Source organism: Rubricoccus marinus, assembly GCF_002257665.1.
Lineage (GTDB): Bacteria > Bacteroidota > Rhodothermia > Rhodothermales > Rubricoccaceae > Rubricoccus > Rubricoccus marinus.
The window spans coordinates 1,772,208-1,829,878 of sequence record NZ_MQWB01000001.1 but is presented as its reverse complement, the minus strand read 5'-3'; the positions used below and the strand labels follow the sequence as shown (position 1 = coordinate 1,829,878).

The 57,671-nt window shown below is 66.3% G+C and carries 45 protein-coding genes and 3 tRNA genes (2 of these 48 cut by a window edge); 18 read left to right on the top strand and 30 right to left on the bottom strand.

Features of this window, described 5'->3' with window-relative positions; translation table 11 throughout:
* Positions 1 to 1,179: the 3' portion of an acetyl-CoA C-acyltransferase gene (locus BSZ36_RS07660; RefSeq protein WP_094547556.1), read on the top strand. 9 nt of this gene lie to the left of the window's left edge; the window shows 1,179 of its 1,188 coding nt (coding positions 10–1,188); its start codon lies beyond the left edge, outside the window; the stop codon is at positions 1,177 to 1,179.
* A 126-nt stretch (positions 1,180 to 1,305) separates the two neighbouring features.
* Here the strand turns inward: BSZ36_RS07660 and BSZ36_RS07655 are convergent, their stop codons facing one another.
* Positions 1,306 to 1,956 (bottom strand): hypothetical protein, encoded by a 651-nt coding sequence (locus tag BSZ36_RS07655; RefSeq protein ID WP_094547554.1) that lies wholly within the window; start codon positions 1,954 to 1,956, stop codon positions 1,306 to 1,308.
* 152 nt (positions 1,957 to 2,108) lie between these two features.
* On the opposite strand from BSZ36_RS07655, the gene BSZ36_RS07650 reads away from it, so the two are divergent.
* Positions 2,109 to 2,181, top strand: a tRNA-Phe gene (locus BSZ36_RS07650).
* Positions 2,182 to 2,295: 114 nt separating this feature from the next.
* Positions 2,296 to 2,369, top strand: a tRNA-Asp gene (locus BSZ36_RS07645).
* An 85-nt stretch (positions 2,370 to 2,454) separates the two neighbouring features.
* On the opposite strand, the gene BSZ36_RS20150 is transcribed toward BSZ36_RS07645, so the two are convergent.
* A complete protein-coding gene (locus BSZ36_RS20150) occupies positions 2,455 to 3,348 on the bottom strand; it encodes an NAD(+)/NADH kinase (RefSeq protein WP_094547551.1) in 894 nt (297 codons plus the stop codon).
* A gap of 123 nt (positions 3,349 to 3,471) precedes the next feature.
* On the opposite strand from BSZ36_RS20150, the gene BSZ36_RS07635 reads away from it, so the two are divergent.
* The 6 genes from BSZ36_RS07635 (at position 3,472) to BSZ36_RS07610 (ending at position 9,498) form a co-directional block, all read left to right on the top strand.
* Positions 3,472 to 4,761, top strand: a complete 1,290-nt coding sequence (locus BSZ36_RS07635; protein ID WP_094547549.1) for an NAD(P)/FAD-dependent oxidoreductase — start codon at positions 3,472 to 3,474, stop codon at positions 4,759 to 4,761.
* The gene (locus BSZ36_RS07630) at positions 4,762 to 6,171 is read left to right on the top strand and encodes a 4Fe-4S binding protein (protein ID WP_094547547.1); all 1,410 of its coding nucleotides are present in this window, start codon (positions 4,762 to 4,764) and stop codon (positions 6,169 to 6,171) included.
* Between the two features lie 70 nt (positions 6,172 to 6,241).
* Entirely contained in the window at positions 6,242 to 6,685 is a 444-nt protein-coding gene (locus tag BSZ36_RS07625; protein WP_094547545.1) for a c-type cytochrome, read from the top strand.
* A 103-nt stretch (positions 6,686 to 6,788) separates the two neighbouring features.
* Positions 6,789 to 7,565 (top strand): class I SAM-dependent methyltransferase, encoded by a 777-nt coding sequence (locus BSZ36_RS07620; protein ID WP_094547543.1) that lies wholly within the window; start codon positions 6,789 to 6,791, stop codon positions 7,563 to 7,565.
* A 64-nt stretch (positions 7,566 to 7,629) separates the two neighbouring features.
* A complete protein-coding gene (locus tag BSZ36_RS07615) occupies positions 7,630 to 7,848 on the top strand; it encodes a hypothetical protein (protein ID WP_094547541.1) in 219 nt (72 codons plus the stop codon).
* A gap of 93 nt (positions 7,849 to 7,941) precedes the next feature.
* Entirely contained in the window at positions 7,942 to 9,498 is a 1,557-nt protein-coding gene (locus BSZ36_RS07610; RefSeq protein WP_094547539.1) for a YifB family Mg chelatase-like AAA ATPase, read from the top strand.
* A gap of 20 nt (positions 9,499 to 9,518) precedes the next feature.
* On the opposite strand, the gene BSZ36_RS07605 is transcribed toward BSZ36_RS07610, so the two are convergent.
* From BSZ36_RS07605 to BSZ36_RS07580, 6 genes are all read right to left on the bottom strand, one after another.
* Positions 9,519 to 9,932 (bottom strand): ExbD/TolR family protein, encoded by a 414-nt coding sequence (locus tag BSZ36_RS07605; RefSeq protein ID WP_094547537.1) that lies wholly within the window; start codon positions 9,930 to 9,932, stop codon positions 9,519 to 9,521.
* 30 nt (positions 9,933 to 9,962) lie between these two features.
* A complete protein-coding gene (locus BSZ36_RS07600; protein WP_094547535.1) occupies positions 9,963 to 10,694 on the bottom strand; it encodes a MotA/TolQ/ExbB proton channel family protein in 732 nt (243 codons plus the stop codon).
* A 12-nt stretch (positions 10,695 to 10,706) separates the two neighbouring features.
* Positions 10,707 to 12,944, bottom strand: coding sequence for an SPOR domain-containing protein (locus BSZ36_RS07595; RefSeq protein ID WP_094547533.1), 2,238 nt, complete (start codon positions 12,942 to 12,944; stop codon positions 10,707 to 10,709).
* A 76-nt stretch (positions 12,945 to 13,020) separates the two neighbouring features.
* Positions 13,021 to 14,679, bottom strand: a complete 1,659-nt coding sequence (locus tag BSZ36_RS07590; protein ID WP_094547531.1) for a hypothetical protein — start codon at positions 14,677 to 14,679, stop codon at positions 13,021 to 13,023.
* Between the two features lie 31 nt (positions 14,680 to 14,710).
* Positions 14,711 to 17,446, bottom strand: a complete 2,736-nt coding sequence (locus BSZ36_RS07585; RefSeq protein ID WP_094547529.1) for a tetratricopeptide repeat protein — start codon at positions 17,444 to 17,446, stop codon at positions 14,711 to 14,713.
* 179 nt (positions 17,447 to 17,625) lie between these two features.
* Positions 17,626 to 19,440: a M3 family oligoendopeptidase gene (locus BSZ36_RS07580; protein ID WP_094547527.1), complete on the bottom strand. Its 1,815-nt coding sequence runs from the start codon at positions 19,438 to 19,440 to the stop codon at positions 17,626 to 17,628.
* Between the two features lie 131 nt (positions 19,441 to 19,571).
* Here BSZ36_RS07580 and ytxJ point away from each other — a divergent pair, with 131 nt between their 5' ends.
* Together ytxJ and BSZ36_RS07570 are read left to right on the top strand one after the other, a co-directional pair.
* A complete protein-coding gene (gene ytxJ, locus BSZ36_RS07575) occupies positions 19,572 to 19,913 on the top strand; it encodes a bacillithiol system redox-active protein YtxJ (protein WP_094547525.1) in 342 nt (113 codons plus the stop codon).
* Between the two features lie 7 nt (positions 19,914 to 19,920).
* Positions 19,921 to 20,790 (top strand): redoxin domain-containing protein, encoded by an 870-nt coding sequence (locus BSZ36_RS07570; RefSeq protein WP_179271079.1) that lies wholly within the window; start codon positions 19,921 to 19,923, stop codon positions 20,788 to 20,790.
* Between the two features lie 13 nt (positions 20,791 to 20,803).
* Here BSZ36_RS07570 and BSZ36_RS07565 read toward each other — a convergent pair whose 3' ends face one another.
* Together BSZ36_RS07565 and BSZ36_RS07560 are read right to left on the bottom strand one after the other, a co-directional pair.
* Positions 20,804 to 21,139: a hypothetical protein gene (locus BSZ36_RS07565; RefSeq protein WP_094547521.1), complete on the bottom strand. Its 336-nt coding sequence runs from the start codon at positions 21,137 to 21,139 to the stop codon at positions 20,804 to 20,806.
* A gap of 41 nt (positions 21,140 to 21,180) precedes the next feature.
* Positions 21,181 to 21,265: transfer RNA gene (locus tag BSZ36_RS07560), tRNA-Leu, on the bottom strand.
* 689 nt (positions 21,266 to 21,954) lie between these two features.
* Here BSZ36_RS07560 and BSZ36_RS18900 point away from each other — a divergent pair.
* The gene (locus tag BSZ36_RS18900) at positions 21,955 to 23,625 is read left to right on the top strand and encodes an AAA family ATPase (protein WP_143536807.1); all 1,671 of its coding nucleotides are present in this window, start codon (positions 21,955 to 21,957) and stop codon (positions 23,623 to 23,625) included.
* A gap of 3 nt (positions 23,626 to 23,628) precedes the next feature.
* Here BSZ36_RS18900 and BSZ36_RS18895 read toward each other — a convergent pair whose 3' ends face one another.
* Positions 23,629 to 25,068, bottom strand: coding sequence for a hypothetical protein (locus tag BSZ36_RS18895; protein ID WP_143536806.1), 1,440 nt, complete (start codon positions 25,066 to 25,068; stop codon positions 23,629 to 23,631).
* 1,025 nt (positions 25,069 to 26,093) lie between these two features.
* Complete coding sequence (locus BSZ36_RS20145) at positions 26,094 to 27,155, bottom strand: tyrosine-type recombinase/integrase (RefSeq protein WP_094547517.1); 1,062 nt, start codon at positions 27,153 to 27,155, stop codon at positions 26,094 to 26,096.
* A gap of 222 nt (positions 27,156 to 27,377) precedes the next feature.
* Here BSZ36_RS20145 and BSZ36_RS07540 point away from each other — a divergent pair, with 222 nt between their 5' ends.
* Together BSZ36_RS07540 and BSZ36_RS07535 are read left to right on the top strand one after the other, a co-directional pair.
* Positions 27,378 to 28,139 (top strand): cytidine deaminase, encoded by a 762-nt coding sequence (locus BSZ36_RS07540; RefSeq protein ID WP_094547515.1) that lies wholly within the window; start codon positions 27,378 to 27,380, stop codon positions 28,137 to 28,139.
* An 83-nt stretch (positions 28,140 to 28,222) separates the two neighbouring features.
* On the top strand, positions 28,223 to 30,343 hold the full coding sequence (locus BSZ36_RS07535) for a hypothetical protein (RefSeq protein ID WP_094547513.1): 2,121 nt from the start codon (positions 28,223 to 28,225) through the stop codon (positions 30,341 to 30,343).
* A gap of 71 nt (positions 30,344 to 30,414) precedes the next feature.
* Here BSZ36_RS07535 and lepB (BSZ36_RS07530) read toward each other — a convergent pair whose 3' ends face one another.
* The 6 genes from lepB (BSZ36_RS07530) to BSZ36_RS07505 form a co-directional block, all read right to left on the bottom strand.
* Positions 30,415 to 31,575 carry a signal peptidase I gene (gene lepB / locus BSZ36_RS07530; RefSeq protein ID WP_094547511.1) on the bottom strand — a complete coding sequence of 387 codons (1,161 nt, stop codon included), beginning with the start codon at positions 31,573 to 31,575 and terminating at the stop codon, positions 30,415 to 30,417.
* A gap of 16 nt (positions 31,576 to 31,591) precedes the next feature.
* On the bottom strand, positions 31,592 to 32,782 hold the full coding sequence (lepB, locus tag BSZ36_RS07525) for a signal peptidase I (RefSeq protein ID WP_094547509.1): 1,191 nt from the start codon (positions 32,780 to 32,782) through the stop codon (positions 31,592 to 31,594).
* Between the two features lie 95 nt (positions 32,783 to 32,877).
* Complete coding sequence (locus BSZ36_RS19320) at positions 32,878 to 33,684, bottom strand: hypothetical protein (RefSeq protein ID WP_179271078.1); 807 nt, start codon at positions 33,682 to 33,684, stop codon at positions 32,878 to 32,880.
* 74 nt (positions 33,685 to 33,758) lie between these two features.
* Positions 33,759 to 35,570: a translation elongation factor 4 gene (lepA, locus tag BSZ36_RS07515; RefSeq protein WP_094547505.1), complete on the bottom strand. Its 1,812-nt coding sequence runs from the start codon at positions 35,568 to 35,570 to the stop codon at positions 33,759 to 33,761.
* 205 nt (positions 35,571 to 35,775) lie between these two features.
* Entirely contained in the window at positions 35,776 to 36,342 is a 567-nt protein-coding gene (locus tag BSZ36_RS07510; RefSeq protein WP_094547503.1) for a hypothetical protein, read from the bottom strand.
* Positions 36,343 to 36,368: 26 nt separating this feature from the next.
* A complete protein-coding gene (locus tag BSZ36_RS07505; protein WP_094547501.1) occupies positions 36,369 to 36,926 on the bottom strand; it encodes a hypothetical protein in 558 nt (185 codons plus the stop codon).
* Between the two features lie 51 nt (positions 36,927 to 36,977).
* On the opposite strand from BSZ36_RS07505, the gene BSZ36_RS07500 reads away from it, so the two are divergent.
* The gene (locus BSZ36_RS07500; RefSeq protein ID WP_094547499.1) at positions 36,978 to 38,036 is read left to right on the top strand and encodes a carboxypeptidase-like regulatory domain-containing protein; all 1,059 of its coding nucleotides are present in this window, start codon (positions 36,978 to 36,980) and stop codon (positions 38,034 to 38,036) included.
* A 21-nt stretch (positions 38,037 to 38,057) separates the two neighbouring features.
* Here the strand turns inward: BSZ36_RS07500 and BSZ36_RS07495 are convergent, their stop codons facing one another.
* The 7 genes from BSZ36_RS07495 to BSZ36_RS07465 form a co-directional block, all read right to left on the bottom strand.
* Positions 38,058 to 38,702, bottom strand: coding sequence for a signal peptidase II (locus BSZ36_RS07495; RefSeq protein ID WP_094547497.1), 645 nt, complete (start codon positions 38,700 to 38,702; stop codon positions 38,058 to 38,060).
* Positions 38,703 to 38,781: 79 nt separating this feature from the next.
* The gene (gene ileS / locus BSZ36_RS07490; RefSeq protein WP_094547495.1) at positions 38,782 to 42,015 is read right to left on the bottom strand and encodes an isoleucine--tRNA ligase; all 3,234 of its coding nucleotides are present in this window, start codon (positions 42,013 to 42,015) and stop codon (positions 38,782 to 38,784) included.
* A gap of 195 nt (positions 42,016 to 42,210) precedes the next feature.
* Complete coding sequence (locus BSZ36_RS19690; protein WP_218827604.1) at positions 42,211 to 43,572, bottom strand: GWxTD domain-containing protein; 1,362 nt, start codon at positions 43,570 to 43,572, stop codon at positions 42,211 to 42,213.
* Entirely contained in the window at positions 43,569 to 44,324 is a 756-nt protein-coding gene (tpiA, locus tag BSZ36_RS07480; RefSeq protein ID WP_094547493.1) for a triose-phosphate isomerase, read from the bottom strand. Before tpiA ends, BSZ36_RS19690 begins: the two co-directional genes overlap by 4 nt.
* Positions 44,325 to 44,438: 114 nt before the next feature.
* A complete protein-coding gene (locus tag BSZ36_RS07475) occupies positions 44,439 to 44,921 on the bottom strand; it encodes a class I SAM-dependent methyltransferase (RefSeq protein WP_094547491.1) in 483 nt (160 codons plus the stop codon).
* Between the two features lie 4 nt (positions 44,922 to 44,925).
* The gene (gene hemH, locus BSZ36_RS07470) at positions 44,926 to 46,191 is read right to left on the bottom strand and encodes a ferrochelatase (protein WP_094547489.1); all 1,266 of its coding nucleotides are present in this window, start codon (positions 46,189 to 46,191) and stop codon (positions 44,926 to 44,928) included.
* Positions 46,192 to 46,396: 205 nt separating this feature from the next.
* Positions 46,397 to 48,628 carry a CYTH domain-containing protein gene (locus BSZ36_RS07465; RefSeq protein WP_094547487.1) on the bottom strand — a complete coding sequence of 744 codons (2,232 nt, stop codon included), beginning with the start codon at positions 48,626 to 48,628 and terminating at the stop codon, positions 46,397 to 46,399.
* Positions 48,629 to 48,873: 245 nt separating this feature from the next.
* On the opposite strand from BSZ36_RS07465, the gene BSZ36_RS07460 reads away from it, so the two are divergent.
* Positions 48,874 to 49,542, top strand: coding sequence for a hypothetical protein (locus BSZ36_RS07460; protein WP_094547485.1), 669 nt, complete (start codon positions 48,874 to 48,876; stop codon positions 49,540 to 49,542).
* Positions 49,543 to 49,670: 128 nt separating this feature from the next.
* Here BSZ36_RS07460 and BSZ36_RS07455 read toward each other — a convergent pair whose 3' ends face one another.
* Entirely contained in the window at positions 49,671 to 49,955 is a 285-nt protein-coding gene (locus BSZ36_RS07455; protein WP_094547483.1) for an FmdB family zinc ribbon protein, read from the bottom strand.
* Positions 49,956 to 50,145: 190 nt separating this feature from the next.
* Between BSZ36_RS07455 and BSZ36_RS07450 the strand changes: the two genes are divergently transcribed.
* Together BSZ36_RS07450 and BSZ36_RS07445 are read left to right on the top strand one after the other, a co-directional pair.
* Positions 50,146 to 52,398, top strand: a complete 2,253-nt coding sequence (locus BSZ36_RS07450) for a TonB-dependent receptor (RefSeq protein ID WP_094547481.1) — start codon at positions 50,146 to 50,148, stop codon at positions 52,396 to 52,398.
* Positions 52,399 to 52,401: 3 nt separating this feature from the next.
* Positions 52,402 to 53,442 (top strand): DUF4249 family protein, encoded by a 1,041-nt coding sequence (locus BSZ36_RS07445; RefSeq protein WP_094547479.1) that lies wholly within the window; start codon positions 52,402 to 52,404, stop codon positions 53,440 to 53,442.
* Between the two features lie 65 nt (positions 53,443 to 53,507).
* Here the strand turns inward: BSZ36_RS07445 and BSZ36_RS07440 are convergent, their stop codons facing one another.
* From BSZ36_RS07440 to BSZ36_RS07425, 4 genes are all read right to left on the bottom strand, one after another.
* A complete protein-coding gene (locus BSZ36_RS07440) occupies positions 53,508 to 54,035 on the bottom strand; it encodes a fasciclin domain-containing protein (RefSeq protein WP_094547477.1) in 528 nt (175 codons plus the stop codon).
* Between the two features lie 194 nt (positions 54,036 to 54,229).
* Positions 54,230 to 56,632, bottom strand: a complete 2,403-nt coding sequence (locus BSZ36_RS07435) for a DNA polymerase domain-containing protein (RefSeq protein WP_218827603.1) — start codon at positions 56,630 to 56,632, stop codon at positions 54,230 to 54,232.
* On the bottom strand, positions 56,629 to 57,417 hold the full coding sequence (locus BSZ36_RS07430) for a hypothetical protein (RefSeq protein ID WP_094547475.1): 789 nt from the start codon (positions 57,415 to 57,417) through the stop codon (positions 56,629 to 56,631). The genes BSZ36_RS07435 and BSZ36_RS07430 overlap by 4 nt, the downstream gene beginning before the upstream one ends.
* Positions 57,418 to 57,425: 8 nt before the next feature.
* A protein-coding gene (locus BSZ36_RS07425) for a DUF5715 family protein (protein WP_094547473.1) crosses the window boundary here: on the bottom strand, positions 57,426 to 57,671 show its 3' portion. It continues 675 nt past the right edge of the window; the window shows 246 of its 921 coding nt (coding positions 676–921); the start codon falls outside the window, past its right edge — the gene reads right to left on this strand; it ends in the stop codon at positions 57,426 to 57,428.

The window sequence follows — 57,671 nt, the reverse complement described above, 5'->3', positions numbered from 1 at the left end:
AACGAAGCTTATATCGTCTCCGCCGTTCGCACGCCTGTCGGCAAAGCGAACCGTGGGGCCCTCCGAAACGTCCGGCCCGAGTACCTCGGCGCCGTGGCCGTCAACGGCGCCCTCGGCGCCTCTGGCGAGATCGATCCTGCCCTTATTGACGACGTCGTGCTCGGCTGCGCCTTCCCCGAAGGACCGCAGGGCATGAACATGGCCCGCGCCATCGTCCAGAAAGCCGGGCTGCCTAACAGCGTCCCCGGCGTGACCGTTAACCGGTTCTGCTCCTCTGGCGTGCAGACCATCGCGCAGGCCTACAACTCCGTCGCGATGGGGCAGGCCGACTGCGTCGTCGCCGGCGGCGTCGAGAGCATGTCGAGCGTGCCCATGGGCGGGTTCTACTTCGCGCCCGATCCCACCCTCGCAACCGACAAGCCCGGCCATTACGCCAGCATGGGCATCACGGCCGAGAACGTGGCCGATCAGTTCAACGTCTCGCGAGAGGATCAGGACGAGTTCGCGTACCACTCCCACCGCAAAGCGCTCGAAGCCATCGAGAGCGGCGTGTTCGAGGACGAGATCGTGCCGGTCGAGGTGACCGAGACGCTCTACGAGGACGGAGAGGCCAAGGAGCACACGTTCACGCATGACACCGACGAAGGCCCTCGCGCGGGCACGAGCGTGGAAGCGCTCAGCAAGCTCCGCCCCGCGTTCAAGATCGGCGGCAGCGTGACGGCCGGAAACTCCTCGCAGATGAACGACGCCGCCGCGGCGACCGTCATCATGAGCAAGAAGATGCTGGATGAGACCGGAGCGACGCCTCTGGCGCGGATGCTGGGCTTCGCTGTCGCCGGCGTTGCGCCCGAGATCATGGGCATCGGCCCGAAAGAGTCCATCCCCAAGGTGCTCAAGCAGGTCGGCCTGAGCGTGGACGACATCGGCCTCTTAGAGCTCAACGAGGCGTTTGCGAGCCAGTCTCTCGCCGTTATCCGCGAGGTGGGTCTTGACCCGGCGCGCGTCAACGTCCACGGCGGTGCCATCGCGCTTGGGCACCCGCTCGGGTGCACCGGCGCTAAGCTCACCGCGACGCTGCTCCACGAGATGCGCCGTCAGAAGGTGCAGTACGGCATCGTGACCATGTGCATCGGTGGCGGCATGGGTGCGAGCGCCGTCTTCGAGAACCTCCAGATGTAGAACGATGGAGGCCTCTGGCGCGGTCGGATTCAGTGAGAGCAACAGCTGCTCGCCATTCTCCGCGCCGCGCCAGAGGCCGGATGCACCGCGCCCCCGCTGACAGCCGTCGGCGGGGGCGCTCTTGTGTTAGCGTCGGCGGCGCTGGCCGGGGCGTTGTTCGTCCCGGCGCAACCTCTCGAGCGCCTCGATTTGTACCGGTGTCAGCTCGGCCTTGATACGCGCGTCGTAGCTCTCGCGGATGGCGCGGATATCGTCGCGGACGTCGGAAACGTCCTGGCCACCACGGCGCAGGTAGACATCCACGAGCGTCTCGATCTCGTCCGCCTGCTCGTTGAGAAGCGCTGCGATGGCGGCCTCTTGCTCGCTTGTGAGCGCCAGAGGCTCCCGGAGCCGGGCAAGCTGGCGCTCCACCAAGGGGTCCGCCGTTTCCGCGCGCTCTGCCCGGATCACATCGTAGGTCTCACGTTGGGAGCGTGTAAGCGTCGCGGCGATGCGGGAGTCCGCTTCCACCTGAGCGCGCTCCATCGCGACGCGGCGCTCCCGGCGCGTGGGCAACGCGCGGGCGGTCCGAAGTGCCGTCGCACGCTCCGATAATGTCTCAGACACCGACTCGCGCTGCTCGTCGTTCAACTCCAGTCTTGCTGCGAGAGAGTCCACGCGCGCTTCGAGCGAGGGGCCCGAGTCCACGTCGCCTCTGGCGCCAGGGGCCGAATCCGGACGGGAGGAACTGCACCCGACGGCGAGAAACAGGCAGGCAAGGGCGAGAAATCGGGGCATCGAGGTGGGATCAAGGGTTCGCCAGGCTACGCACAGAGGCCGCCGCTTCGTGTGGGCGGCTGGCACAGCAGGGGGAGACCGGCTACCGATTCACACAACCTCTGGCGATGAGAGCGCAGCGCGGGTCAGAGAAGCCCTATCTTGGCGCCCCCGGTCGGGTAGCTCAGTTGGTAGAGCACTGCACTGAAAATGCAGGTGTCGGCGGTTCAAGTCCGCCCCCGACCACAAAGCCTCTGGCGCCAGCGTTGTTGCGAAGACACGATGGAGCACGCTCTGAGGCTTTGGCGGAGGGACCACTTAAGCGGTACCTTCGTGCTCCGCCCGAAAGGGAGGATGTTTGGCCCGGTAGTTCAGTTGGTTAGAACGCCTGCCTGTCACGCAGGAGGTCGCGAGTTCAAGTCTCGTCCGGGTCGCAGAACGGCCGCTCTCACACCGAGGGCGGCCGTTTTTGCGTTTGGCCTCTGGCGCCAGAGGCCCACAGTCGCGGGTCGCGATCGTTTAGAAAACGGCGCTCTGGCCCCATGAGAGCTTGGTGCGGACCGTTTTGAAGTAGTCCTCGCCAGGAAGCGTGACCAACCGGACGACGCCAGAGGCTCGCCGGACCCGGATCACGAGGTCCTCCTCCGGCTGCACGATGCCGGAGCGGCCGTCGATGGCGAGGACGTACGGGTGGTCGCGCGTGGTCACGTGGATCTCCAACTCGCACGAGCCCGGAAGCATGATGGGCCGCGCCGTCAGCGTGTGCGGCGCGATGGGCGCGAGCACGATGCCATCGACCTGCGGGGTCACGATGGGACCGCCGACGGAGAGCGCGTACGCCGTTGAGCCCGTAGGCGTGGCGGTGATGAGGCCATCCGCCCAGTAGGTGTTGAGCGCGAGCCCGTCAACAGTCGCCTCAACGGCGATCATGCTGGCCGTGCCGGACTTGTCCACAACGAGATCGTTGAGCGCCCACGGGTACATCCCCTGGAGGCCTCTGGCGTCGCCCTCGATCTCCACGGCGAGCGCGAGACGTTCTTCGACTCCTGTTTCCCCGGCATCCACCTTCTCGATGGCCGCGATGGTCTCGTTGACCTCGACGCGTGCGAGGAACCCGAGGCGGCCCACGTTCACGCCGAGGATCGGCGGCCCGTCCAGGCCTGCCGCGTGCGCGCTACGGAGAAACGTGCCGTCGCCGCCGAACGACAAGAGCACCTCGGCGCCAGAGGCCACGTCGGCCGAGGTGTACTGCGAGCAAAAGGCCTGGTCCACCAGGTCGCGCGACAGTAGCCCGTTTGCAATCTCATCGGTGAGGCAGAAATCGATGTCGCGCTGGTGGAGCCATCGCGTGAGTTCTGCGATGGGCTGCCAGATGCCGTCTTTGTGCGGGTTGCCGGTGATCCCGTACGCCATGCCAAAAGGGGGAGGGGATGGGTACACTCCGCCACCCCCCGCGGAGTTGCGCAGTCAGCGCGGCTCCCGGCGCGTCCCCTCGCCAGAGGCGGAACCCGTAGCTCAGCCTCTGGCGCCCCACCCATGCACATCGCAATCGTCGGAAACGGAATCACAGGCGTGACCGCCTCGCGCGTCGTGCGCCGCCGGCATCCCGACTGGCGCATCACGGTGATCAGCGACGAGGCCCCAACGCACTACGCCCGCACGGCGTGGATGTACGTCTATATGGGCCACCTCACCCGCGAGCACACGCAGCCGTACGCCGAGCACTTCTGGACCGACAACCGCATCGAGCGAGTCCACGACCGCGTGACGCACCTCGACGCCAGAGGCAAAACGCTGAGGCTGCAGAAGGGCGGGCCTCTGGCGTGGGACCGGCTTCTCCTCGCGACGGGCTCGATTCCGGCGTTCTACGGCTGGCCGGGGCAAGACTTAGCGGGCATCCAGGGGCTCTACCACCTCCAAGACCTCGATCGGATGGAGCGCGAGGCGGGGAGCGCCAAGCGCGCCGTTGTCGTCGGCGGGGGGCTGATCGGGGTTGAGATGGCGGAGATGCTCAGGACCCGGGGCACGCACGTCAGCTTTTTGATCCGCGAGGGCCGGTACATGGCTCACGCGATGCCAAAGCGCGAGTCGCGTCTTTTGGAGCACGAGATCGCTCGGCACCACGTCGACCTTCACCTCCGCACCGAGCCCGTCACGTTTCAAGGGAAGGACCGTGTTCAAAGCGTCCGCACGTCGACCGACGTCACCCTTATGGCCGACTGGGTGGGCATCGCGACTGGCGTGCGCCCCAACATCGACTGGCTGAAGGATGCCGGGATCGACACCGCCAGAGGCATTCTGGTGGACCGCCAGATGCGCACGTCTGCGCCCGACGTGTTCGCTGCGGGCGATTGCGCCGAGGCGCGCGAGCCTCTGGCCGGCCGCGCGGCGATCGAGCCGCTGTGGTACACCGGCAGGATCCAAGGCGCTACAGCGGGCATGGGCCTCGCGGGGTCGCCGACCCCATACGCGCCCGGGGTGTTTTTCAACTCGGCGAAGTTCTTCGACATCGAGTGGCAGGTGGTGGGCCGCATCGCGCCGGAGCCCTCGCCGGAGATTGTGGACGCCTACACCGAGGACGAGACGCCACACGGGCCGCGGCTTATCCGTCTCCAAGCTGACACCGCCTCTGGCGCGTTGCTCGGCGTCCACGCGCTCGGCATCCGTCTGCGCCAGTCCGTGATCTCGGACTGGATCGCTAGAGGTGTGTCTTTGGACGACGCCCTCCGCGACCTGCCTCTGGCGAGCTTCGATCCCGAGTTCTCGCGCGCGATCCTCGTTCCCGACCTCTCGCGCCAGTCTCAGCGCATCGCCAACCTCGGCTAAATGTCCGACATCCCGATCTACAACGCCGACGCCGACCGCAGCCTGGGGCTGTTTGACAACCCGGCGTGGCGCGCGAAGTCACTGGAGAAAGCAGGCCTCGCGCTCGTCGCGCTCGCCGTCGTGGCGACCGTCGTGGCGCTCGCGAGCGACCTGGGGCGCCAGAGGCCGGGGCTTTTCGCGTGGCTCGTCTTCGGCGGCTTCGGCGTGGGTGGCGTCGTGTTCGCCCTTGGCGGGCTCCGACGCGCCTCTGGCGTCCGCAACGACGGCAAGATGTTCTCCTCCAACCAGGCACGGGGCGCGGTCGGATGGATCTCAGGTTTGGTCCTGACGGGGCTCTACGTGGTGCTGTACTTCGCGCCAGAGGCCCTCGCGGGGCTGATTCCCCTGGGGGACCCGCTGAGCCGCCTCTTGCGGGATCAACCGGCGACGGTCGCGAACGGGGGGCAGTGGTTCCTTTACTCCACGTTCTACACCCTCGCCGTTGGCGCGATGGGCGTACGCGCCCTCGTGCGCTACAGGCACTCGCGCTACCACGTGGTTCGGACGCTGAGCGTGGTGTTCTTCCAGACGATCCTCGCGTTCGCGCTGCCGTACCTGCTGATGCGACTGCAGCAGCCCGAACTGTTCCTGCACTACACGTGGCCGCTGGACTACGATTTGTTCTTCCCCTGGAAGATGGAGGAGCTTCGCGCCAGCGGCCAACTCGGCGTCGCGATGCTGATTTGGGGCGCGATCCTGATCGCGGTCGTGACGCCCATCCTGACGTTCTACTTCGGCAAGCGGTGGTACTGCTCCTGGGTGTGCGGGTGTGGAGGCCTCGCTGAGACCGCTGGCGACCCATACCGGCACCTTTCGGACACGAGCCTGGGCGCCTGGAAGGTGGAGCGTTGGATGGTCCACGGCGTGCTCGCGGCGATCGTGGTGGGAACGGCCGTGTTGTGGGTGGCGGCGCTTCTCGATGTCGGCTGGCTCGACGCGGTTGCGGGAACGTTCTCGTGGCTGTACGGCCTGATCATCGGGAGCATCTTTGCGGGCGTCGTCGGTGTCGGGTTCTACCCGCTGATGGGGAGCCGCGTGTGGTGCCGCTTCGGCTGCCCGATGGCTGCGGTCCTGGGATTGCAGCAGCGCTTTTTCTCGCGCTTCCGAATCACCACGAATGGCGGTCAGTGCATCTCGTGCGGCAACTGCTCTGCCTACTGCGAGATGGGCATCGACGTGCGGTGGTACGCGCAGCGCGGACAGAACATCGTGCGGGCCTCTTGCGTGGGCTGCGGGATCTGCTCCACCGTCTGCCCACGAGGCGTGCTGAAGCTGGAAAACGGGCCGCGCGGCGACCGGGCTACTGCGGCTCCACTCGGTGCCCCGGCTCTCATCTCCGAACTGTCCATCCTAGACGGAGCGATGGACTAAAAGGGGCCCGGGCCGGGCTTGCATGTGAACAGCCCGAGTCGGAATCTGCGGCGTGCCCTCCTCTCCTCGTATGCGCCTCACTCTCCTCGTCGCCGCTCTGCTGTTTGTCACCCTCTCGGCCTACGCGCCCCACCTGTCGGCGGCCCCCTCGGCGCCAGAGGCGAAGGCGGACTCGACGGAGTGGGAAAACCTTCAGGTCCTCCCTGACTCGCTCTCGCGCGACGAGTTGATCGGCATGATGCGCGGGTACGCGGACGGGCTGGGTGTGAAGTGCGGGTACTGCCACGTTCGCGAGGACGGCGAGTTCGCGTTTGGCTCTGACGCGAAGCCGGAGAAAGAGGTCGCCAGAGGCATGATCCGCATGGTGCGGCAGATCAACACGGAGATCCTCCCCGCGATCGACCGGTCTACCGATGAGGCGGCCGAGCCACAGGTCGACGTGACGTGCTGGACCTGCCACCGTGGAGACGCTAAACCCCGCGCGTTGCCTTCGCCTTCGGAGCCTCAGCGATAGCCCGTAGGGTATAAATCGTTGGCGCCAGAGGCCCCACCGATGGCTCAGCCTCTGGCGTCCGCAGAGATTCCTCCCTACGTTGGCGGTCCATCTCCTGGGCTGTATGTCTACCGACGTTTCCCACCTCGCATCCGGTCAGACCGGCCGCGACTACTACGCCGATCTGTACCAGAACGACTTGGAACGAGAGGCAGAGTGGTTAAGGCGCACGGCGCCACAAAAGGTGGAGGCCGTACGGGAGTTGCTATCGCGGCGATCGCTTAGGCCCGAGACCGTTTTGGAGATAGGGTCGGGGACGGGAGCCGTAATTGGGGCCCTTCGTGAGCGTGGTGTCGGGCGGGATCACTACGCTGTTGACTTCTCGCCAGAGGCCATCGCGGCCTTGCAGCGCGCCGAGCCGGATATCCATGCGGCGGTGGCCGACATCACCGCCTCCCCAGATCCATTTGGGGTTGGCGCGTACGATCTGGGACTTGCGAGCCACGTGATTGAGCACCTGGAAGAGCCAAGGCAGTTCTTGACGGCTCTCCGCTCGGTTCCCATTCAGCATTTCATCGCGGAGGTACCGCTTGAAAACCTGCCGGGTGGAAAGCTCAAAGCCCAGTTCAAGGATCGGTCTACGAATGCCGCCGGGCACGTACAGTTTTTCGACCGCCGCTCATTTGTCGCACTTCTGGAACGCAGCGGGTGGCGGGTCGAAGATGTGGTGACCTATGCGCCGATGCTGGACGCGGACACGTTCGCGTTCGCTCACGGAGCCGCTGGCGCGAAGACTCGCCTTATCAAGCGGCTCACAGAGCAAGCCCTGCCACGTTTCCTCGGAGGTGTGTGGACCTCGCTCTATCACGCGCACTGCGCGGCTCTCTGCACGAAGGCTTGAGCTGCGGCGCGCCCGCCGCTCGCGCCAGAGGCCGGGTACATTCCCGCTCACCTCCACCGCACCCATGCCATCGTCTACTCCTCTGACGCCCGCTCGCGCCGTTGTTCTCTTCGTGGTGTACACCGTCGTGTTCGCCGTCGGCGGCGGTCTCGCGGCGGGCATCATGGCGTTCGTCTTTGAAGCCATCGCGCGGGACGGCTACGATCCCAACGTTTACGCCATCACGTTCGGCGTGACCGGGTTTATCGCGTACCGGCTGGCGCGCCGCGTGGCGGAGGGTTGAGCCTCTGGCGCAAGAGAGCGGGCACGCTCCGCTAGAGGCTGTGTTAGGCGCCGTGAGGTTGGGGGTCTAGGCGGCGTACCGCTGCCCCACCACATGTTCTCCCGCGTTTGGAGTCGCGCCGTGCTCGGCGTCGACGCGCTGCCCATCGAAATCGAGACCCACATCGAGCCCAACCTGCCTCGATGGACCGTGGTGGGGTTGCCCGATGGGGCCGTGCGCGAAAGCCGCGACCGCATTATCGCCGCGCTGACCAACAGCGACCTGCCGCGCCCGCGCGGCGCGATCACGATCAACCTCGCGCCCGCCGACGTGCGCAAAGAAGGCTCGGCCTTCGACCTCCCCATGGCGTTGGGTCTCCTGGCGGCGACGGGACGAAACGGGCCGCTTATCGCGCCAGAGGTGCTGGACGAGATCGTAATCGTAGGCGAGCTGTCGCTAGACGGGTCCGTTCGCCCGGTGCGCGGCGTGCTTCCCATGGCGGCCCACGCGGCGGCCTCTGGCGTCCGCGCGATGGTGGTCCCGAAGGAGAACGCGCCAGAGGCGGCGGTCGTGGAGGGGCTGGAGGTATACGCGGTCGAGTCGCTGCGCGAGGCGTACACGTTCCTCGCGGAGGAGCAGGGGAGAGGCGTCCAGTTTGTCCGGCAAGAGTCTCCGCCCCACGCCAGAGGCGATCGACTGGATGACTTCTCGGACGTGAAAGGTCAGGAAGGCGTCAAGCGCGCCCTTGAGGTGGCGGCAGCTGGCGGGCACAACGCGCTCATGGTGGGGCCTCCGGGATCGGGCAAGACGATGCTGGCGCGGCGGCTTCCCGGCATCCTGCCGCCGCTGACTAACGCCGAGGCGCTGGAGACCACAAAGATTCATTCGGTCGGTGGGATGCTCAATGGACAGGCGCGCTCCGGGTTGGTAACTGAGCGGCCGTTTCGGGCGCCTCACCACACCATCTCGAATGCGGGGCTCTGCGGTGGCGGCTCCAACCCGATGCCGGGCGAGATATCGCTCGCGCATCACGGCGTGCTGTTCTTGGATGAGTTGCCGGAGTTCGAGCGGTCGGTCCTCGAAGTTCTGCGCCAGCCTCTCGAAGAGGGCGCGATCACGATTGCGAGAGCCCGCGCGACGGTCCACTTCCCAGCGCGCTTTATGCTTCTGGCCAGTATGAATCCGTGCCCGTGCGGACACGCTGGCGATCCGCACAAGCCGTGCGTCTGCGCGCCGGGGCAGGTCCAGCGCTACCTCGCAAAGGTGTCGGGTCCGTTATTGGATCGTATCGATCTCCACGTGGAGGTCACGCCGGTCCCGTTCGACGACCTCAACCGCGACCGGCCCGCCGAGCCGAGCACAAACGTCCGCGAGCGCGTCGTCGCGGCGCGCCAGAGGCAGGCGGAGCGCTTTGCGGGCACGTCCGCACACTGCAACGCGCAGATGCCTGCCCGCGACGTACGTCGCTATTGCAAGCCCGACGCGGGCGGCCTGGCGCTTCTCAAAGCCGCCATCGCGCGCCTTGGGCTGTCCGCCCGCGCGCACGACCGTGTCCTCAAGGTCGCCCGCACCATCGCCGATCTCGCCGGGGCCTCTGGCGTGAGCGCCGAGCACGTCGCCGAAGCCGTCCAGTACCGCTCGCTCGATCGGAGCGGGTGGGGAATGGGCTAGCCTCTGGCGCCAGAGGCCAGCTACTCGCCAGAGGTGCCGGAACTGGGGTCCGTGGCGACGGACACGCGCATGTTCAACTCGGCGGCGGCGCCCGCGACGGCGGCCAAGGAGCCGATCTGCGCCTCGGTGTCCGCATAGACCGCGATCGCATCCCGCTCTCCTTTGACGGACGCGAGAAGCGCAGTCAGGCTGTCGGCGGTCGTTGGGATCTCGTCCACAAAGAGGCTTCCGTCCGGCAGGATGGAGACCGCGACGTACTGCGCCTCCAACGGCGTGGCACTCGCCGTATCGGGGAGGTTGACCTCAATCCCGCGCTGCGTCACGAAGGACGACGTGAGCAGGAAAAAGATCAGCAGGAGCAGGACAATGTCGGTCAGCGAGGCGAGGCTGAACGCGGTCAGCGGCTTCCGTCCCGACGAGAAGTTGAGCGGCATAGGTCAGGCCTCTGGCGCCAGAGGCGCAGGTCAGGCGGGAAGGGGCGCGCGGCGGCGTTCGCCCGCAGGCGTCTGCAGGATGTCGAGGAAGTCTGTGGACGCGGTCTCTAGGTCGTTGATGGTCCGGTTGATCCGGCTGACGAGGAAGTTGTAGGCGAACAGGGCAGCCACGCCGACGGCGAGGCCCGCTGCCGTGGTCACGAGCGCTTCCCAGATCCCGCCCGCGAGCAGCGCGGGGTTGACGAGCCCTTCGAAGCGCTGCAGCTGCTGGAACGCGCCGATCATGCCGACCACGGTGCCAAGGAAGCCGAGCATCGGCGCGATAGCAGCCGTGGAGGCGAGGAGGTCCATCCGCTTTTCGAGCTCGTAGGTCTCCCGGCGTCCGGCCTCTTCAACAGCGTCTTTGATCTCGCCGATGGGCCGTCCCACGCGCTCTAGCCCGCGCTGAACGATGCGCGCGGTCGGCGTGTCCTGCGCTCGGCAGAAGCCGATCGCGCCCGAGAGGTCCCCAGCTTCCACGTAGTCGGCGACCGTCCGGGTCAACTTCTCCGGGTTGCCCTTCGCGCGGTTAAGCGCGAGCATCCGCTCGGCGAACAGGAACAGCGCGAGGACGGACAGGATCGCGATGGGGATCATCGTCCACCCGCCCTTCCAGAGGAGGTCCAGGAAGGAAAGCGTCTCGGGTTCAGACGCGACGGCGGCGAGCGTGTCGGCGGGGAGGGAATCCGAGACCGCCGTTTGAAGCGCGAGGTAGAAGGGCATGAGCGCGCCGGGTTAGAGGTCGGCGAGGTTGAGGGTCCAGATGTCGTCGCGGCTCCGGATGTCGGCCGGGAGCCGGTCGCGTACGAGCAGAGCGTTGGCCTGCGTGTCGAATTGCCCGATGGCGACGCGGTACGTCGTCCGGCCGCCCGGCGTGCTTTCGATCACGTTGGAGCGGAAGCCGGCTTGGCGGTACCGTGCGGCCAGACGGTCCGCCTCGGCCAGGTTCGAGATTGACGTGACGACCCACGTGTATCCACGGGCCCCGATCTCGATGCGGCCGCTGCCTGTGAGGCCAGACGCCAGCGCAGGCGGGAGGCCGGCCACACTCGGAGGTTGGATGCTCCCCGTCGACGAGGACGGGGCCGCCTGTGGGCGCGCGGGCGCCGCGTCGCGAGGGGCCGCTGGCGCTACGTCCGCGGTGGCGGCAGGACGGGGCGGGATGAGGTCTTGTTCGATGGCCGGCAAACCCTCGTCCTCTGTCATGGACGCGTTGAGCGCCGCAGCGAGTGAGTCCAATTGCTCGTCGCTCATCATGTCGGCCGAGAGCAAGGAGTCCTCGGTGGCCGAGGCCTCTGGCGCCAGAGGCTCCGGGGCTACAACGGCGGCCGGGGCGGGTGCAACGGGCTCCTCCTCACGAGGCCACAGGAAAAACGCGGCGATCGCGAGGGCAGCGATACCGGCGAGAAGGATCCAGGGCAGCGGGGAGGATGTACGGGCGTCTGCTTCTGCATAGGCGGGCGCCTCTTCGTAGGCGGTCCAACCCTCCTCTCTCTGTGCCGGCGGGAGCTGATCGCTCCGCTTTGCGGTTCCTGACGCGACGCTCGCAGCGGCGTCGGAGCTCCAATCGAGCGACGGCGACGTAGGGGGAAGGAGCGGCTCGGAGACCTTGGGGGGACCCGGAACCGGCACAACCGGCGTGGGAGTGGCTGGAGGGGGCGGAGGAGGTGGGCCTACGTCCGCGTCTGCGTCCGAAATCGGACCGATGTCCGCCGTGAACCAGTTGTCGACAGAATCCGATGAGGCCTCTGGCGTCCCCGCGGGAGCCGCACGGAACAGTGACTCCTCCTCGTCCGAGAGGTCCGGTTCCGGGGCGTCGGGTGCCGGAGAGTCCGCCAGAGGCTGCGCGCCGAGAAGGCCAGAGGCGACGGGAGTGCCGCCGGCCCAGATGCCAGCCAGGAGGTCATCGACGGCAGAATCGGAATCGTCGGGCTCGCCTGCTGCGCTGTCTGGCGGCGCGGCTTCGTCGGATGGTTCGGCCGCGGCCGTGCTGGCGTCTGCTTCTTCTGGAAGCGTGAGCGAGTAGATCTCGTCGTCCACGACGACTTCGTCGCTTTGCGGAGTCGGCTCCGTGTGCTCCGGGTTGGGTTCCGGCTCCAGGTTGGGCTCCGCTCCAGCCTCCGAGCCCGCCTGTACGTCTGCAGCGCCAGAGGCCTCTGGCGTTCCGAACGTGTACGGTTCGTCACCGAGCGGACCCACTTCCACTTCGAAGGGCATCGCCGCTGCAGCGATAGGCGGAGCCGCGCCTGCAGCATCGTGCTCGGGAGCCTCCGAGACCTCGCCTTCCTCTTCGGTTTGTGCAGGTGCGCTCTCCGGAGACGGGACGTCCGTCGATTGGAGGCTCGCGAGAGGAATGGTTTCGGCCTCTGGCGGATCGACCTCGGTAAGATCTGCGGACGGCACGTGTGATGCGTCTGCCTCCTCTGACTCGATCTCTTCGGCCTCTTGCGGAGCGTCGTCGGTCGTGAGGGGCTCTGCTTCGGCGCGTGGCTCGGTTTCTCCGGTGTCGGACTCCGGCTCGTCCGCGTCAGAGGCCTCCGTCCCGGTGCCGACCGTTGTCAAGCCTTCGAAGGAAGCGTTGATCGTCGCCAAGAGCGAGGGGTCCGCGCCGAACAGGATGCCGCGGTCCGTCCGTCGGATAATGCCGACGCCTTCTAGCGGGACGTCCCCACGCGCTGAGAGAAGGGCCTCCACTTGGTCAACGTGCTTCTTGAGCGCCGCACGCCCCTGGGCAACGGGCAGCCCGAGGTTGCGAGCGAGCGCGAGCGCGATGGGATCGGAGTCTTGTACGTCGCCGAGGATCAGCCGGAGAGATTCGCGCGGCGGCTGAAGCGACTTCGAGCCGTCCGGACGCGTCTCTACCCGCGCGGGCAGATGAACGCGCTGGAGGGTCCCGAAACCTGGGAGAGGAGCGGGCTCCTCCGCGAGGAGACGTTCACGGATGGCGGCGGCGAGAGCGGTCAACGAGGCCACGGTACGCGCGGGCGAGTGCGGTGTGAAGGTAGAGGCGTTCCGGCGCTAAGAACCGGCTTTCTGGAACGATACGGACTTAAAGTGTAACTCGAAGTCCTGCACGCACCGTCGTGCCGGGCAGGCGGTAGCCGGGCCACTCTTCCACCGTTCCCGCGAGTCGGTCTGCCTGCGCCACCACGGAAATCATCGACGCGATATCGAACCTCGCATCGGCTGAGAGAACGCCGTAGGCGGGGGCAGATGTCCGGTCCGCCCGGTCTGCGGGGCGCTCTGCGACGCGGTACGCCGTAAGGGCTAGGCGTCCGCGCGAGAACGGAACTTGGACCCCAGCACGTGCCGTGTTGGGCGCGTAAAACGGGATCACGTTCACGCCCCCGCTGTCGCTGATCCGCGACTCGCGAAGCGTGACCCCCGCCTCAAACGAGATGCCGGACCTTGAGACGATCGCGGCCTCTGCCGTGACACCTTGAACCCGCACGCTCTCGTATCCCTCAATGAACAGCCCATCGCCTGAGCGATCGAAGACGAGCCACGTAGGCGCCTCGACGTAGTGCGCGAAGCCTCGGAGGCGGACGGGTCCATTAGTGATCTCAGCACCTGCGCGCGCGTTCACTCGCAACACGTCGGGGGCGAGAACGGGCTGCGCCGTCGCAAAGGGGTTGACTTGGAAGTGATCGGCTAGGCCGCGCGTGACGAGCATCGGATCGTTCGACGCGAACAACCGAATTGTGGGCCCCGCAGGGATCGAGAGGTCAACGATGGGCGCAATCGCCGTGGCGTCGCCGTCTCCCGCGCCAGAGGCCACGGTGTAGGCCAAGCCTCTGGCGCCAAGCGTGAGCTCCGGCCCGCCGGGGCGGCCCAGCCGGATGGCGGCGCCAGCGGCGCCGTACTGGACGTCTTGGCCCAGGCCTCCATCCAGCCCGATCACGCCGCCGCCCGCGTCTACACGGACGCGGTCAAAAAGCGTGATCTCGCCTCTGGCGTCGACCTGCCCCGCGCTCTGATCCTCACCAATCCCCGACATCAAGCTGGCGTTTTCCGGTTCGAGCCGGTCGGCGGAGTAGCGCGCCTGGAGCAGAAACGGCGTCGCGCCGAGGCCTTCCACGCCGACTCCGCCTTCGAATTGCGTGAGGCTCCGGATCGGCGTCGACGTGAGGTTCTGGCGCTCTCGAATGCCCGGGAGACCGTAGCGGTCGAAGAGCCCGCGCCCGAAGAGCTCAAACTGAACGGCTCCGCCCGTGCGGATGCTCGCGCCCCCGCTCAGCCGGTCAAAACCGACCTCGTCGGCGTCGTCCGAGGCGCCCAGGCCGTCGTAGTCAGCATCCGCCAGAAGCTGACCGGAGGCGACCGGAAGGGCGAGGTTGAACCGTCCGGTCCGGGCCGCGCTGTTGCCGTAGGTGCCTTCCGCGCGGAGCCGCTCAGGCACGAGGATGTCTGCGTCCGGCTGCGACGGCGGGGCCAACACGAGAGCCGGGAGGTCGGCCAGGTCTGGATCGTATGCGGCCGTAACGGCGGCGCGGTCGGCGGGGACCACGTAGTTGCGCGGCGGCGGCCCAAACCCCGACAGCGGCTGGCGCTCGATCTGCGGGAGCGCGACGCGGACGTCGCCCCGGATCTCGAACTCGCGAGGGGTGAGGCTCGGGACGCGAGGGTCCGGAGTCGGGTCCTGCGCCGACGCGGCCGAGGCGGCGCCGAGGAGGAAGAGGACGAGAGCGGAACGAATCGGAGCGACCATGGGAGAGAGGCAGAGGGGGGCGCGGTCGGATCTAGTTGTCATCACCCTGTCCGGAACGGACGCGGTCCGGCATGGCCGTCGGGAACAGGCGCGCGGCCTCTTCTGCCGCGGCCGAGTCCGGGTAGGTCGTCGCGAGGACCGCGAGCCTCTGGCGGAGGTCGTCGGTGCGGCCGAGCGTGCTGAGGGCGCGCGCCTCGATCAGGATGGCCTGCGCGACGCGCTCGGCGTCGTCCGGAAAGCGCTGCTGGAACCGCTGGGATTCCAAGAGCGCGAGGTTGGCGTCTCCAGCCGAGAACCGCGTTTCCGCGAGGCGGAGCGAGGCCTCTGGCGCCAGAGGCCCGCTGGGGTAGCGGTCCAGCAAGCGGCGGAGGGCGGTCGCGGCGGCGTTGTACTCGCTCATGCCGGTGTAGGCCGCTGCAAGCGTGAGCAGCGCCTGTGGCTCGATCTCAGCTGGCGGGCTGATCGCCAGAAGCGCCTCGATGCGCTGGGCGGCGAGCGCGTTGTCGCCGGCCTCCAGGGCGACCTCGCCGCGGCGGAGCTGCACGCGTGCGCGCGCCAGAGGGTTCGTCGTCGTGCGCTCGAACCGGGACACGGCATCCTCGAACTCGTCCGCGCGGCCGAGGGCGTCGAGCGCGTAGCCCAGCCCTTCAAGGGCGTCGGCGGCGAAGTCGCTCTCGGGGTAGCGCGTCAGGGCACGCCGGTAGGCCTGCTCAGCGCCTTCGTAGTCCTCGGCGTTGTAGCGCGCGTCGCCCTCGCCAACGAGGGCGCGAGGCGCGATGGCGCTGCCGGGCCGAACAGTCGCGGCGCGGTTGAAGAGGGTGGCTGCTTCTTGGTCTCGGCCGGCCTGGAGGAGCAGGGCGCCCTCGGAGTAGAGCGCCTCATCGAGAAGGTCACTTGCCGAGAAGTTGGTCGCGAGCTGTTCGTAGGCCGCGATGGCGTCGTCCGTACGGCCTTCGGCGGCGTAGGCCTGGGCAACCTGGAACAGGGCGTAGTCGCGCCCTTGCCCGCCAGGGGCGTCTTCGGCAGCGCGCTGGTATACGGCGCGGGCGTCGGCAAAGCGGCCGAGCGCGAAGTAGCTGTCCGCGAGGCGGAACAACGCGTCCGGTCGGTAGGGGACGGCGGCCTGGCTCCCGGTGTATGCCGAGAGGAAGCGCTCGAACGCGTCGGCCGCGGCGCCGTAGTCCCGGCGGCGGAAGTGGGTGTAGGCGAGCGCGTAGCGAGCAGCATCGGCGCGGGGGTGCGCGGCGTTGGTCGCCAGGAACTCGCGGAGGATCTCCTCAGCGCGGGCGTATTGCTGGATCTGGAAGGCGGCTTCGCCGGCCCAGAACAGCGCCTCGCCGGCGCGGGGGCCGTCGGGCGTCGACCGCGCAACGGTCAGCAGCGCCGGGATCGCTTCGGCGTAGTTGCCGGCGCGGAAGCGCCCATACGCGTCTTGAAACGCGATCTCGGCCCGGGTCTCCGACGTTGCGGCGCCCAGGCTCTCGGCGAGCTCGTAGGCGCGCCGTGCGTCTTCTACGCGGCCGAGCGCGGCAAAGCTCTCGCCTTGCATCCGCGCGGCCTCGCCGACGAACGGCTTCCCGCGGAAATCCGCCACGATCCGGCCAAACGCGTTAGCAGCCTCCTCGTAGCGCCGCCGCTCGTACAGCAACAGACCGAGTTCGAGGAGCGCTTCGCTGACGTACGCGCCACCGGTCTGGTTTGCCGCCTCGCGCAAGCGTTGCTCGGCATCACCAAGCTGACCCGTGCGCTTGAGGGAGAGCCCGACGTAGTACGTCGACTCGTGCGCGAGCGCGTCGGCCGAAGCCTCTGGCGCTCCGGCGCGGACAACCTCAAACAGGGACGCGGCGAGGCCGTAGTTGCCGCGGTCGTACGCGATGCGGGCGCGTCCAAACGTGGCGCGGCGGTCATACAGCGTCGAGTCCGGAACGCGCTCGAAACGGGCCTGGGCTTCGTCGGCGCGGCCCAGACGCACAAGCGCCTCACCCGCGAGCAGATCGGCGCGGGCGACGTCTGCGCCCGAGAGCGTGCTGCGCCGGCTCGACGCCTCAGCGGCGACGTCCTCATACTGGCCCAGGCGCGCAAACGCTTCGGCGCGCGCAAGTCCAACCTGCGCGTTCTCGGCCGACGCGGGATACCGGTCGTTGAGAAGCCCGAAGACCTCCGCAACACCGCTCCAGTTTTCGCGGCCGGCCTCCGTCTCGCCCGCAGCGTACAGGGCCGCTGGCGCCAGAGGCGTCTCGCCGTCGGCGGCGGCGAGGAACGACTCGATGGCGGGGCCCGGGCGGCCTTGCTCGCGGAACACGAGGCCCAGGAGGTACTGCGCCTCGGCGCGGTCCTCTGGCGGCAGGTTGCGGCCGAGCGCCTGGTTCAGCGCGCCCTCGGCTTCGTCCAGCCGACCGGCGGCCCAGTAGTAGCGGCCCAGCGCGAGCCGCGCCTGCGACGCGAACGGGTGGAGCGGGTAGCCGGTCTCGAACTGCGAGAACAGCGCCGCCGCGCCCACATCGTCGCCAGAGGCGAGTGTGGCTTCGGCCTGGAAGAACAGCGCCTGCGGTCCGTGGATGTCGCGAGGGTACGTCTCGCGGAACGCCGCAAAGGCGCGAGAGGCGGGTGCGTAGAGCCGGCCGTCATATAGGGACCGGGCGGCGTCGTACGCGGCTTCGGCGCGGGCGGGGTCGGCGGGCGGCGCGGTGGCGCTCGGGAGCGGCTGCGCGGCGAGAGGACCGGCGAGGAGAAGCGCGAGGATCGCGGGCCAGAAACGGAGCGACATGCGGCAGGGAGAGGGGAGGAGGCCGGGGCGCCCGAAACTACGGGGCGCGGCCTGCCAACGCAGAAGAGGGGCGGCTAGGTGCGCGAGGTGGAAAAACGGCCTCTGGCGCGAGAGCGGGGGGTACAGGCGCGCCCGGAGACCAGAGCGGTCTCCGGGCGCGGTCGTCGCCAGAGGCGGGGTCAGGCGGAGGCCTCTGGCGTAAGCCGGGCCGCGAGGGCCTCGGCCTGATCGACGAGAGCCGCGATGGCGTCGAGCCCGCGGTCCCAGAAGCCGGGGTCGCGGAGGTCGATGCCGAGCGCGCCGACGAGCACGTGCGGGTAGTCCGAGCCGCCCGCACGCAAGAGGTCCACGTACTGCTCGGCAAACGCAGGGCCAACCTCGAGGTACTTGTCGTAGAGCGCGAGCACGAGGAGTTCGCCGAACGCGTAGGCGTAGACGTAGCCAGGGGTGTGGACGAAGTGCGGGATGTAGCTCCACCACTTGCCGTAGTCCTCGCCGAGCTCCACGACGTCGCCGTACATCGCGCGCTGCGTCTCCATCCAGTGCTGCGCGAAGTCCTCTGGCGTCAGCTCACCCGTGACCCGCCGGTGCTCGTGGATGGCGGCCTCGAAACGGTTCATGGTCACCTGCCGGAAAACCGTCGCCATCGTGTCGTCGATCTTCTCGACGAGCATCGCGAGTCGGTCCGCGTCGTTGTCCAGCGTTTTGAGCACGCGCTGGAAGGTGAGCATCTCGCCGAAGACGCTGGCCGTCTCGGCGGTCGTAAGCGGCGTATCGGCGTGGAAGACGCCCTGGTCTCGCGAGAGGTACTGGTGCACGCCGTGGCCCAACTCGTGCGCAAGCGTGGACACGTCGCGGAGCTTGCCGTCGTAGTTGAGCAGGATGTACGGGTGCGTGCTGGGCACGGCGCCGTGCGAGAACGCCCCGCCGCGCTTGCCCGGAGCGGGCGGCGCGTCGATCCAGCCATCGAAGAACATCTCCGCGATGCGCCCCATCTCCGGGTGGAAGTCGCCGTACGCGTCGAGAACGGTTGCCTTGGCCTCGTCGAACGGGACAAAGCGGTCCGCCTCGCCGAGCGGCGCGTAGCGGTCGTAGTCCTTCATCTCGTTCAGGCCGAGCAGGCGCCGCTTGAGGTCGTAAAAGCGCTGAGCGAGCTCGTAGCGGCCGGTCACGGCCGTGATGAGCGCGTCCACGCTCGCGGCGTCGGTCTCGTTGGACTCGTGACGCGAGGCGTCCCACGAGGGGTAGCCGCGGAGCGTGTCCGAGCTCGCTTTGTCGGCCAGGATCGTGTTGAACACGTAGGTCAGCGGTCGCGAAAGGTCCTCCAGGCCCTCGGAGATCGCCTCTGCGGCGCGGCGGCGGACGTTGCGGTCGGCGTCGTGCAGGCGCGTCAGCACTTTCTGAAGCGGCAGCTCGTCGCCTTCGAAAGAGAAGCGAGCGGCGCCCAGCGTCTCGTCGAAGAACCGGTTCCAGGCGCTCCAGCCCGTGACGGCTTTCTCGGAGAGGATCTTCTCCTCGGGCTCGGTGAGCACGTGATCGCGCGCGTCCAGCTTGAGCTCCAGGCTGTGACGGTAGGGCGCCAGCGGCTCGGCGTCCAGCAGGCCTCTGGCGCGGGCCTCGTCCATCTTGGCCCACTCCACGTCGAAAAAGAGCAGCGACTGGCTGATGCGCGTGTACGACTCGCGCACGCGTTGCAGCAGCGCGCCGCTGGCAGCGTTCTCCGTGTCTACGCTCCACGCGAGGTACGCGTAGGTGTAGGCGCGGCCCGCGCGGTCGTAGATCTCGCCGAGGGCGTGGAGCGCCATCGCCAGAGGCTCGGCCTCTAACGACGCGATGTGGCCTCGGTACATGTCACCGAACGCTGCGGCGTCGCTCTCGGTCGCGAGCAGGGCCGCGTCGAGGTCCTCGACGGAGGGGTAGAGGTCGGTGAGGTCCCAGCGGACGGCTTCGGCACCGGTGGAGGTGGGGGCGGGTGTGGCCTCGGTGGAGGACATGAACAAATCAGGTGTGAGCAAGAAAAGAGCCGCAAACGGGGCCTCTGGCGCCTACATTGTGTTTCCGGCGCAGCGCTTGTGGAAGCTACGTCTGCCCGGCCCCCGGTCTCCTCTGAATCGACAGCCCCCTCATGGCCAGCGTTACCGAACTCAAGACTCAAGACGACGTCGACGCGATGCTCAAAGCGTCGCACGATGGCCCCGTCGCCCTGCTCAAGCACTCCGTGGCGTGCCCCATCTCCGCCAGAGGCCAGGAGCAGTTTGTTGGCCTAGAAGGCGAGGGCGACCCCAAGCTGTACGCCGTCGTGGTGCAGTACGCCCGCGAGCTTTCGGGCTACATCGCCGAAACGCTGGACGTCCAGCACGAGACCCCGCAGGCGATCATCCTGAAGGATGGGGAGCCTGCAAGCGTGTTCAACCATCACCGCATCAAGACCGCCGATCTCCGCGAGGCCGCGCAGAACGCCGCCTAACCCTTTTGTGACCCGTTCTGGATTCCTGCTCCTCGCCTCACTCTCGCTGCCTCTGGCGGCGTGCACCGATGCGGACACGCCCACGCCAGAGGCCTCGGCCTCCGGCCTCGCGGCCCCCACGTGGGTGATGACCGGTCCCGGCGGGACGTTCTCGCTCGCCGATGCCGCCGGGCGGCCGGTGGTGCTGCAGTTCGGCCCGTCGGATGACGGCACGTGGGACGGCCTGCGCGAGGCGCACCTGGACCTGGAGGCCGCTGGCGCGCTCGTCGTTGGCGCCGTGACGGACGAGCACGTGGGGAGCCTCCGCCTCCCGTTCGCGACCGTTGCAGACCCCGGCGCCGAGATCGCCGAGTTGTACGGATACGCCGGCCGTCCGCTCGTCGTCGTGATCGACGCCGAGGGCCGCTTGCGCTCGCGCTCTGAGGACGTGACGACGACGGACCAGTTCTTTAACCTCGCCGCGAGCGCGCTGCTCGAAGTCGACGAGGTGGACATGCCGATGGCCTCGGCCTCCGAATCCCGCGACCCGAAGCCTCTGGCGCCAGAGGCCGTGGCCGGCAAGGTGCGCGACGGTGCGGCGCTGTTCGACCTCCGCTCCGCGCAGGAGCAGAGCGCCGACGGCGCGATCCCGAACGCCTACATCTGCTCGCTAGAGGACTTCGCGCCGGACGTGCTGCCGGTCAACGCGCTCACGCCGGTTATCCTCGCAGGCCCCGACGCGCCAGAGGCGGCGACGTGGGCGGTGGAGTGGGGCTTCCAGACCGTCTACGTGGTGCAAGACGCCTCGCCGCTGGCGGACCCGGACGCCGAGCCGTTCGCGCCAGAGGTCGACGAACCGGAAAGCCGGCTTCCCAACCGCCGCCGCGCGATCGGATAGCGGCCGGCGCTCGTTAGCCCAACCGTGGGCTGTTGGTCTCGCGGGCGAACCCTTGGAACTCGCTCCCCCAGGCGCCATCGATCTCGGAGTGCGCCCGTGCCTCCGCCTCTTTCGGCGAGTCGGTATTCGGAGTCGTGACCACGATGGAGATGGGGAGCGGGGACGGGCCTTGCGGGCCGGAGCGGAAGTCGTGGTAGATCTCCTGCACGACGTACACGTCCACCCGGTCCGCGACGAACACGCGCACCAAGCTCCCGACCGCCGGCACCTCGTAGAACTGCTGCTGGAACAGCTGGCGGTAAGGCTCGCCTTCGTCGGGGGTCTGGAGGTAGACGGTGATCGGGATCATGTGCGGGTGGGGAAGGGGGCGCCAGAGGCCTCTGGCGGAAGTGCCGGGAACGGGGCTCGAACCCGTAAGGAGCGGAGGCTCCGGCAGATTTTAAGTCTGCTGCGTTTACCATTTCGCCACCCCGACAGGGGCATCTAGCGCGTTTCACCACCTCAAACGAGGGGAGATCGTGCTAGGCTGCTACGATACTGCTACGACCCGTAGCACAGCGGCCCTTGACTTGTGACTTTAGCAAGAGGGCGTGTGCCGTCATGTAGTGTGCGCTCAGGTTGTCAAATCGAGCGGGCTCAGGTGCCTCGCTAGGTCAGGGGGTCCCTCACATCCCGAATGTAACTATGGTCAGCGCCAAAGGCCAGGCATAATCGGGCTTATTGGGCTAGATTCGACGTTTATGAGTATGGGAATGTATCGCTTCGAAGATCTACATGAGCCCGAAGTCTAGCACGTGAACCATAACCAGGGGGCAAGCCCTACCCAGCCTACCCAGTTCACCCATCGGACGGAGTAGGCCCGCCCGTTCGCCTCTGGCGCCAGAGGCCGAGCTTCGCGCAAAACTTTACGGCTTTACAATGTCGCTCAAGTCGTTAAGCCTCTGGCGGGATCGAAATACGCCACAGGAAGCCGCTAGGGGCATTTGCGGGGCGTTGACGCTTTACACTTCCCGTCGAATTAGATGCTCAAGTGTAAATGGCTGCGCCCATGCTAGATGTGAGCTTTTCCTAGTAGTTCAAGGCTAACTTGTGCCAAGCGAGTCTCTGGTGCGGGTGAGTCCCGCAGCTGCGACCGTCAATACATTAACGAGGCAAAAATAAAAAATGACAGAGCGTGCTGTGGAGATCATGCTTCCCGTGTCAACATCTGCCAATCAGTCGAATAACAAGATCGATGTGAGCGGGAAACAGGTGGTGATAACTGGAGCAAACGGATCGGGAAAAACAAGAATGGGCGCATGGATAGAGATAAATGCTCAATCGAATGTTATTGTCAAAAGGATAAGTGCACAAAAATCTATAAAGTTTCCTACACTGACGCATTTAGCTAAAGAGTCTGATTATAGTCTAATGTTAGATTATAGTATAAAACACGGTTCTCTAAGTTCTTATAGATCATATACTAAGAAAAATCTAGATCAAAGTAAAAGAAATGTCAAGTACGGTGGTGATTACTTTGTTGGAGCGCTAGATGATTATCAACAGCTTTTAGATGTTCTTTATTCAGATTACACTGCGAAGGCTAGTGACTTTTTGCAGAGTTATACGAATCTAGAAGAGGATGCGACTTTGGAAGCGCCAGCGGAAACACTTTTAGACAACGTTAAAAGACTGTGGAGTATTATATTCCCTCTTAAGGAGTTTGTGATGTCATCTAACGAGCCTAGAGTGATACACGATGGCAAGCAAGAGGAGTCTTATAGGGCTTCGGATATGAGTGATGGGGAAAGGGTTGGGTTTTACCTGATAGGCCATGTGGTGACCGCCCCGAAGTCATCTGTGATCATAATTGATGAACCAGAACTGCATCTTCATAAGGTAATACAAAACAAAATTTTTGATCTACTGGAATCCGAAAGAGATGATTGCGTGTTCGTGTACGTGACTCATGATCTTGATTTTGCTGTTTCAAGAAGGAATGCAGTGAATGTATGGGTAAAAGGATATAATGGGAAGGCTTGGGACTGGGAAGAGTTCGATAATGTTGATGGACTCCCAGAATTGCTTTCGCTGAGAGTTAAGGGAAGCAGGGAATCTGTTGTATTAGTAGAAGGCGATTATGATAGCTGGGATTACAAAATATACTCAGTCGTTTATAGTGACTTTACAGTTCTGCCAAGTGGGGGTGGTGCTAGGAGTGTGATTAACTATACAAATACTTTAAGAGGTATGGACCATATGCATAGGCTTAAGCCTGTTGGTATAATAGATAGAGATTTTAGAACAGATATGGATATATCTAGTCTTGAGGCGAAGGGCATCTATGCTATTAACACGTATAAGGTAGAAAACTTGCTCGTCTCAAGGGTGGTTATAGAGGCATTCATGGAATGCGCTTCGTATACAAAAGATCAGGCATCTAAAGCTATGGATCATATAATATTGGGTGTCAAGGAGAAGATTAAGGAAAACAGAGATAGAATAGTCGCAAATGCAGTTGCTTCTAGTGTTAGGGAAAAATTCAGAAGCATAGGATTGGGTCATGCCGACGCTGATAGTCTAAGACATAATGTAGCAAGCGTATATAACAGCGTAGATTTGGACAAAATGATTGAAGATGTGAGTGCTACTGTAGACGCTTATATAGCAAGCGGTGATATAGACAATATGTTGAAGCTATACTCTGCAAAAAAGGGTGCGTTATATGCAGTGGCAAGCGGTCTGGGCCTTAGTGTTGTGTCATATGAGGAGCAAATTATGAGATATCTATCGTCGGATCATTGCAGCGGCGTAAGGGACGCATTTATATCCATATGTCCTGTTATTCCTGGTTAGCTCTTAGCCATGTAGGTGTGTAGGGTAGTCGTCCGTTCTGCGCAAGCGGCAGATGAGCTGTATTTGCTCGATAACTTTTTCTGTGCGTCTAGTTGCTCGAATGCTCACGCCGTCGTGTTGCCAGAGCACGATTCGCCAGTTTGGACGCGCTTTCCTAGACTCAGCTTCAGCCAACTCTAGAAGTGGCTCCATGAGCCGTAGCTCACGAGCCTGATTCAATTGCGCGAGGATGGAACGGCTAAAGTCACGCTCGTTGGCATGGCCGAAGCCGTTTTTCCCACGGCTGATTTGCTTGCCGAAGCAGTCTAGCACGTAGCCACGGTCACGAATCGCCTCTCGGATGCTCTCAAGCTCTCGTGTGCGCCCCTCTAGCGTCTCCCGAATGAGAGGGTGGGTAAGGAGTCGGGATGCTTGCTCGGCGGGCATCTGGGAGCCTGTGAGCGCTTCGTGTTCCGCTTGCATATCCGAGATGATCCGTCGCTCCCCAGCGCCGTAGACGACTCCATAGCTACCGCTCTTGACGACCTTCTTGAACCTCAGTTCGGGCGGTAACCCTACATGCTCCAACAGGGGCATCCACAGGGACTGACCTGTAGAGAGGAAGTCGTATAGGTCGGGGAGTCCCCAATCCTTCGCGGCGATAGCGAAATGAGCGGAGCTAAGGTCAAGCTCTACGGCATCGGGCATGAACGCACGTCTCACAGTGTGATGCAAGCCTGTAATAGCCTGTCCAATGCCCCAGACTCGGGGCGAGTGCCTAGAGTAGCCGTAGAACGGCTGTGGCTGGTCTTTGATCGCCCTTAGAAGTCTCAATTGGTCAGCTGCCGCCCTAGGGTTGTCGAGCGCGCGCGCTGCATCCTCAGCAGGGGCAAAATCCAGTCGCTCGAAGTAATGAGCAGGCAAGCTGTTCATGTAGCGACCGACTCGGGCTGCCAAGTCGCAGTGAGCTTCGGGTTCCTCTCTACCAGCTAGGATGGATCGCGCTCGACTTCTCTCTCGGCTCCTACTTGTCGCAGAGAATCCCGCTCCAGTATCAAAGTAGACGCGGTCTGGAGACTCATGGGGGAGTGGGAGGGAGGCCCACCCGTCAAGAACGTCCTTGTCTATGCAGGCCTCAATGGAGTCCACAGGCACGCATCTGGCTAAGCCTTCCGCCCAATTGCTCTCCTCTATTACAAGTGCTCCGCCGAACACGTCTTTATTGAAGCGGTGAAGGACGCTTCCTGTGCTGTCGGCCCCTGCAAGGCTTCCGTTGACGTACTCCCTCTCAGATCCCATACAGCCTGCGAGAACAGTACCAGGGAGAACGATGGCGGCCCGACCGTCCTTTGTCTCGCCTTTGTGGTTCGGGCTCAGCAAGGCGCCGAAGAGACGGGCGTAGTCGGCGTTGTGCTTTATCTCTGGGTGACGCTCAATTGCTAGGGCGCGAAACGCGCTAGGCACCGTACCACGTTGGTGTATACGTGTGTAGGGGCGGGTACTTGGAGGTTTGTACTCCGTGTAGTCATTTGTCGGTTTGGTATTAGTGGTGGCGTGAGTGTGCTGCTTCGGTACACTTATTACAGCGGGTGTGCTCTCGTTGGACGTAGTTAAATCGACCTCTAGGGACGATTTTGGAGCGATTTTGGGCGCCAGAGGCTCGGGTTGAGCACCGATACATAGCGTGGTGCGTCCTGCCTTGTGTTGGGGGGTGGGGTGCCCTGTTCCTCCTTGTGTCCCTGTTGCCTTCCTTCCCCCTTGGCCTCCCCCTTCCTTTTCGGGTTGCGGCCTCTGGCGCGATACGGCGATCTGTCGATTCTTCGGTGTAGCGTGGTGCATAGCGGACTGCTAGTGTTGGGTATGACTGCAATCGGTCTATGCAATGTGCGTTCCACCATTTGGCTCTTCTGAAATACACGTTTTCACCGAGCAGGGGCCTCGCCTAAGTCATGCAAAAAACAATTGTCTAGTATTCTGGACTGTGTCGGCTATTGGCGGCATCGGTTGAGCGCGGTAACTCTTAGGGCAATAGCGCCGAGGGCATGACTTCTTCCTCGCTCGCCTCTCCTGGTACGGTTCTCCTTACCGTCTTATCGAATGTGATAGTGATCGATACGTTCGGCTCCCCCTTACACATCAGTCTCTTCTAAGCGACGGGTAGCCTCCGCGCCGCTTCGCTTGCGGCAGTCGGTAGACTCTCTGCCCACTCAGCTCTTAAGCGCTTGTCTAGCACTAAGGCGACACCACCACGGATGGACCTAAACCCCTGCTCGAACGGCGCATGAGGGGGCTGGAAGGCTCCGCGTTTCAAGATGGAGTTAACGCCCCCTCGTGTTTTAGGGTCTAACGCAAGAGCGGCACCCCCCACCGTCCAATGCCCCCACCCCCTCATAATTTGGGGCATCTCCCAATTCTGTGGAAGATGCCCCGCTGCCCTGGTATCGTTCGTGCAGACACCACTGGGTTAATCAATAGGTGCGTGCTTGTTTTTATGCGAGTGCTTTACGAATACTACTGCTGAACATGCTGTCGCTTAGATGCATGTATCTCTCTGTTACGGTAATGGTTGAATGTCCTGCGAATCTGCGAATTGCTTCAATCGGTACACCTCTCTGTGCTAGCCAAGAGCACGCAGTATGTCGGGTGTGATGGAGATGTACTCCCTTGAGCCCAGCCTTGGTCGCATATTTCTTGAAGGCTTGAGATAAATAGTCGGGGCTGATCTTGCCATTGGAGCACGTAAACACGTATTCGCAGTTAGGAGCCGCTTCTACCCGTCCTAGGACTGCCTTAGCCGTTTCGGAGAGAGGGACCTTTCGGTCAGCGCCGCTCTTCGTCCTAAAAGATTCAGTGTTCGCAACGGTTAGCATTCCGCTATCGAGGTCAACGGCATCCCACCGAAGATTGACTAGCTCGCTCCGCCTCAATCCAGTGTGGCAGGCGAAAACAACCAAGTCAGCTAGCCATTGCACGCTACGCGCCTCTCTTCGAACCGTTATTGCAAAGCGCTCAACCTCAGCGTGGGTCAGGAAGCGCGGATACTTGCGGGGGAGCTTTCTAAGCCGAACGTTCTCAGTCGCTACAACGTCAGTCAGCCCTTCCTTCCGCGCCCAGCGGAAAAAGACCTTAAGGTTGCGGCAGTAGGCGTGCCGAGTTACATCCTTCGCCTCAGTGCTGTCTAGCCATTCTTCCACGTCTTTAGCAGTAACGCGGCCTACGGGCGTGCTAGGCCCTACGTGGAGCACGAATCGGCTAATGACCTTGCGATAGTCTTTGAGCGTGAGGGAAGCTTTATGGCTCTTGGCATCGAAGAACGCTTCTGAAGCCTCCGCAATCCCTTCTGGCTTCAGCGGCTTCCTATCGTAAGCCAGGGGATCATCAGTCCACGGATCAAAGGTCCCGACCGAGTAATCGCGTTCCAGCTTGCGTCGGATCGTTTCAGCGTCTCGCTTGACACGTACGCGGAGCGGGACGCGCTTCCGCTTCGGGGATCGGTCGGCCTTGTAGAACTGTAGTGAGTAGAGGCCGTCTTGCTGGATTAGGCTCGCCATTTGGGAAATGGATGCGAGCGCACAAAAACTGCTACGGCATTGCTACGAATCGTAGTGGGCAAGGCCCGAAATCTGTAACGGATCGGCTAAATCCGAAGGATTTGGGCGATTCTGCCATATGGTGAGGTAGAGCCTGAAGACTATTTTAAGTCTGCTGCGTTTACCATTTCGCCACCCCGGCGGGGCGGCGGAAGGTAGGGACGTCGGGCGGTACCTTGCGCGATGGATCCACACGACGCCCTTCGCCAGATCGCCCGCCGCACCGCAAGCCAAGCGGTGGTCCCGTTCTCGAACACGCCGGTCGGGGTGGCGCTGCTGCTCACCGACGGCTCGGTGATGACTGGGGCGCGCATCGAAAGCGCCTCGTACCCGCTGACGATTCCCGCATTGCAGGCCGCCTGGGCACGAACGCGCGCCGCCGGCCGGTCCGACATCGTCGCCGTTGCCGCGAGCCGGCCTCTGGCGCCGTCCGAACTCACGTTCCTCTCCGAGGACACGCGCCGCCGTTGGAAGGCCTTCGACGGCGAGATCGCGGCCGTTGACGGGGTCGCTCTTCACGAATCCAAGGCCCCGATCTCTGCAGTTGTGGAGGCCTCTGGCGACCCGTTCGACGCCGCGCTGCGTGCCGCGACCCACGCCCACGCGCCGGTTTCCGACTTCCCCGTTGGGTGCGTGCTCGAGACCGCCAGCGGCTGGGTGGCCGGCTCCAACGTGGAGCACGCCGCCGACTGGACGCGCGGGCTGTGCGGCGAGCGCGTCGCGCTTTCGGCCGCCGTCGCCTCTGGCGCGGGCGCGATCTCGCGCATCTGGCTCGCTTGCCCCAAAGCCCCCGGGGCGACGCCGTGCGGCGGCTGCCGACAGCTTCTCGCTGAGCACGCGCCTCAGGCGGAGGTCCACATTTGGAACGGCGACGGCGCGCCCATCGTGACGACGCCCGCCGACCTGCTGCCGGGCGCCTTCGAGGCCGACCGTCTCCTGGGATGACGCACCGGACGATGCCGCACGAACGCGCGCGAGACGTCGTTGAACCCGCCTCTGGCAGCGCCGCCAGAGGCCGCCGCTGACCCGTGGACCTCGCCCTCGCCGCTCCTCCCTGGCTTCTCGCGCTCTGCGCGCTGCTCGCCGCCGCGCTCGCGTGGTGGACCTACGGCCGCACGACGCCTACGGTCACGGGCTGGAGGCGAGGCGTCCTGACGGCCCTTCGGAGCGCCGCGCTGTTCCTCGTTCTCCTGCTGCTTTTCGGGCCGGTCTGGCGCTCGATCTCCGCCTCTGGCGACGCGCCGCTTCTCGCCGTGCTCGTGGACGAGAGCGAAAGCCTGACGCTGGGCGTCGGGCCGCCAGAGGCCGCCGTTCGGGAGGCGTTGGGCGCGCTCCCCGATGATGACGCGCTCCGCTTCTACGGCTTCGGCGCCGATGCCGCGCCGGTCTCGCGGGACAGCCTCGCGTTTGTCGATCCGCGGACGGATATCGCGAGCGCGCTCGGGCGCATCGAAGCCGACTTCGCGGGGCGGAATCTCCGCGGCGTGCTCCTCGTCTCCGACGGCCGCGTGACGCAGGGCCGCAGTCCCGCCACCCTGGCAGAGCGTTTCCCGGTCCCCATTTTTACCGCCGTCGCGGGGGACAGCCTCTCCACGCGCGACATCCAGCTCGCGCGCGTCGTCACCAACGAGATCGCGTACGCCGGGAGCCCGCTGCCCGTCCGCGTCGGCGTGCGGCAGCAGGGCTACGACGGGCAGACCGTGCCCGTCACCATTGCCTCTGGCGGGGCGGTTGTAGCCCGCACGAGCGTGGCGTTGGCCCCGTCTGGCGCCGAGGCGACCGCCGAGCTCGACATCACGCCGAGCGGCGAGGGGCTCCGGCGCTACACCGTGACCGTTGGGCCTCTTGCGGGCGAGGCCACGACGCGCAACAACACCGAGACGTTTTCGGTCCGCGTGCTGAGCGGAGCGCGCCGCGTGCTGCTCGTCGGCGCCGGGCCGGGGCCGGATCTCGTCGCGATGCGCTCGGTCCTCGAAACCGACCGCCAACTACGCGTGACCACGCGCACGCAGCGCAGCCCCGGCCAGTTCTACGAGGGCCCGCTGCCCGCGAACCTGACGGCGTTCGATCTCCTCGTGCTCGTTGGCTACCCGGGCGGGGCGGCCTCTGGCGCTGAAGTGGAGCGCCTCGCGGAAGCCGCCAGAGGCGGCCTGGCGACCCTGTTCGTGCTGGGCACCCAGACCGATCTCGCCACGCTGGGGCGCTCCTTTGGAGACGTGCTCCCCGTTGAGCCCGCGCAGATCCGCTCGGCGTTCGTCGAGGCGGGCGCCGCCGCGACGGCCGCTGGCGAGGCGCACCCGATCCTGAGCGAGACCGGCGTGGACCCGGCGCGGCTGCAGGCGCTCCCGCCGCTGCAGATCAGCACGACGCGGTGGGTGCTCCAGCCTGGCGCCCGCACGCTGCTCGCCGTGCGCCGCGGGGGGCAGACCTTCGACGCGCCGCTTCTGGCGGTTCGGCAGCAGGGCGCCGTCCGCTCCGCCGCGGTCCTGGGCACGGGCCTCTGGCGCTGGCGCACGCTCCCGCCCGACCTAGACGTGCTCGCGCCCGTGCTCTCTGGCCTCACGTCGGGACTCGTGCGGTGGACCACCGCCGTCCGCGATCGCCGCCCGGTCCGCATCCGCGCCGACCGCGCGCTGTTCGACGCCCGCGAGAGGGTCACGCTCTCCGGGGAGGTCTACACCGAGACGTTAGAACCCGTCGAGGATGCCGAGGTCGCGCTCACCATCCGCGGCGCCGGCGCGCCGGTCGAACTCCCCATGCGCCCCGTCGGCAACGGGCGCTACGTCGCCGACGCAGGCTCGCTCGCGCCCGGCTCGTACACCGTCGAAGGTGTCGCCACCGCCAGAGGCGCACGCCTGGGGTCGGACCGCGCCGTGTTCGGCGTTGGGGAGGTGGGCGTCGAGTTCCGCGAACCTGGGGCTGACGTGGGGTTGATGCGGCTCCTGGCGGAGCGCTCCGGCGGGCGAACGGTTCCGTTGGACAGCCTCGCGCCGTGGCTGGCTGGCCTCCGCGAAGCGGGCGGCCTCGCGGACCGTCCTGTGGAGCGCGTCGAGGAGACGCCGCTGCTCGCCTTGCCGTGGCTTCTGGCGATCATTGTCGCCCTGCTCACCACCGAGTGGGTGGTCCGCAAGCGCGCGGGCATGGTGTAGCAGGGAGGCCAATCCCGCTGCGACACGTGTGGCCTCTGGCGCCAGAGGCCTAGCCTGCTCAGCGCTACCGCCTACCGCACGATGTGCAGCGCGCGGTCCCAGCGCGCCTTTCCAGACTCGGGGTCCCACGAGAAATAAATGAGGCGCGCGCGGCCCACGAGGTGCGTGTCCGGCACAAACCCCCACGAGCGGCTGTCCGCCGAGTCGTCGCGGTGATCGCCGAGGACGACGTAGTAGTCCTGGGAGAACGTGAACGAGTCCGCGGGCACGCCCTCCACTCGGAAGCCGCCCGCGACGCGCTCCACCGCCAGAGGCTCGTGCTTGAGGATCGCAGCGCGGTAGAGGCTCCACGTCTCGCTGTCGAGCGGGATCGTCCAGTCCCTGAACGGGACGCGGACGGGTCCCCAGTCGTCCAGGCTGTAAGCGCCAGAGGCGGGGAAATCGGCGCTGCCGTCGCCCGGGCGGCGCACCAGCGCCTCGACGGATTCGACGCCCGGCAGGCGGCGCACGCGGGCGGCGACCTCTTGCGTGGCCTCGATCACCCGCTCGCGGTCGCTCACGCGCTCGATCCGCCCCGTGAGTCCAACAGAAGTGAGGCTGTCGGGTTGGAGAAACGCGCGCTCTGCGAGGAGCACCACCCAGAACTGGCGTCCTGTCGGCGCCCTTTCGACGGGCGCGCCGTCCGCGAACACCTGCTTCTCGCGGATCTCCACGACCTCGCCAGGAAGCCCCACCAGCCGCTTCACGTACGGCGTCCGCCGGTGGATCGGGCCGCCATCGGCGGGGTAGTGGAACACGACCACGTCGCCTCTGGCGGGCGCGCCGATCCCGGGGAGGCGCACGCCGGGCAGAATCGGGTTCGCGCGTTCCCGGCGCGAGAGCGGAAGCCGGAAGGTCTCCGGGATGCGTGTCCCATAGCCCAGCTTGCTCACGAACACGTAGTCGCCCGGCTGAAGCGTCTGCTCCATCGACGACGACGGGATGCGGTAGGCCTCGAACACGCAGGCCCGTAAGAGGAACGCCGCTAGGAACGCGCTCGCGATCACGCGGAACACCGACCACCCGCTCCGGTGCGGCACGGCCGGCGCCGTGGCCTCTGGCGCCAGAGGCGGGACCGCCTCTCGCGCGAGGTGCGCGTCCATCCTCGGCGGATGCACGCGCCAGCGCGGCACGAGCGGCGACGCCAGAGGCGTGACCTCTGGCGCCCGCTGCGGGGTGGGATCGTCGCTCACAGGGCGCCGCTACCCATCAGCGAATGGGGCGGAAAAACCGACTCGGACGGACAAAGGGGAACTCGCCCTTGAACGACAGGAACTTGAAGACGGCCTTGCCTACGAGGTGCGTTTTGGGCACGAAGCCCCAGTAGCGGCTGTCGACCGAGTTGTCGCGGTTGTCGCCCATCGCGAAGTAGTAGTCGGCTTTGAACGTGTACGTGTCCCGCGCGACGCCGTTGAGGAGGTAGCCGCCCCCGCGCGCCTCGGCGACCTCGACGCCTTCGTACTGCTCCAGCACGTCGGCATAAGTCTCCATCGTTTCGGCGGTGACGTCGATGGTCATGCCCACACCGGGCACCACGAGCGGGCCGTACTGGTCCGCGTTCCACGCCAGGGCGGGGTCGTAGATGAGGTCGATCGCGCGCGGGTCGAACAAGCGGGGATCGCTAAAGGAAATCGAGTCCGGAAGCACGAACGGCTCCACGCGCGCGACTTCGGGGTCCGCCGCCAGAAGCTGGGCGCCGCCGGGCGTCGTGGTGATGTCGAATTGACGGACGCCGTCTGCTGCCTGTCCGTCCGTGCCTTCCAGGTACTGCACGTTCATGTCCAGCATCTCGCGAGCGGTCGGCCGGTCGCCATCGGCCGAGAAGGCGCGCCAGCGCTGCTTCAGAGTCGCACCGAGGGGCACGGGCGAGCCGTTGAGGATCAGCATCTTGTCGACCATCGCGAGCGTGTCACCAGGCACGGCCACGATGCGCTTGATGTATGGCGCGCGCCGCTCGATAGGCGTGTCTGCCGGGATCACACCCCGCTCCACGTCGACCGCCGCCGGGTAGTTGAACACGGCCACGTCGCCTCTGGCGGGCTCCGAGAACCCGGGCAGGCGCGTCTGCGGGAAAACGAGGCCGGGGACGTAGATCCGCGTAAACGGGATGCCGATCGTGTTCGGCGTGCGTGCCCCGTAGTGCAGCTTGCTCACGATCAGGAAGTCGCCCACCAGCAGCGTGTCCTCCATCGACTCCGACGGGATCCGGTAGGGCTCGAAGATGAACGCCCGCAGGAACAGGATGACGACGATCGCCTTGATCCAGAACGAGACGTTCTCCTTGAACGTCGGCTTGATCTTTTCCGGCTTGCGGCCAGACCTCTGGCGCGTGGTGCGCCCCGGCCTCTTGCGAGACGGGCGGTCAGGGGTCACCGAGGCGTCGGGAGGGGTACTGGGCACGGGCGGAGAGGGAGGGGGCCGGCTCTACGAGCAAAGCGGCCGAATGGTACGAGCGGTGCAGCGCCAGAGGCCTGGGGCTACTGCCGAGGCGGCGCTCAGCGGTGGATCAGCCACTTCGTGTCGACGAAGTTGCGCGCCCACCGGGGCGTCCGGATGCGTTCGGTGAAGTAGGCCTCGCCGTCGAAGCCGGTCTTGAACCACTGCTTGCGCTCGAAGTCGTGGTAGTAGTCCACATACGGGACGGTGGCAGGCGCCGCCAGAAGCCGGGCCGATAGGTCAGCCTTGATCTTCGGCATGAGCGTGGACTGCGACTCCCGGCCAGCGATGAGCAGCCCGCGCCCGAACGGTCCGGCGGTATCGAGGACGAGCAGCGGGATCGTGTCGTTGACGACGAACCAGTACTCGAACTGCACGAACTCGCTGCCGAGGTACCGCTCCTGCGCTGCGGCGGCCGCGTTGCGCGTCGGGGTCCCGAACAGCTGGGTCAGCCTCGTGCGCAACTCCAGCGTCCCCATCGTGTCGATGGGCGACGGGATCAGGGCGCTAGCGGCCTTCCAGTACGTCTCGCGGAAGTCCTCCAGAAACGGCTCCTGTGCGCCGGGGTCCGTCTTTTCCCAATCGAGTACGGTGAGCCGCCGCGAGGCCCGCAAGAGGCTATCGGCGCGCGCCGCGAGGGAGTCGGCCTCGCGCTGCCTCTGGCGCTCCGCGTCGGCGTCGAGGCGGCGGAGGGCCCAGTCGGACTGCGGGTAGGCGCGGACAGGAAGCGGGTGGACCGTCGTGAGGTCGGCTTCGGCTGCGGCCTGAGCGGAGCGCACGCGGTTGGCGTCGTCCTGCAACATTTGCACGACGTCCTGCGCCGCTGGCGCGGACGCGCCGGCTACGCACGCGAGGGCGACGAGCACCGCCATCAGGAGCCGGCTGCTCCCAACCGGCCGCCAGCGCGCCAGAGGCCGAGGGTGTACGGGCCTCTGGCGACTCACGAATCCATCGAGAGGACGGCGAGAAAGGCCTCCTGCGGCACCTCGACGGCGCCGATCTGCTTCATCCGCTTCTTGCCCTCTTTCTGCTTCTCTAGGAGTTTCCGCTTTCGCGAGATGTCGCCGCCGTAGCAGCGTGCGGTGACGTCCTTGCGGAGCGCCTTCACGGTCTCGCGAGAGATCACCTTGTTGCCGAGCGCGGCCTGGATCGCCACGTCGAACATCTGCCGCGGGATCAACTCGCGGAGCTTCTTGCAAAGCCGGCGGCCCATGTCGTAGGCCTTGTCCTTGTGCACGATCGTCGAGAGCGCGTCCACGGGGTCGCCGTTGAGCATGACGTCCAGCTTCTGGAGGTCGCTCGTGCGCTCGTCGATAAACTCGTAGTCGAAGCTGGCGTAGCCGCGGCTGACGCTTTTGAGCTTGTCGTAGAAGTCGAAGACGATCTCCGCCAGAGGCAACTCGTACTGGAGGTCCACGCGGTCAGTCGTGATGTACTCCTGCGTGATGTAGGTGCCGCGGCGTTCCTGGCACAGCCCCATCAGGGCACCGATGTACTCGGTCGGGGTGATGATCTGCGCCGTCACATACGGCTCGCGGATCTCGCTGATGATGCCCCGGTCGGGCATCTCGCTCGGGTTCTCGACCTCGATGGTCTCGCCAGAGGTCAGCTCGACCGAGTAGCGAACGTTGGGCATCGTGGTGACGATGTCCAAGTTGAACTCCCGGTCCAGACGCTCTTGCACCACCTCCATGTGGAGCATGCCGAGAAAGCCGACGCGGAAGCCGAAGCCGAGCGCGGCGCTGGTCTCGGGCTCGTACGTGAGCGCGGCGTCGTTGAGTTGGAGGCGTTCCAGCGCGGCGCGGAGGTCCTCGAAGTCGGCGGAGTCGGTCGGGTAGATGCCCGAGAACACCATCGGCTTCACGTCGCGGTAGCCGGGGAGCTGCTCGCTCGCGCCGCCGCGCGTGTGCGTGACCGTGTCGCCGACCTTCGTGTCCTGCACGTCCTTGACGCTGCCGATGATGTAGCCGACCTCGCCGGGGGTCAGTTCCGGCATCGGCTCCATGCCCAGCTTGAGGTAGCCGATCTCCTCCGCGTTGTACTTCGCGTTGGTGGCCATAAACGTGATCGGGTCCCCCTTGCGGAGCGTGCCCTCCTTCACGCGGACGTACACGATGCTGCCGCGGTACGTGTCAAACGTAGAGTCGAAGATGAGCGACTGCAGCGGCGCGTCGGGGTCTCCTCCTGGGGGCGGCACGCGGTCCACGATGGCCTGCAGCACCGCGTCGATGCCGACCCCGGTCTTGGCCGAGACCTTGAGCACGTCCGCGGGGTCGCCGCCGATCAGGTCCGTGATGGACTGTGCGACGATGTCGGGCTGAGCACTCGGCAGGTCGACCTTGTTGAGGACGGGGATGATCTCCAGGTCCTGTCCCATCGCGAGGTACAGGTTCGAGATCGTCTGCGCCTCGATCCCCTGCGCGGCGTCTACGACCAGGATTGCGCCCTCGCATGCGTTGAGCGCGCGGCTGACCTCGTAAGTGAAGTCCACGTGCCCCGGCGTGTCGATCAGGTTGAGCGCGTACGTCTCGCCGTCCTCGGCGGTGTGCCGCATCCGGATCGCGTGGCTCTTGATGGTGATGCCGCGCTCGCGCTCCAGGTCCATGGAGTCCAGCACTTGCGCCTGCATCTCGCGGGACGTAAGCGTGCCTGTGGCTTCCAAGAGGCGATCGGCCAGGGTGGATTTCCCGTGGTCGATGTGGGCGATGATGCAGAAGTTGCGGAGCCTATCCTGCGGGATGCGCGAAGCCACGGAGCGGTGTTGGACGTGCGAGGGGAGATCGAACGCGAAAGTACCGCCGAGCGTGCCTGTGGAGGCCCAAGAAGCGGGGAAGCGGTACAGCGGGCTAGAGCCACCGGCACGCGGTGGCGCGCAGGCCCCGTCGCCAGAGGCCTCTGGCACTCAGCGCCTTGGGTGCGTGGGGCCTCTGGCGTGCCGCTCCTCTGGCGCCAGAGGATCAGAGGCGCACGCGCAAGCCCACCTCGAAGGACGACACGTTCGCGGGGCCGTCCATGAGCGCTGCGCGCCCTTCCGCGCCGATGCCTACGCTGCGCTGCGGGTAGTAGTCCAGGCCCAATCCCACAACCGCGTACGGCCGTGCGCCGCTGAAACTGGACGACGGGGAGCACACGTCGCCGAACTCGGGGAAGCACCCGAAGCCGCCCCCGTCGTAGTCCAGGACGGCTACGCCGAGGCCTGCAAGCGCGCGGAGGCCGAGCCCGCTGCCGCGAGTGGCTAGCGATGCGAAGACCTCGCCGGAGCCCCCGGTCATGGAGCCGCCATCGTCGATCCCGACGTCGCTCTCAGCAAAGCGGGCGAGCCGACCGCCAACGGCAACGGGGCCTCGAACGGTTCGCTCCGCGCTCAACGAGACTGCGGCGTTGAGCCACGGGCCCGCGATACCGCCAGAAGCCGCAACCCGCCACGGTTTGGCCTCTGGCGCGACCGTGGACCGCGTCTCTGGCGCTGTTTGCGCAGCCACGTGGGACACCGCGAGAAGAAAGACGAGGGAGAGCCGACGCATGGGATTCTGGAAACAGCGCCAGAGGCTCAGAAGCGGAGGCGTAGGCCCGCATCCAGCGTGGACGCGTTGGGGCCGGAAAACGATGGGTCCACGCGGTACTCCGCGCCGATCGCGACGGCGTGCGTGAGGTGAAGGTCGGTCCCGAGTCCGACGATGGAATATGTGTAGAGGCCCGAAAAGCCTTGGGATCCGGTGCAGGCTCCGAACTCGGGCTCGCACGGGAGGCCGCCCGAGTATCCCTCCAGGATGCCGAGCCCAAGCCCGCCGATGAGCCGAAAGCGGACGCGCCCGTTCGTCTGCAGAGCGAGGTACACGTCGCCGGTCGCGCCGGTCTGGCCTCCGCCATCATCAACGGGGATGCCCCCGCCGCCGAACGCGGTCGTTCGGACGCCCAGCGCGAGAGGACTCAGAACGCTTTTGTCCGCGGAAACGGCGACCGCCGTACCGAGCGCCGCATGGAGACCGCCAGAGGCCGCAACCCGCCATGGCCGAGCCTCTGGCGTGCGCGGGGAGCGCGCGTCGGACTCGGATTGAGCCAGGGCGCCAGGGGCGGCCAGTACGAGCAGCAGAATGAGCAGGCGCATGGATGGTGCGGTGGCAGGCGTAAAGGCTAGGGTCGCGCTCTACATTTCGCCATGCGTATCGCGTTGACCTGCCTCATCCTGCTTTCCCTCGCGCTCCCCCGCGCGCACGCTCAAGCCGCCAGCGGCGTCGTGCTAGACGCCGAGAGCGGCCAGCCGATCCCTGGCGCCAACGTGCTTCTCGCCGGCTCCCAAACCGGCGACGCGACCGACGCCGACGGCCGGTTCGCGCTCGTGACGCCTCTGGCGGGCTCGCGTACGCTCGTGATCTCGGCCGTGGGATACGAGACCGAAACGCGCCCGGTCGTGCTCCCGACCGATGGCCTGACGGTTCGGCTGAGCCCTGCCACGCTGAGTCTCGGCGAGGCCGTCGTCGAGCGCGAGCAGCCGCGCCTCTGGCGCCAGCGGCTGCGGCGGTTCGAGCGCGAGTTTATCGGCACGTCGCGCAACGCCAGAGGCGTGCGCATTCTGAACCCGGAGGTTCTGGACCTGCGTGAGTCCGAAGGCGGGTTGTTCATGGCGGAAGCCGAGGCTACGCTGGAGGTCGAGAACGCATCGCTTGGGTACAGCCTGACGCTCTACGGCCTTCGGTTCACTTCTACCGGGGACCGGTGGCAGTGGCAGGGCGAGGTCACGTTCCGCGAGATGGAGGGGACGGGCCGCCAGAGGCGCCGGTGGGAGCGGGCGCGCGAAAGTGCTTACAACGGCTCGTGGCCGCATTTCGCAGCGCGGCTGGCCTCTGGCGACGCCTACGCCGCAGGCTACCGCGTGCTGCCGACCTCGCGGCCGGGCACGCGGATCTCGATCAACACGCTGACGCTCAGCGAGGACCAACTACAGGACGCCATCACTGTCGTCGATCCCGGCGTGCTCCGGTTGAGCGTTCCCGCCGCGTGGCACGTCCGGTATCTCCGCGAGGAAGACCCACGTTCCACCGCAGCGCGGAGCCGCGGCGGCGGGCAGGTTTCATACCTCGTGCTCAAGGGCGGCGACGTGAGCCTCACGCCATCCGGCCAGGTGCTCGACCCGCTCGACGTGGTCCGCTATGGCTACTGGGACTGGGAGCGCGTGGCCGATCTCCTGCCGACGGACTACGTGCCGAGCGCGCGCTGACGCCAGAGGCCTCTGGCGCCGCTACACGACCGGCGGAGGCGCCGGGTCGGTGTGCGGCTCGGCTACAACGGGCTCGTCCACAACGGTGACGGCCTCTGGCGTCGCGGGGCGGTTCCGGTCGTGGACGTACTCCTGGAACGCCTTCTGCGTCACCAGGACGCCGACCACGCCCGCGATGATCGCGAGGTCCGCGATGTTGCCGATGGGGAACAGGGCGACGTACTTGCCCCCCCAAATGGGGAGCCAGTCCGGCGGATAGCCGCTCCATACGTCGAGGTGCACGAAGTCCACGACCTTGCCGAAGAAGATGTGGCCGTAGCCCCAGATCTCGGCGTAGAACACGCGGTCGATCACGTTGCCGAGCGCGCCCCCGAGGATCAGCGCGAGCGAGACGCGGTACCCCGCCGGGGCGTCCCGCACGTGGCGGAGGTAGAAGAAGATGGCCACGGTCGCGACGACCGAGAAGATGCTCAAGAGCAGCTTGCCAATGGGCTCCCCGTCCCACAGCTCCATCCCGAACGCCATGCCCGGGTTTTCGGTGAACGTCCACTTGAACACGTCGCCCACGACCGAGATCGACTCGCCGAGCCGCATCGTGGACTTGACGATCACCTTCGTGACCTGATCCACGAGGACGATGGCGAGAGTATACCAGAGAGCGCGCATGAGCCAGAGCGGGGGAGTGGTGGCCTCTGGCGTCAGAGGCCGTCGGGCGTAGACGAGCGAACGCGCGAGACGTTGCGCGCTAAGCCGCGGGGCGGCGAACGGCGATGGTAACGGGGCCGTGGCCGAAATCCGTCTCCGTCGCGGCGTCGCCAGAGGCGTCACCGGACGAAAGCGCGAGCGCGAGGGTTTCCGCGCTCACGTACTCGTGGTGCGCCAGAAGGGCCGCGGAGACGGCCTCTGGCGCCGCGTAGACGATCTCGATGCGGTCTGTCACCTCGTAGTCCGCGTCCTTGCGGAGCGCCTGCACGCGGTTGACGAACTCACGCGCAATGCCCTCGGCGCGAAGGTCGTCGGTCAACGCCGTGTCCAGCGAGACGGTGACCGTCCGGTCGCCCGTGGTCTCCTGACGCACGGGGCGGCCCTCCACGCCTTCGCTGACGACCTCGATGTCGCCCGCGACGAACGTCACGTCCTCGCCCGCCAGCGGCAGCGTAAGCGTGCCGTCGCGCTCGTAGGCCACGATGGCCTCTGGCGAGAGCGTGGTGATAAGTGCCTTGGCCGCGCCCATGTTCTTGCCCAGCCGGCGGCCGAGCGTCTTGAAGTTGGGCCGTGCGCTCTTGTTGACGAGCCCGCCGCTGCCGCTCACCGTTTCGAGCCGCTTGACGTTCACCTCGTCCAAGATCACGTCCTCGACGGACCGGAGCGTTGCCTCGTCCACGCCGTCCACGTCGGTCACAACAAGCAACTCCGCCAGAGGCTGACGCACGCCGATGCCAGCATCGTTGCGGAGCGCGAGCGCGGCGGTTACGACGGCCCGCGCGAGTGCCATCCGGTCTTCGAGGTCGGTGTCCAACCGCTCGCCAGAGGCCTCGGGGAAATCGGTAAGGTGGACGCTTTTGCCGGGGCGGAGTTGGCTGTACAACCACTCAGCGGTGAACGGCGCCAGAGGCGCCATGAGCTGCGCGACGGTCCGTAGGCACTCGTAGAGAGTGTCGTAGGCGGCGCGCTTGTCGGCGTCGTCCGTGCTCTTCCAGAACCGGCGTCGGCTGCGGCGGACGTACCAGTTGGACATGTCGTCCACGAACGTCTGGATGGAGCGGGCCGCGCGCGTCGGGTGGTAGCCGTCGAGGGCCTCGTCGGTCTCCGCGATCGTGCTCTGCAGGCGCGAGAGCACCCAGCGGTCCAGCTCGCTCCGGCGCGCCAGAGGCGTCGCGGCGTCCTCGTCGTAGTGGTAGCCGTCCACGTTCGCGTAGGTCGCGAAAAAGCGGTACGTGTTGACGAGCGTGCCGAAAAACTTGCGGCGCGTCTCCAGAACGGCGTCGTCGGAGTAGCGCAGGCTTTCCCACGGCGGGCTCGCGGCCATCATGTTCCAGCGCACCGGGTCTGCGCCGTGCGTCGCGATGGCGGCGAACGGGTCCACAGCGTTGCCCTTGGACTTCGACATCTTCTGGCCGCTGGCGTCCAACACAAGGCCATTCACGACGACGTTCTTGAAGGCGACCGAGTCCGTGATGAGCGTGCCGAGTGCGTGGAGCGTGTAGAACCACCCGCGCGTCTGGTCTACGCCTTCGGCGATAAAGTCCGCCGGGTAGTTGCGCGCAAAGGCGTCATCGTTCTCGAAGGGTTGGTGCCACTGCGCGAACGGCATCGCGCCCGAGTCGAACCACACGTCCAGCAGGTCCGGGATGCGGCGCATGGTCCCGCCGTTGGGCGCCGGCCACGTCAGCGCGTCCACGTAGGGGCGGTGCAGGTCTACCTCGCCAGAGGCCGGGTTGAGCGCCTCTGGCGGGAACGTGCCGCCGCACTTCTCGCGGAGCTGCTCGATGCTGCCGATGACTTCCACGTAGTCCGGGTCCTCGTCACTCACCCAGATGGGAAGCGGCGTGCCCCAGTAGCGCATCCGGCTGAGTGCCCAGTCCACGTTGTTCTCCAGCCATTGGCCAAACCGGCCTGTACCAATGGCTTCCGGCTGCCAGTTGATCGTTTGGTTGAGCTCCACCATCCGATCCTTGACCCGCGTCGTCTCCACGAACCACGAGTCTACCGGGTACGACATCAGCGGCGTGCCCTTGCGCCAATCGTGCGGGTAGTTGTGGACGTAGGAGTCCTCGCGCCAGAGGAGGCCTCGGGCGGCGAGGTCGCGGATGATCGGGCGGTCGGCGTCCTTGAACCAGAGGCCGCCGCAAACCGGGAAGCCCTCGGCAAACGTGCCGTCGGGCTCGACGGGGTTGAGCAGCGGAATGCCCTCACGTTGGCCCGTCAGGTTGTCATCGGCGCCGAAGGCGGGTGCGGTGTGGACGATGCCGGTGCCGTCGTCCGTCGTGACGTAGTTGGCGCCGACAACGCGCCAGAGGCCTTCGCGCGCAAACGCTTCGTCGCCCGTGGCGCGGTCCACGAACCACTCGCCCGCTTCGGGCATCATGGGCTCGTAGCGGCGCCCGATGAGGTCGGCGCCCGTAAGGTGCTCCACGATGACGGCGTTCTCGTCTTTGATCGTCGCGGCCATGCGGCTCTCGGCGACGATGAGGTGCTCCGTCCCGCCGCCTTCTTTCGCGACGCGGACCTTGACGTACCGGATCTTCGGGCCGACGGCCATCGCGGCGTTGCTGGGGACCGTCCAGGGCGTCGTGGTCCACGCCAAGAGCGACGTGCCAGGCTCGTCCGCCAGAGGCGCGCGGACGATGATGCTCGGGTCCTGCACCTCCTCGTAACCCAGGCTCACCTCGTGGCTGGAGAGAACGGTCCCGTTGGCGGGGCTGTACCACTGAATCTTGTGCCCGCGGTAGAGCAGCCCCTTCTGGTGTAGCACTTGGAGCAACGCCCAGACGCTCTCGATGTACTCGTTCTCGTACGTGACGTAGGGCGCCGAGAGGTCCACCCAGTAGCCCATGCGGACCGTCAGAGAGTCCCAAAGGCCCTTGTACTTGAGTACGCTCTCGCGGCAGGCCGCGTTGTACTCCGCGATGCCGTACTCCTCGACGGCGTGACGCCCTTCGAGCCCGAGCGCCTTTTCGACCTCGATCTCGACCGGGAGGCCGTGCGTGTCCCAGCCCGCCTTGCGGTCCACGCGGAAGCCCTTCATCGTCTTGTAGCGGCAGAAGAGGTCCTTCAGCGTCCGCGCGAGAACGTGGTGAATGCCGGGTTTACCGTTCGCCGTCGGCGGGCCTTCGTAGAAGGCGAACGTCGGCGCGCGGTCGCGGAGATCGAGGCTGCGCTGGAACGTGTCCTCGGCGTCCCACCGGTCCAGAATCGCCTTCTCTACCGTGACCTGGTCGAAGGCGTCGGCGTCGGGGTAGCGGGAAGCGGTGGGCATCTGCGGCTCTGGAAGTGGAGCGCGAAAGGTACCGCTACACCTCAGGCCTCTGGCGCCAGAGGCCCGGTTTCGCCTAGAGGTTCATGTCTGCACTTCCCGCGGGCTGTGCAGGCGAAGTAGGAGCGGCTGCAAGAGAGCAACTGGCCAGTCAGGCAGGTGCATCGTCGCCGAGACCACTTCGCGCAACGCACGGACTCACGGGGGCTGGCCGTTGCGCCAGAGGCGGATTGCGCGGCGCCACTGCGCGTCATAGGCACGGTCTCGCACGAGAGTCCACACGTCGAACGGGGCGTCGCCGCTCTCGCGCCGCGCCGTGCGCTCAAAGGCGAAGACGCCGCTGGCGTACGACCACACTTCGCGGTCGAAGCGGTTTTCGACACGCTCGGGCGGTCCGAAGATGACGTAGATCATGCCGCGGTCCGTTTTCCACCCTTCGGTGTAGGTCGAAAAGCGCCGGTTGGCTTCTTCGACGCGCTCGTAGTAGGCGCGGAAGGTGGCAGCAGCCTGGCGGCGGTCGCGGAAAAGTCCGCCCCAGAACGCGTCGAACGCGAAGCGGAGCGAGTCGGGGCCGGCATCGCGCAAGAGGTTCTTCTCGCGAGGCGTGGCGAGGTACGCCAGAGGCTGAACCAAGTCCTCCACGCCGACGAGCAGGGGAAAATCCTCGGGCCGGACGACGAACGTACGCTCCGTGGTGGCTTCTTCGCGCGCGTCGCCCTCGGCCGTCATGACGATCCGGTACACGCCCGGCGCCAGAGGCGGCAGCGCGGTCTCGATGGTCAGGCGCGCATCTGGAGATGGGATCCTCTGGCGCGAGACGAGAACGGTGTCGGGGTCGCTCGCGAGAACGCCTCTGGCGCGAAGCGAAACGCGCGAGGGGGCAAACGCCGAGGGCGGCTCCGCAACCGTCGTGTCCGCGCGGAGCCGCAAGAGGTCGGCGCGGACCGAAACGGCCCCGGCGGCACCGAACACGTCGAGGCGGACCTGGAGGGAGTCCAGGTCTGAGGGCACGCCGAGAGCGAGGAGTGGTTGATAGGCCTGCGTGGTGGCCAGGATGCCGCGGAGGCGGGGGAGGCCGAGCGCCAGCCCCTCGCTCGGCTCCGGGACCCGGATGCTGAGGCGTCGGAGCGCCGTCCGGCCTGTCCGCACGTCCTCCACTTCGGCCTGTACCACGAGCGCGCCGGCAACGGCAGGCAGCCGCTGGCGTACAACGAGCGGCACGAACGAGGCCGTCTCGGCGTAGGTCGCCACGCGCAGCGTGTCTGCGCGGGCGGGCGACGCCAGAGGCGTGTTCTCGAGGTCGGACAGCCGGAACGCCGTTCGGACGATCGTGCGGAAGCCCTCGTCATCACGCGTGAACACGAGCGACGAACGCGGAATCGAGACCAGCGCTTCGATCTCGACCGGGTCGACCGCCGAGATGACGCTCGCGTCCAGATCGAAATCCGGCACGCCGGGGGTGTAACCGTTGGCGCGGCCGTCGGCCGACGGCCGCGCGCCGCCGCAGCCCGCGAGAAGGGCGAGGCCGCAGAAGGCAAACGCGAGCGCGGCTCGGCTCACGCAGCCTCGGCCGCTGCGCGCACGATCGCGGCAAAGCCTGCCGCATCCAGCGACGCGCCACCGACGAGCCCGCCGTCGACGTCCTCTTGCGCGAACAGCGTCGCGGCGTTGCCGGGCTTGACGCTGCCGCCGTAGAGGATTTGCACGCCAGAGGCGAGGTCGCCCAGCCTCTGGCGGAGCGCTGCGCGAATGGTGGCGTGCATGTCTTGCGCCTGCTCGGGAGACGCCGTCTCGCCCGTGCCGATGGCCCAGACGGGCTCGTACGCGATCACGAGGGCGTCGTCAGAGGCCACGTCGAGGCCGTCGAGCGACCCCTCTAGCTGGCGCCGCACGACTGCTTCCGCGTCGCCCGATTTGCGCTCCTCCAGCGTCTCGCCGACGCACACGATGGGCACCAGCCCGTGCGCCATCGCGCCTCTGGCGCGGGCGGCTACATCCGCGTCGGTCTCTCCGAAAAGGGCGCGGCGTTCAGAGTGGCCGACGATGGCGTAGGTGCATCCCAGGTCGCTCAGCATCGGCGCCGAGGTCTCGCCGGTAAACGCGCCAGAGGCCTCGGCGGCGACGTTCTGCGCGCCGAGTGCCACCTGGGTACCCCGCACGCGCTCTGCGACGGCGTCCAGCCACACGAACGGCGGGCACACGCCCACGCCGGCCTTCCCCGCGATGCCCTCAGTTTCCCGAACCACGTCGGCCGCGAGGGCGATCGCCTCTGCGTGCGAGGTGTTCATTTTCCAGTTGCCGACGACGAGCATTGCAGTTCAGGGTGGGGGAGGGGCCCGAAGATACCGAGCGCGGCCGCTGCTTCCCGACCGGTGCTGTGACCCTTGCAAAACGATCCACGTGCGCGCCTCTGGCGCCAGAGGCGTCTACCCCCTCACGTCGTCCCCGACCCGGCGAAAGATGCCTCGGACCACCGGCTCGCCGTTCTTCTCGTCCGCCGCCGCGCGTTCGGAGAGCGCGAGGCCTGCGCCAGAGGCTGCCGCTTCCAGGGCCTCTGGCGAGCCGGCCGGTGCGCTGGCCCAGACCCAAGCTCCAGGGTGCATCACGCGGTGCACGTAGGCGAAATCTTCTGGCGTAGGGAGCGCTTCGAAATGCACCGCCACCCAGTCAAATGTGTCGTCGGCAAAGCCGAGCGAATCCGGGGTTGCTCGGGAGACGCGCGCCTCGGCCACATCAGGGCCGAGGACGGCCGCGAGTGCGTCGCGGGCAGGCTCCGGGTTGGCGTCGCAGGCCCAGACCTCGAATCCGAGTCGGGCGATGTTAGCCGTCAAGGTGCCATCCCCACAGCCGACGTGCAGGATGCGGGCCAGGGGCGGGACCGCTGCCAGTGTTCTGAGCAGGTGGTCCATCCGGCTACAACGTGACGGTTTCCTCGACGGTGGACTCGTCCTGAACCGTGCTCCAATCTGTTGCCTCGCGCATGTGGGCGCACCAGCGGCAGCGCACGGCGCGGCAGGCGGGGTCCAGTCGCGGAAGCGAGGCGATAGAGGGCGGAAGCGTCACGTCCCCGTTGTCGCCAGAGGCCACCTGCATCTGGGCCGTCGCGGTCTCCGCGAGCGCGGTGATAAACAGGGGGTGGCAGTTGAGGCCGCTGGCGACCTCGTAATGCTCGATTCCCGCCGTCACAGCGCGAGCACGCTCCACCACGTCCAGGCCGTACGCGGTCTCGATGTGGTCAGATGTGAACGTGACCGGCACCACGAGGATGCCCTCGAAGCCTTCGTCCGCGATCTGCTCGATGACCTCTCCCGTACTCGGTCCCAGGCCACGGCCGGGCACGCCGACGCGGTGGAAGGAGACGTGGGAAAAGCGCCCGCCGTCGGTATCTGCGCGGTACTTGGTGACCTCTTGCACGGTCGCGTGGACCAGGCAGCAGTACGGGTCGCGGCTTTCCTTCAGCGCGTGCAGCGGCGCGCCGTGCGCCGTGAACACGATGTTGACGCGGTCACGCACGGAAGAGGGAAACCGCTGCAATCCCTCGTCGATCCGCTCAGAAAGCGCGCGGATGTACTTGGGGTGGGCGGCGTACTCGTAGACGTAGCTGGTCGGGCGAGACTCGATCTCGCCGTTGTCCTCCAACGCCTTCCAGAAGGCGAGCGAAGTACCGGTCGTCGTGCTGGAGTAGTGCGGGTGCAACGGGAGAAGGACCAGCCGGTCCACGCCAGCGGCCACCATCTCGCGCGCGGCGTTGTAGCACGTCGGGTGCCCGTACCGCATCGCGACAAACGTCTTGAACTGAACGCCGAGCGAGTCGCCGTAGCGGTCCTGGAGCTCCCGCTGGAGCGCTTTGGCCTGCTCTCTCGCGTGGCGGACCACCGGGCTTTCCCCGCCAATTAGCTCGTACTCGCGCATGAGCTTGCGAGCCCGGCGCTTGGCGTACAGCCGCGAAAACCGGTCGCGGATGAATCCCGGGACGCGCATCCGCATCGCGGCGGGGTCCATGAGCCGGTTGTACAGGAAGGGCTCCACGTCGGCACGCTCTAGCGGGCCCCCGTGGTTCATGAGCACCACACCGACAGTCTCGCCACGCCGTACCTCCACCGGGGCCTGATCGTAGAACGCCCCCGAGATCAATCGGGGGTCATCTTGAAAGCCTGCGAGGTACTCGCGTGGGGTCATCTCGTTTCGACGCTGCGGTGAACGGAAACAGCCGGGGATTTCCCCGGGCTCGTATGAGCAAGTAACTCCATCGCGTCCCCCCCGCGCATGGCGAGAGGGTGAAGCGTGGCCGGGACCTCCGGTTTTGACTGTACCTGAATACTGCCGCGCTGCGGCGTGGCGATTGCAGCGCGCCAGAGGCCCTGTCCACGCGCGCTTCGTATTCCTAGAGCGCGACGAGCGTCTCGGCAAAGGCGTGCCGGAGTTCGGGGCCGCGGAGCTCGGCCCACGTTTCGTGCAGTTCCCGTTGGCGCTCGGCCTCTGGCGTGGTCTCGCGCGAGAGGTGCAGCGACATCAGACGCGCTTCCGCCCGGTCCAGGATCGCGTCGGCCTGGCGCACGGGCCCGGGGGCGGTGGTTTCCGCGATGCCGAGCACGAAGCGGATGCCGGAGCAAGCCAAAGCGAGGTGGTACGCGACGTCGGCCTCTGGCGCGGCGCCGTCCTTTTCCCAGGAGATCAAGGCCTCAATGCGTTGCCAGAGCGCGCTGCCGAGCAGGTGGCGGACCCGCGTGCGGCCCGGAATCACGCCGGGGTCCGCGACGTAGTCGTCCCACACGTGGGGCGCGTCGTCTGGCGTCTCGACGCCCGCGCGCTGTTGGGACGCCAGTCGCTCGACGAGCCGCTGCGCGCGCCCGATCCACGACTCGAAAGAGTGGCCCTGGAGAACGGTGCGAAGCGAATCGAGCGACCTCTGGCGGCGCAACTCGATGGCGTCATCCCCGGGGTTGTCTTCGATCAGTCGTTCGAGGTCGAACGTGTGGTTGAGTCCGTACGCGAGGCGCCGGAGCCCGCGGTGCAGCGATTCGACCGTCTCGCGGGGCAAGATGGGCTCGAAGACCTCCAGCGAAAGGCGGACGCGGTGCACCGCCAGCAGCAGCCGGAACGGCCCTCGTGGCCGGTCCAGGTCTGCCGCGCACCACCCGAGTTGGCCGAAGTGGTACGAGAGGATCTGCAGCGCCGCCTCCAAAATGGAATCGTCGGGCTGGATGCGGGGACGTCGGGCCGTGGGCCGGTCGCCAGAGGCCTCTGGCGCGGTCTCCGCTGCGGTCAGCCCGATCGGCGAGACGGCCGAGCGAGCAACGGAGTGGACCGTCGGCGAGGGCCGTACTTCTGGGGGCGATGCTGACTCCGGCGCTTCGACTCGAAGTCCCGGAACGCTCTCCCGGTCGTCTGGCGTCGCGGCGGGCTCCGTGAGTGCGGGCTCCGCCACATCGCCAGAGGCCTCGTGCGGCTCTGCGTCGGGCTCGGGGACGCCGTCTTCGTCCACGGGGTCGTGGAGGATGGGTGTCGTCGTTTCGCCGGGCTGAAACAGGGCGAGAAGATCCTCGATGTCGCTGACCTCTCCGGACGGCAGCGCGATCTCGGGACGCATCGGGGGGGCGCCGTCGCCAGAGGCCTGGGGCTCGGACGGAACCTCGGCGCGCGCAGATTTGGGGCGCGGAGCCGAGTCCATCGGGGGGACGCGGTCGGGCGAGATCGCCACCGGCGCGACGGCCTCCGCGCCACCGGCCATCATCTCCGACACGCGGTACGCGTGGTGGTCGGAGGCGGGCGCTCGGGTTTGCATCTCGAAAATGGCCATCCGCTGTTCCCGGAATTGCTGCTTCCAGTGCCTCACGCGCGCCGTGCTGAGTTCGACCTGGTTCGCGATCGTGGACGAGCGGAAGCCTCTGGCGTCGAGCAGGAGCACACGCGCGCGGCGGCGGTGGAGAGCCTGGTCCGACTCCGCGAGGATCTCAAGCGCCTCGCGCTCGTCGGGCAGCAGCAACAAGGGCTCCGTCAAGGAGCGGGGGAGGCGCATCACGCCACGCTCGAACTTGGTAAGCGCGACCGGTACGAGGCCACCTTCTCGGAGCAACGGGTCGAGGGCGTACAGGTCGGCTTCGTGCCCCGCGTCTGATAGCTCGATGTCCAATTCGTTGGTCGCGTACGGCCCCTCGGGCAACTCGATCACGACCACGTCGAACGAGAGCAGGCCGAGAAGGCGGGTGCCGTCGTACGCCATCCGGGGGGTGCGGTACTGCCGGAATCGGATCAGGGGATGCAACGGCTCCACCAGTCCCGGCGCGCTACCGCCGACGAGCGATTCGAGCGCTTCATGGAGCAGTCCTCTGGGAGTGTCGAACACCTCGGTGTGCGGGCCGTCCAGGGTCGCCTCGATCTCCAGCCTCGGGTCGTCCGGCCGGACGCCACGCAGAAGGGCGCGCCGCTCGCCGCCTTGCTCGCGGACGCGCAGGCACATGCCCTGCCGCAGCAACTCCGCGTCCTCCGTGTCGAAGTAGTAATCGCGGATGTTGACCGACGGGAGGGCCTCCAACTGGTAGCCCGCGAGGTCCCGCGCCTGGACAAGGCCTCCAAAGGCGCCGGGGCGCTGTGCGACGTAGGTACGAGAAGGCATGAGCGGGACCGGTGATTCGGCAATCTACGAGTCAGCCGCTCCATTCGGTCACGTTGCGCGACACCTCGCGCAAGAGCCCCGCGCGGCCTCTGGCGCGTCGAGACAGGCTCTATGCCTTCGGTAGGCCTGCTCTCGCCGAGGCGTACGGCATCACGCACGCTCTTCGAGAAACGATCCGAGAGAGATGGCGTACCACCTTTTACCGCCCTCCCAAGGGCCCCCATCTCCGAACTCTCCCTCTCACCATGGCCACTTCGAACCCCAACACCGATTCCACCGACGAGCCTCTCGCGGACCGCGCCAACGTCGGCTCCGACAAGACGGCTGGCGGCCCCGAGCCCGTTACCGATACCGCTCCCGTTGTGCCCACCGGTTCGGCTGAGCCTGCCAAGCAGGCCGTTTCTGGCTCAGCCTCGCCCGCTCCAGGCCGCGTCGCCATGCCTACGCCGGGGGAATACGAGATGCCCGACGATTACGCGAGCGACAGCCCCGTCGAGAAGGTGAAGCAGTGGGCAGAGGCGCACCCCGGCCTGGCGCTTCTCGCCGCCAGCGGCGTCGGCCTCGTAGTCGGTCGTTTGCTTATCGCGATGTCGCCCGATCCTGAGCCTCCGACCCTGACCGAGCGCGTCGAGAAGCGCGCGAAGGTGCTTCAGAAGCAGGCGAAAGGATCGTACGCCGAAGCCAAGCACACCGCTGGCGACGCCGCAACCGCCTCCGCAGCAGCCCTGGCTGCCGCCGCGGTCGCATTGAAGGAAGCCGCCGAGCACGTCGCTGAGCGCGCAGGCGAAGCCGCCGAGGAAGGCGTCGACAAGGCGAAAGACTTCGCCGACGTGATGAGCGACGCCGTCAAGGTCGCCGTGACCGGCGTCGTCGCTAAGAAGGCTGACGGTTGGATCAAGAAGTTCCGCGACTAGCCTCTGGCGTCCGCCGAACGAAACAGCGCCCACCCGGATCTCCAGGTGGGCGCTTTGCTTGTGCGCCAGAGGCCTCTGGCGGTGCACGGCGAGCAACGCGTCCAGGCTACATCGGACGCGCGCGGTCTCTAGTCGGAGCTGCTCGTGCTGGGTTTCGCTGCGGGCTTCGCGGTGGCCTTTTCTGCCTTGGCCGGCTTCGCGTCGCCAGAGGCCTTCTTGTCCTCGCCGCCGCTTTTCTTGACGTAGTCCGTCAGGTAGAAGCCGGAGCCTTTGAACTGCAGGCCGGCGCCACCGGAGATCACGCGCTCGACGGGCTCTCCGGTCTCCGGGTCCTGCGTCAGGGCGTCGTCAGACATCTTTTGGAAGTGCTCGAAGGTGGTGCCGTCGGCGCGGCGGTAGCGGTAAGTCGGCATGGGGCGTCGGGTGTTTCGGGAAAGCTAGAACGGGCCTCTGGCGCACGCCTTCGCGTGAGCTTGGTCTGACACGCGCACGAAGTGCGGGCGTTTCGCGTCTCGCCAGAGGCGAGTTCTCGCGTTCTCCGCCCAGCGCGCGTACCCATGTCACGTGGGGCTGCGTCCATCCCCCACGGTTTCCAGCTCTCGCATGCGCGCTCTCGTCGTCGGTTGTTTCCTCCTCCTCGCCGCTTCCGCGGGCGCCCAATCTGTCAACGGGTTCGTGCGCGACGCCGCCTCTGGCGAGACGCTGATCGGTGCCAACGTCGTGGTCGTGGACGGCTCCGCGGCCGGGCGTGGGTCGGCCACGAACGTCCAGGGGTTTTATACGCTGGGCAGCCTGCCCGCGGACTCGCTGACGCTCCGCTACTCGTTTATCGGGTACCAGACGCTGACGCGCCGCATCGCGCTGGCCTCTGGCGAGACGCAGCGGATCGACATCGACCTCGCGCCAGAGGCCTCGCTGGGTGAGGTGGTGGTCGAGGCCGACGAGCCCATCGAGCAGGCCGCGGCGGTGGGCACGATCGACGTGCCGATCCGGCTCGTCAAGGACCTCCCGACGGCGTTCGAGGCGGACCTTTTCCGCGCGATCCAACTGCTGCCGGGCGTGAAGTCCTCCAGCGACTTCTCCAGCGGCCTATACATCCGCGGCGGTAGCCCGGACCAGACGCTGATCCTCCTAGACGGCACGACGGTTTACAACCCGACGCACTTCTTCGGCTTTTTCAGCACGTTCAACACGGACGCGATCAAAGACGTGCGCCTCTATAAAGGGGCGTACCCGACGACCTACGGAGGACGCCTGGGCTCGGTGATCGACATCTACAACCGAGACGGCAACCGCAACGAGACCCACGGCAACGTTTCGGTTGGGCTTCTGGCGAGCCGGGTCGGCATCGAAGGACCTGTCCCGGGCGTGGGGCGGAGCTCGTACTCCTTCAACGCGCGGCGCTCCACGCTGGAGCCGCTCCTGGCAACGCTGCGCGAGAACCTGGATCAGGACGGCATCCCGGACAAGTTTTACTTCTACGACCTCAACGCTAAGGTCGGTGTCGACCTCACCGACCGTGACCGCGTATCGGTCTCGGCGTACGCCGGGCGCGATATCGTCGGCGTGCCGTTTGGTGAGAACTCGCAGTTCGACCTCGACTACGGCAACCGGACGCTTTCGGCGTCCTACAACCGCATCCTCGGCGAGACGACGTTCCTGCAGACGCGCGCGACGGCCAGCCGCTATTTCTCGCTCCCGGAGGCGCTCGTCTTCGGGACCGAGTTCACGAACACGAACACGGTCACGGACTACTCTGGCCGCGTGGACCTGGAGTGGCTCCCGAGTGAGAAGCTGGAGGTCTCGACCGGCGCGTGGGGAGGGCATTTCCGGCTGGACTACAAGCAGACCTTCAACGAGCAGGTCCAGATCGACTTTACGAGCCCATCGGGGTACGGGTCTGGCTACGTCCAGGCAAAGGTCCGGCCCACGCCACAGTGGATCTTGACGGGCGGTCTGCGCGCGCAGTACTTCTCTCGCGGGGACTACCTCCGCTTCTCGCCGCAGGCGCAGATCGAGCGCAAGCTCGGCTCCGACACCGTAGTCCAACTCGCGGCCGGGCGGTACCACCAGTTCCTCTCGCTGATCTCCAACGAAGCGTTCTCCGGGTTCGACACGTGGGTGACCGTCGGTCAGGGCGTCGTGCCGCAGGAGTCCGAGCAGATGGTGCTCGGACTCAAGACCCGCGTCGGTAAGGCGTACCGATTGGATGTGGAGCTGTACGGCCGCCTCTTGCGCGATCTGTTCGACCAGCGGCCGGGCGTCCAGGACGTGAGCGGCTTGGACTACGACGAGCTGTTCCGTGTCGGCGAGGGCTACGCGTACGGGGCGGAGATCCTGCTAGAGAAGGGGCTCGGCCGGGCCACAGGCCTGATCGGCTACACGCTGGGTGTCACGCGCCGCCGCTATCCCGGCGAGTTCGGCTTCGAGGACTTCTTCGCGCCCAAGTACGACCGTCTGCATGACCTGAACATCGTGGCCTCCTACGACCTGGGCAAAGGCTGGAGCGCGACCGCTGTCGGCAAGTACGCGACCGGACAGGCCTACACGTCCGCCGACGCGAGCTATACCGTCTCGGACGTTCCCTTCCTAGAGGACGGCGAGCTCGATGGCTTGTACACCACCGCGCTCAACAACGCGCGATTGCCACCCTACCACCGCGTTGACGTGGGTTTCAAGCGCGTCGGGCGCTTTTTCGGCGTGGGCGATTACGAGCTCCAGCTGCAGGCCATCAACGTCTATAGCCGCCGCAACATCTGGTTTCCGACCTACGACTTCGACACCGACCCCATCACCGTCGACTTCGTGCGCCAGCTTCCTTTCCTGCCGAACGTCTCGTTCAGCCTCGACTTCTAGCCGATGACGCCCTTCTTCTCCTTCCGCCAGAGGCTGACCCCGACCGCCGCGCCTCTGGCGCGCGCCGTCGCCGCCGTGCTCCTTCTCCTCGTGGCCAAGGGCTGCGACCTCAGCGGTCCCGACTACGAGGAGCAGATCGTCGTCAGCGCGATCCTCGAGGTGGGCGAGCCGCTCCGCGCCGTGACGCTTTCGCGCACGACCGCGCTGGGCGGGACCTCTGGCGCCACGCCCCCGGTCACGGACGCGAGCATCACGATCTCGCTTCTGGACGCCTCTGGCGCGCCAGAGGCGGAGTACGCCTACGCGCACATTGGGGGAGGGCGTTACGTCACCGATGATTCGACGTCGATCACGCTGCCCGGCCGCACGTACGCATTCAGGGCCGACGTGCCGGGCCGCCCCCTGATCACGGCGCGCACGACGACGCCAGAGGCGGTAACCCTGGCGGAGGACGTGGCGCCAGAGGTGACGTACCTCCAGGGCTTCAACGGACTCGGACCGAGCTTCCGCGTACGCTCGGGCGCCGCCGCCAGCGGCGATCAGAACGTGTTCCTGATTGGCATCTCCGCCGATGCCATTGACGACTACGAGGTGTACCAGCGGGACGACGAGTCCTTCGGACTCCGGCGCCAGTTCGTCGAGGGCCGCTTTGGCCCGACCGCGGACGCCGCTTCGTTTATCGATGGCATCGACTGCGAGCCGCTGGGGAATGGCGCATACGACTGCGATTTCCTGCCCGAGGACATCGCGGGAGGTGAGTCGCCCCTGCTGAACGAGGAGTCGTACGTCCGCAACGGGGACGGGACGCTCACGGTAATTGTCCCGTGGCTGGCGGTGAGCTTTTTCGGACCGCACACGTTTACGCTGAACTCGCTGGACCCAGCGCTCGTGGCGTTTATCTCCACGCAGTCCGTCCAGTTCAACCCGACGACCATCTCGCCCGGGGAGATTCCGAATGTGACGACGAACATCGAGAACGACAGCGGTCTCGGCGTGTTCGGGTCCTTTGCGCGGACATCCGTGACGACGACCATCGTACCGTAGCGGCATAAAAGAAGGGCGCCACACACGCGTGCGACGCCCTTCTGGGTCTGAGGTCCGGAGGCGGACTATGGAAGCAGGACCTTGTCGATAACGTGGGCGACGCCGTTGCTGGCGTACACGTTGGCCTGCGTAACCGTTGCGCCACCGACCATCACCTTGCCGTCCATCTTGCGGACCTGAAGCTGCGCGCCGTTTACGGTCGTCAGCATCTGGCCATCGCGGAGATCAGCGGCGCTGAGGCGGCCGGGGACGACGTGGTAGGTCAGGACAGCGGTGAGCTGGGCCTTGTTTTCGGCCTTCAGCAGGTTGTCAACCGTTCCAGCGGGAAGCGCGGCGAAGGCGCTGTTCGGCGGAGCGAACACGGTGAACGGGCCGGGGCCGGAAAGCGTCGCGCCGAGATCGGCAGCCGTTACGGCCGCGACGAGCGTGGTCAGATTGCTGGCGCCAGAGGCGTTCTGGACGAGGTTCTGAGTGGGCAGCATCATCGAGCCGCCTACCATCACGCCGGCGTTGGCGTCCATCTCCATTTCGCTGGAGGAGGAGCAGCCTGCGAGAAGCGTGAGGCCGAGAAAGAGGGAGAGAAGGGTCTTCATGAGAAGGGAGGGGTTGGAAGTGAAACAGACTACCGAGCCCCAAAGAGGGCGAGTAGCCGATGGACACCCAAGCGGACGTAAGTGTTTGTCCGAGCGCTCGCGCCAGAGGCGGAGCGGGTGCGTGGTTGGTACACGCCGCTACCCTTGACGCGGTTTTCACTTCCGAGTGAAAGTTTGAGAGAGCCCTGTTTACGCTAAAACGGCACGTCATCCGTCACGTCCTCTGGCGCCCGCTCCCGTACGGCCAGGCGAATGCCTCTGGCGTCGAAGCCGAAAAGGTCCTCTTCGGAAAACACCTGCCGGAAGGCGTGGTCGGTCTCGAAGAAGGCCGAGAACTTGGACGCGAACTGGTCCAACCGGCCGATGTAGTGCGCGGTGTCCTCGTCCGGGTCCGCCGGGTCCCACTCGCTCGCGAGCTTGGCGGCCTCGAACACACGGCCACCGCCCCCTGCGATGTAGAACGCGATGCGGTCGCCGATGCGGACGGGCTCGCCTGTGGCCTCGGCGCGCTGTTTCGCGAGCTCGTAGGAGGCCGGTCGGTTGCGTTTGCCGTCGCGCACGTCGCGCTCGTATCGCGCCAGAGGCTGCTTGAGCGTTTCGATCCGCTGGAAGCTGGCCACGCCGTCCCAGTCGTGCGCGATGATCCTCTGGCGGTGGTTGAGGTAGAGCGCGTGGAGCGCGGCCACGTCTTCGGCTAGGAGCAGTTCGATGGCGCGGCGCACGAAGCGGCGGCCAAAGCGCTCGGTGCTGCGCGAGACCAAGCTGGAGCCCTTTACCTTCAGCGTTCCGTCGTAGCCGAGCAGCGCGTAGGTCTTCTTTTTGAATGACAGCATCCGCTCGAATCGGCCGTCGAAGCCGATGCGGATGCCCTCGGGCATCTTCTCGGAGAGAGCCGAGACGAACGCGCGCTCGGCGTCGCCAGAGGCGGATTGGGCCTCTGGCGGGGGGACGAACAGGACGCCGTCGGTGTCCACCTCGACGATGCGGCCGCCGCGATCGCGGATCAGCGCCATGATCTGCCGCAATAGCTTCTGGCCTGTGGCCGCCACGCGGTCGGCTTCGGCGAAGTCGTTAAAGGCCGCGAAGCCGAAGCCCATGTTGCCGTAGAACGAGTTGATGATGTTCTTGTAGGCGGTTTGGCGCGCGTCCAGTTCGCGCGTCTCGTTCTCGCCAGAGGCCTCGCGCATGGCGCGCTTAGTGACGAATCGGAGGTCGGTGAGGCGCTGGAGCAGGCGTGGGAAAATGCCGAGCGCGTCGCGGCGGGGCTGCACGCCGTAGTTGAGCATGATGGACGGGTACAGGCTCTCGACGTCGGCGTAGACGACGGGGCCGACGACGCCGGTCATGAACACGTCGGTGTAGCCGCCCACGATCTGGCTGCCGGCCTCGGCGCGGGGCACGCTGTGGCGCGCGTGCAGGTAGCCGCGGACGAACAGGCTTTCGATCTTCGACGCCGGCCCGCTCCGCGCGCACTGGCCGTACGGCATCGGCACCATCTGGGTGAGGTAGAAGGTGCTCCCGCTCAAGTGCTCCGCGATGGCAGCCGTCTCGATCACATCGTCCAGCGCGTAGTCGATGAGGCGTTGTGGGTCCTCGCGCCACGTCTGCGCGATGTCCTCGCCCTCGATGTACGTGCGGCCCTCTGGCGCGAAGCCGAAGTACTTGGCGACGCCCTTCAGCGTGTAGTTGGGCAGGTCGCGCGAGAACACGTCGAAGCTCATCACCTGGAACAGTGTGTCCACGATGTGGCGGCCGGCGATCTCGACGGCCTCGAACTCAATCTGCCGCTCGGCAAAGCGCATCGAACTCGGAAAGCTCCGCGGCTCGCTTCCGTCGCGGCCGAGCGCCAGAGGCACGCCGTGGCGACGGCAACGCGCGGCGAGGTAGGGGAGGTCGAAGCCAAAGACGTTATGGCCTTCGATCACGTCGGGGTCGCGCTCGCGCATCAGCTCCAGCGTTTCTTCCAGAACGCTTTGCTCGTCCATGAGCGGGCCGCCCACAACGCGGCTCCACCCGCGGTTGTCGCTCAGCGCTACGAGGATGATGCGGTGCTCGGGTACCTCGGCCTGCGGGAAGCCCCGCTCGGAGTACACCTCCAGGTCGAACTGGAGCCGGTGGAGGTCGTGGAGCTCCATGCCCTTGAAAAGCGTCCGGCCAGTCTGCATCAGGTACTGCTGTTCCGGGCCACCCACGAAGTAGATGGCGTCCGGGCGCTCCTTCTGCGTGTCGCTCGCCTGCTGGATGTGCCGCCGCGCGTCCCAGTAGCTCCCGGCGTCCGGAAAGACGACAAGCCACTGGTAGGCGTTGGAGCCCGCCAGAGGCTGAAACTGGAAACGGTCACGCGGGAAGCCTTTGAGCAGGTCGATGTCGTCCAGCAGGAAGAACGGGTGGTAGCGCTCGTCCTCCCACGTCACCGCGTCCTCTGGTGTGCGGCGGTACACGCGCATTGTGCCCGGCCCGACGGGGTGGAGCGCGACGATCCGCTCGGTCAGGTCGTGGCCATAGAGCAGGGCGTCCTCCTCGGGGCTGAGCGCCTCTGGCGGGAGTGCATCAGCGCCAGAGACGTCCGGTACGTTTTCGCGCTCGGGCGCTGTCATTGGCCCCCGCCAGAGGCGTCGAACATCACCTCGAACAGCTGAGCGAGGCGTCCATACAAAGGCTCCATGCCCGCTTCGGTCCCTTCGTGCGAAACGGTCAAGAGGTATTGCCCGGCGGGAGAGGCGTAAAAGTCCGCAAGGCGCGTGACGGCTTCTGGCGGAACGTCGCGGTAGGCGTAGCGCGACGAGGTGATCATGGTGCTCTGAAACCCTTCGAACTGCGCGCCCAGCACGGAGTCGACCTGTTCCTCGACGGACTTTCCACCGAACGCGACATCTTGGGCGCCACTGGGCATAGCAGACATCATGGCGATCGTCATCTTGCGCGAGGACTCGTACGAGGTCTCAGCCATGCCGGTAGAGCTCACGAGCCGCGCGACGGTTAGGCTATCGGCGAGGTCGTAGGCGCTCGGGTTCGCGAGCACGGAGACCATCTCCTCCCCAGCCTCGGCGCTTGCCATGGACTGCTGGATATCGAGCAAAGGCCGGAGGACTGGATCCGTGAGCACCTCGATAGCGGCGACCGTGTTGTCGCGGTCGTAGTTGCGCACAAAGGCCGCGCGCACGCTGTCGACGATGGCCTGAGACGCGAAGGCGGCGAGCAAGCTGTCGGCGAGCGGGGCTGGCAGCGGGGCGCTAGCAAACTGATCGGCAGTCATGTCCGGGGACTGCAGTACGCCCGAGACCTCTAACAGCCGCTCCACGAGCACGCTGTCCTCAGGCGCCAGAGGCTGGGCCGCAAGGGAAGGGGAGACGATGGCGAGAGCGAGGAGGAGAACGCGCATGTGTCAGGTTACTGTGTGAGGGGTGTCAGGCGTGTGTCGCCGTTGGTCTCGGTCACGTGGTACACGGGCTGCCGGCGCTCGCGGAGCGCGACGAGGACGCTGTCGTCTTCGAGCGTGATGAGAACGCGGCCGAGGATGGCGGCGAGAGCCGGCGCGCGCTCCATCGCGATGTCGTCGTAGAACGATTGCTCGGCTGCGTCCAGCCTCTGGCGGAGCGGCGTGGCGAACGCCGAGGTGAGACCTTCGGGGAGCGA

Bases quoted from the DNA above. Each gene is read 5' to 3' on its own strand.
- BSZ36_RS07655 (WP_094547554.1), bottom strand. From the start codon at position 1,956: ATGCCCCGATTTCTCGCCCTTGCCTGCCTGTTTCTCGCCGTCGGGTGC.
- BSZ36_RS20150 (WP_094547551.1), bottom strand. From the start codon at position 3,348: ATGGCGTACGGGATCACCGGCAACCCGCACAAAGACGGCATCTGGCAG.
- BSZ36_RS07635 (WP_094547549.1), top strand. From the start codon at position 3,472: ATGCACATCGCAATCGTCGGAAACGGAATCACAGGCGTGACCGCCTCG.
- BSZ36_RS07630 (WP_094547547.1), top strand. From the start codon at position 4,762: ATGTCCGACATCCCGATCTACAACGCCGACGCCGACCGCAGCCTGGGG.
- BSZ36_RS07625 (WP_094547545.1), top strand. From the start codon at position 6,242: ATGCGCCTCACTCTCCTCGTCGCCGCTCTGCTGTTTGTCACCCTCTCG.
- BSZ36_RS07620 (WP_094547543.1), top strand. From the start codon at position 6,789: ATGTCTACCGACGTTTCCCACCTCGCATCCGGTCAGACCGGCCGCGAC.
- BSZ36_RS07615 (WP_094547541.1), top strand. From the start codon at position 7,630: ATGCCATCGTCTACTCCTCTGACGCCCGCTCGCGCCGTTGTTCTCTTC.
- BSZ36_RS07610 (WP_094547539.1), top strand. From the start codon at position 7,942: ATGTTCTCCCGCGTTTGGAGTCGCGCCGTGCTCGGCGTCGACGCGCTG.
- BSZ36_RS07605 (WP_094547537.1), bottom strand. From the start codon at position 9,932: ATGCCGCTCAACTTCTCGTCGGGACGGAAGCCGCTGACCGCGTTCAGC.
- BSZ36_RS07600 (WP_094547535.1), bottom strand. From the start codon at position 10,694: ATGCCCTTCTACCTCGCGCTTCAAACGGCGGTCTCGGATTCCCTCCCC.
- BSZ36_RS07590 (WP_094547531.1), bottom strand. From the start codon at position 14,679: ATGGTCGCTCCGATTCGTTCCGCTCTCGTCCTCTTCCTCCTCGGCGCC.
- BSZ36_RS07585 (WP_094547529.1), bottom strand. From the start codon at position 17,446: ATGTCGCTCCGTTTCTGGCCCGCGATCCTCGCGCTTCTCCTCGCCGGT.
- BSZ36_RS07580 (WP_094547527.1), bottom strand. From the start codon at position 19,440: ATGTCCTCCACCGAGGCCACACCCGCCCCCACCTCCACCGGTGCCGAA.
- ytxJ (WP_094547525.1), top strand. From the start codon at position 19,572: ATGGCCAGCGTTACCGAACTCAAGACTCAAGACGACGTCGACGCGATG.
- BSZ36_RS07565 (WP_094547521.1), bottom strand. From the start codon at position 21,139: ATGATCCCGATCACCGTCTACCTCCAGACCCCCGACGAAGGCGAGCCT.
- BSZ36_RS18900 (WP_143536807.1), top strand. From the start codon at position 21,955: ATGACAGAGCGTGCTGTGGAGATCATGCTTCCCGTGTCAACATCTGCC.
- BSZ36_RS20145 (WP_094547517.1), bottom strand. From the start codon at position 27,155: ATGGCGAGCCTAATCCAGCAAGACGGCCTCTACTCACTACAGTTCTAC.
- BSZ36_RS07540 (WP_094547515.1), top strand. From the start codon at position 27,378: ATGGATCCACACGACGCCCTTCGCCAGATCGCCCGCCGCACCGCAAGC.
- BSZ36_RS07510 (WP_094547503.1), bottom strand. From the start codon at position 36,342: ATGCGTCGGCTCTCCCTCGTCTTTCTTCTCGCGGTGTCCCACGTGGCT.
- BSZ36_RS07505 (WP_094547501.1), bottom strand. From the start codon at position 36,926: ATGCGCCTGCTCATTCTGCTGCTCGTACTGGCCGCCCCTGGCGCCCTG.
- BSZ36_RS07500 (WP_094547499.1), top strand. From the start codon at position 36,978: ATGCGTATCGCGTTGACCTGCCTCATCCTGCTTTCCCTCGCGCTCCCC.
- BSZ36_RS07495 (WP_094547497.1), bottom strand. From the start codon at position 38,702: ATGCGCGCTCTCTGGTATACTCTCGCCATCGTCCTCGTGGATCAGGTC.
- ileS (WP_094547495.1), bottom strand. From the start codon at position 42,015: ATGCCCACCGCTTCCCGCTACCCCGACGCCGACGCCTTCGACCAGGTC.
- tpiA (WP_094547493.1), bottom strand. From the start codon at position 44,324: ATGCTCGTCGTCGGCAACTGGAAAATGAACACCTCGCACGCAGAGGCG.
- BSZ36_RS07475 (WP_094547491.1), bottom strand. From the start codon at position 44,921: ATGGACCACCTGCTCAGAACACTGGCAGCGGTCCCGCCCCTGGCCCGC.
- hemH (WP_094547489.1), bottom strand. From the start codon at position 46,191: ATGACCCCACGCGAGTACCTCGCAGGCTTTCAAGATGACCCCCGATTG.
- BSZ36_RS07465 (WP_094547487.1), bottom strand. From the start codon at position 48,628: ATGCCTTCTCGTACCTACGTCGCACAGCGCCCCGGCGCCTTTGGAGGC.
- BSZ36_RS07460 (WP_094547485.1), top strand. From the start codon at position 48,874: ATGGCCACTTCGAACCCCAACACCGATTCCACCGACGAGCCTCTCGCG.
- BSZ36_RS07455 (WP_094547483.1), bottom strand. From the start codon at position 49,955: ATGCCGACTTACCGCTACCGCCGCGCCGACGGCACCACCTTCGAGCAC.
- BSZ36_RS07450 (WP_094547481.1), top strand. From the start codon at position 50,146: ATGCGCGCTCTCGTCGTCGGTTGTTTCCTCCTCCTCGCCGCTTCCGCG.
- BSZ36_RS07445 (WP_094547479.1), top strand. From the start codon at position 52,402: ATGACGCCCTTCTTCTCCTTCCGCCAGAGGCTGACCCCGACCGCCGCG.
- BSZ36_RS07440 (WP_094547477.1), bottom strand. From the start codon at position 54,035: ATGAAGACCCTTCTCTCCCTCTTTCTCGGCCTCACGCTTCTCGCAGGC.
- BSZ36_RS07435 (WP_218827603.1), bottom strand. From the start codon at position 56,632: ATGACAGCGCCCGAGCGCGAAAACGTACCGGACGTCTCTGGCGCTGAT.
- BSZ36_RS07430 (WP_094547475.1), bottom strand. From the start codon at position 57,417: ATGCGCGTTCTCCTCCTCGCTCTCGCCATCGTCTCCCCTTCCCTTGCG.